Genomic DNA, 56,980 nt, shown 5'->3' with positions numbered 1-56,980 from the left:
TTGTTGAATAGCATAGGTCAATGATATACTTCCGTAATATTTACGGTCCCAGTCGTAAACTGGGGTTGAAGAGCCAGGGAAATTATAAGGATTATCGTAAACAGTCGTACCAGTGTTTGTATAAACACCTTTTTCAATAGCGGGAGCGTAGTCAGTGATAGGTTTCATTGTAGAACCCCAGTCACGGTCAGTTTGGACTGCTTGGTTGGTACCAAGGGCAACGTTCTCATCCTGATGGCGTGATCCTAGCTGAGCAACAACACGACCATTAGTAACATCAATAATAGTAGAGGCAACCTGGAAGCTATCATTTGGATAGTAGATATAGTCATCAGTATTATAGACATTCCAAATGTATTTTTGAATATCAGGATTAAGGTTAGTGTAGACGTCGAGACCTGCTGAGTAAATATCAGCATTGGCATCAGTAGATACCTGTTCGATAACTTGTTTGATGTAGTTATCTAGATATGGTTCGTAGCTAGCTTTCTTTGTGAGTGGAAGAAGACCATCTGATATGTCAGTTTCTTTAGCTTGTTCGTACTCTTCTTTAGAAATGTTTTTGTCTTCATACATTTCACTAAGAACAGTGTTACGACGCTTTTTAGCAGCATCCGGATTAGCATAAGGGTCATATTGTGTTGGTGCTTGTGGAATACCGGCAAGAAGAGCTGCTTGGGCAACAGAGAGGTCGCTCAAGTCTTTACCGAAGTAAGATTTAGCTGCAGTCTTCATACCATAGTAACCATTACCCATATAAACCTTGTTAACGTAGAAGGTCAAAATCTCTTGTTTAGTGAATTGACGCTCCATTTGGAGAGACAACCAGATTTCTTGTGACTTACGTTTAAGGGTTTGGTCCGAAGTGTTTGTTGAGAAGTAGGCCAATTTAATCAACTGTTGGTCGAGTGTAGACCCCCCCTGGGTACTACTACGACGAAGGTTATTAACAGCCGCTCCCATGATACGGTAGACGTCAATTCCACGGTGTGTGAAGAAACGTTTATCCTCAATAGAGGTGATGGCATTAACTAGAGTTGTTGGAATTTCATCTGTGGATGCACTCTCACGTTTCTCAGCTCCCAAGTCAGCAATAAGGCTACCATTGGCGTCGTAAATCTTACTTGAGCTTGTTGATTGTAGTTTGTTCTCGGTAAGTTTAGGAACACTGCTAATATAGTAGGCAAAGAGGCTACCACCAGAGATGACACACACTACAAAGAAAGTCAGTAATCCAATAAATCCGTATTTTGCAATACGCCAGCCCAAGCTTTGGTCTGAAGTAGCTGAGCGTTTTCCCTTGCTATAGCGAGAAGAATCTGAACGTTTGGCTTTGATGTTTTTAGCACGTTTAGTTAAACCGCTCAGCGATTCTTTAAAGTTGTTGAAATTAAATTTAGCCATTATGTGTTACCACCTAATAATTTTTCAATGATTTCTAAATAAGGAACTTGAGGATAAGCTGCTTCTGCAATTGCATAGCCTCTTTTTTTGATATAATCAAGAGGCATTGATTTCGTCCCCTTATCAATTTGATAAAAAGCGATTAAGTCTTTGGCAGGCAGAAGGTAGGTTTCCTTAAGCGTCGAGAAGTGAAGTAGCACGAAGCAGATCCCATCTTGACTGATGACCTGAGACATGTGCTCAATTTGATGCGCATGAAAGTTTTTCATAGGCATGGATGTCTTTTGTCGTGTCTCTTTGGCTTCAAAATCAATGTAGTATCCTTTGTAAACACCAGAGTAGTCGGTAGTAGAGGCTTGTCTAAAGTAAGCTTCCACAATCTTTGCTCGTGAGCGTTTGGGATAATCGACTTTGACAATTTGAACAGGAGTGGGTTTTTTATGAATAACGGCTAAACCACGCGACAAATAGTAATCATTAGTCGCGTTAATAGCAGATTCAAAGCTCATCCCCCGATTGGCAAAGTTAACTCTATTTGATTTTTTAGGACGTACTTGTGCTATCTTACGAGATATCTGATGGGGATAGTTTACCATTTCTTTCCCTTCTTCTTTATAAGATATGCATAAAGACTATTTTATTATACCATAAAATGAACGAGGAAAACAATAAATGACATCACTACTGGTAACTGGTTATAAGAGCTTTGAACTCGGTATTTTTAAAGACAAGGACCCTAAAGTAACCATTATCAAGAAAGCAATTAAACGTGATTTTAAGCGTTTCTTGGATGATGGTGTGGATTGGATGATTTTTACCGGCAACCTCGGTTTTGAATTTTGGGCACTAGAGGTGGCCAAAGAACTTCAGCAAGACTATCCTTTGAAGTTAGCGACACTCTTCCCTTTTGAAACTCATGGTCAGAATTGGAATGAAGCGAATCAAACGAAACTAGCAGCCTTTAAGCAGGTTGATTTTGTCAAGTATAGCTTTCCCGCTTACCAATCTCCAGCACAGTTTAAACAATTTAATCAGTTTCTCATTGACAATACAGATCAGGCTTATTTATTTTATGAACCTGAAAATGAAACAAATCTGAAATATTTTTACGGTATGATGATAGAAGCAAGGGATTATCCCGTATCTCGACTGACTTTTGATGACCTCAATGAGGTCATGTCGGAATAGGATATAATTGAGTTTTAAACTTGCATTTTTATTTTTTTTTCTGTATCATAAAAACATTAGACAGTAAAGTATTAGTAAGTTAGATAAGACAAGTATTGGAGAATAAAAATGGCTAAGATTAATTTAACGCCCAAGAAAATCTACGAACAAGAATTTAAAACAAGCATGCGTGGATACGATAAGAAAGAAGTTGATGAGTTTTTAGATGATGTAATCAAAGATTACGGTGTCTATATTGCTCTAGTTAAGGAATTGCAAGAAGAAAATGCAAAACTTAAGGCTAAAGCTTCATCAGCTCCTGCAAGTCGCCCAGCATACGCGAGTGCGACAAGTGAGCCATCACGTGCGAATGCCAATGTTACTTCGGCTTCAAACTATGATATCTTAAAACGTATCAGTCGTTTGGAAAAAGAGGTCTTTGGAAAACAAATCGTCGAATAAAACTGGTTTGTGCAATTTTTGGATAATCGCATGGTTGCTAGTCTTCCATGAGGAAAGTCCATGCTAGCACTGGCTGTGATGCCAGTAGTGTTTGTGCTAGGTGAATTAATAAGCCTAGGGACTTGTTTTCAAGTTACGGCGAGTGAACTGGCTAAGTCTTCGGATAGGTTTTAGTAGCTCTGAAAGTGCCACAGTGACGGAGTTTTTAGGGAAACCTAAAAAGTGGAACGCGGTAAACCCCTCAAGCTAGCAACCCAAACTTTGGTAGGGGCATGGGATGGCTGGAAACGAACGGACCATCCTGACTGCTTTGCAGTAGACAGATGATTATCGAAGGAAGTGGTACCTAGTCACTTCTGGAACAAAACATGGCTTATAGAAAATTGCATATAGGTGAGGCTGGGACACATGTCTCAGCCTTCTTTTAGCAAGAATTCTCTCTTTTACAATTATATCTAAAGAAAAGAGTGGGAAAATAAACCGTCAGTTAAGAAAGTTTGTACTCGTAACAATGAGATAAAGGATGACAATGAAAGAAACATTTACATTAGTAGCAACTGCTGCAGCAGGTCTTGAAGCTGTGGTTGGACGTGAATTGCGTGAGTTAGGTTATGACACTCAGGTTGAAAATGGGAAGGTGCGTTTTCAAGGCGGTGTTCGTGCAATAGCTGAAACTAACCTTTGGTTGAGAGCAGCAGACCGTATCAAGATTGTAGTGGGTGAATTTCCAGCACGTACCTTTGAGGAACTCTTTCAGGGAGTTTTTGCCTTAGACTGGGAAAATTATCTTCCGCTAGGTGCAAAGTTCCCAATTTCTAAAGCTAAATGTGTTAAATCAAAGCTTCATAATGAGCCATCTGTTCAGGCGATTTCCAAAAAAGCTGTTGTTAAGAAATTGCAGAAGTATTTCCACCGTCCAGAAGGAGTGCCTCTTCAAGAAACAGGAGCAGAATTTAAGGTTGAAGTTTCTATTTTAAAGGATAAGGCTACGGTTTTGATTGATACCACAGGTGCTAGTCTCTTTAAGCGTGGCTATCGTACTGATAAAGGTGGGGCACCTATTAAGGAAAATATGGCGGCTGCTATCCTTGAACTTAGTAACTGGTATCCGGATAAACCGTTGATTGACCCGACTTGTGGTTCAGGGACCTTCTGTATTGAGGCTGCAATGATTGGTATGAACATTGCGCCAGGATTTAATCGTGATTTTGCCTTTGAAGCATGGAATTGGGTGGATAAAGATTTAGTACAGTCGGTACGTGATGAAGCAGATAGCAAGGCAAACTATGATGTTGAATTAGACATTATGGGTTGTGATATTGATGGCCGTATGGTTGAGATTGCAAAAGCTAATGCTCGTGAGGCAGGTCTTGAAGATGTTATTAAATTGAAACAAATGCGTTTACAGGACCTGAAAACAGATAAAATCAATGGTGTCATTATTTCAAACCCTCCTTATGGTGAACGTTTGTTGGATGACAAGGCTGTGGATATCTTGTATAATGAAATGGGTCAAACTTTTGCGCCACTTAAAACTTGGAGCAAGTTTATCTTGACCAGCGATGAACAATTTGAAAGCAAGTACGGTATGAAAGCCGATAAAAAACGTAAGCTTTATAACGGTACACTCCGTGTTGATTTGTATCAATATTTTGGTGAACGTGTTCGCCGTTCTGAGGCTAGAAAGGTAAATTAAACGTGTCAGAAGATAAAACACAAAATGGCTATGAAGGTAGCCAAGAGCTAGATTTCCAAGATGCCAAGGAAATGACAGTCGGTGAGGCTGTCCGCAAAGAAGCTGAGATTAATGCTGGTGTAACAGAAACAGATAGCATTTTGGATAAGTATATCAAGCAACACCGTGAAGAAGTTGCCTCACAAAAATTTTCAAAGAAAATTGAAGCTGACGGCGATACATCACCTTTGGATGCTTTTATTCAAAAGCAACGTCAGGAGTTTGCGGATTCAGGTTTGATTAGCCAATCAATGGCTAATGAGTCAATCAACTCAACAACAGCTACTGAAGAAGTAACACCGGTCACATTTGGTTTTGGTGCTACAGATAACAAAGCTGATGAAACTCAATCTCATATTGACAAGCAGTTGCCGAATGCTCCTGTTGAACCTGAGGTTATTGCAGAACCAGAAAGTCAAAGTTCTGAAGTTATCATTACGTCAACGAATGCTGATCGTTTCATCACGTCAGAAACAGAAAAATTTGACCTTGGTGATGCACTTGCTGATTCCTCTACTTTAACTAATCATCCAGCCTATAACGATGCATTGGTCGATAATATTGATGATAACAATCCTTTGATTGCTAACATTGATGATCCAGAACCACAAAATCCTGTTGTCGCCAATATTGATGATACTGAGCCACAAGCTTCAAACCCTTTGTTGGATGATGTTACTATCTCAGACACTATCGATTTGGCGGCTATTGCATCAACAGTGGCAGGGGTAACTGGAGTAAAAGCTGATGAAGAAAAGACAACACCAAAAGTGTCTATGGCAGTTAATCACCCATCTGCAGAAGACAGAATCTCTTCAGAATCTATTTCGCCATCGCATAAGAGTGCCTTTGATGGTGACATTCCAGTTTACCGCCGTAAAGGTGTTGTTATCGGTGCTCTAGCAGTTCTTGCTTTAGCTATTATTGGTGGTAGCTATGCTCTTTATAAGGGAACACATAGCCAATCGGCAAAAACAACAAGCACAGCTTCTTCAGCAGTGACGTCATCATCAAGCAAGGACACGGCAGCTGCTGATAATAAGGCCTTCGAAGAAATGTATAAGAATTTCTTCACAGATGACGAGCAAACAAAACTCGCTAATGATCAATTTGGTAAGCTATCAGATTTGGAAAAACTGCTCAAGAAATTGGAGAAAACCAAGTATTATGATGCAGCTAAGAAAAAATATGATAACTTGAAGAAACAAATTGAAGCTGTACAAAAGATTAACAGTCAGTTTGAGTCAGATGCTCTTGTAGATGGTAGCTATAATGCCTCTATCGCTGTTAAATCAGATGCTAACTTTAATAATCTTCCAGAAAGCGTAACAACAACTGGGAATGCGAGTCTTGATAGCACTATCCAAGAAGCTATTAAGGGTGGTAAGACTCAGCTTGAAGAAAAAGCTAAGGCTGCGAGCGCAACATCTGCAGCGACAGCTGCTGATAGTGCCAATACTGCTAGTCCTGCTGCACCTTCAGGTGATAACACGTCTGGAGCAGCTTCTACTGGTGGTGGTGCGGCTGCATCAAATACTTCTGGAGCGCAAAATGGATCAGCTAATTCAGGTGCAGCTGGTTCAACTGGTGCGACTGGAGGAACTACTGGTGGCTCAGCTGCAGCTTCAACAGTTGTAACACGCGGAATCACAAATTATAACCCATCAATCCTTCAACGTGACCGCTCACGTGTGCCTTATAATGCAAACGTAGTAGCAGATACAAGTAACCCAGCTTGGACTTGGGCTGACGGTGTTCTTGATAAGATCATCAATGAATCACACTCACGTGGTTACTTCTCAGGAGATAACTTCATCCTTGAGCCAGTTAACATTATCAATGGTAATGGTTACTACAACTTGTACCTTCCAGATGGAACTTACCTCTTCAGTATCAACTGTAAGACAGGTTACTATGTTGGTAATGGTTCAGGTCACTCAGATAAACTTGATTATTAATAATAATCTGCGACACTCCCTAGGGAGTGTTTTTTGTTTTATCTTGGTGAAGGCCTAGTTTATAAGGATTTTGTGCTATAATAGAGGGATAAGATAGGGGTGAATACTATGGCAAAATTGATGCCGGGTAGAGTCCGTAATGAGGGTATTGAACTTTTTGAAAAGGATCTCATTACCATTCATCAGGTCTCAGAAACTCAGTTGGATACAACAGTTGACCAACATCATTTAATTTATGCACTCAATGATTCTGAAATCACGTGTGACTGTGATTATTTCGCTCAAAAAGGCTATTGTCCCCATTTGGCAGCGGTTGAGTATTATCTAAAAAATGATAAAGAAGGCCAGCGTCTCTTGGCAGAACTGGAAGAGGAACAAGAGTCCTCTCAAGGCCAAGAGCGAGGTCACTCTTTTGGTGGTTTATTTTTAGAAGGCCTTTCCCTGAATGAAGATGATACCGTTAGATATAGCTTGACGGTAGAGGGAGAGGAATCTACTTTTGGTTCAGAGATTTGGTGGAGTATACGTTTACGTCGCTTACCAGATGAACGTTCTTATGTTATTCGAGATATTCCTGCCTTTCTCAAACTTGTAGAGGCTGAGGGTTATTATCAGATAGGTAAGAACTACTATGAACCCCTATCACTTATTCAATTTGACCAGGCTTCACAAGAATTTTTAGACTTCCTAGGACGGATGATTCCAGATGAAGCCAAGACTAATTTAGATTTTATTTTACCGAATAATGCACGTCACCTTTGTCTCCCTTACGGTTTTTTTGAGGAAGGTTTGAGACGGATGCAAGATTTGGATGGCTTTAGGTTTGAATGGGAAGGAACCGAATATCGCCAACTTTTGGTCGAGGATTTGACTGCTGATGCTCATCTCTTCTCGTTTGATATTTGTGTCGAGCCCAAGATGATTGAATTGACTGTCGCTGAGAAGAATAGTCAGGCCTTTTTTAATAATCGTATTCTCTTTTATCAAGGTGTTTTTTATCGTCTGAATCGAAAACAACAAAAACTTTTGGTTGGCTTACGCTCTCTTCCAATCGGAAGTGATTTGAATAAGCACGTCAGCTTTAATCTCGATGAACAAGCCATCTTGGCTGCTAGTCTTTTTGATTTTAGGACTATGGGGCCGGTTAAGGCACCAAAAGCTTTTAATATCAAGGATTTCACACCGAGATTTCGCTTTGATCTGAAAAGTGATAGTGAGATTATTCTTACATTAGCATTTGATTTTGATGGTTTCTTGGTACATGATCGCCAAGAGTTAAGTCATTTAGGATTTACTAGTAACTATCGTCATGAGCAGGCTGTTTTTCGTTTGATGTCTAAGCATGGATTCACCCCTGATTTTCAGTCATCTAAACGATTAAGTAGCAGTCAAGAGCTCTATGATTTCTTTACAAATACTCTATCAGATTTTGAAAATGCAGGAACGGTTCTGATTGGACAGGCGTTACGTGACTTACGGGTTGAACAGAGTCCACAGGTTCAGGTAGAGCGTCAGGGAAATTTATTAGATATTTCCTTTGATTTTTCAAGTCTTGACGACGAAGATGTGGATCATGCTTTAGCAGCCTTGATGGAAAGCTCGCCCTATTTTATCAATCGTAGTGGTCAGTTGATTGTTTTTGACGAAGCGACGCATCGTATTAGTGAGAGTCTCAAAACTTTGAGAGCTCGTTATTCAGGAAAAGGTCACCTAGAACTCAATCAATTAACTGCCTATCAATTGATGGATGCTCTTTCAGAAAGTGATTCTGTTCGTTTTTCAAAAGATTTCCAACTCTTAACGCAACATTTGAGTAAGCCAGAGACCTTTGATTTGCCAACCTATAAGGTAGAAGCTGGCCTTCGTCCCTACCAGGAAAAAGGTGTTCAGTGGCTATCGATGTTGCATCACTATGGTTTTGGCGGTATCTTGGCCGACGATATGGGGTTGGGGAAAACCTTGCAAACTATTGCCTACCTCTCTGCACATTTAGAAGAAGGACAACGAGTTTTGGTTTTGTCACCATCAAGCCTGATTTACAATTGGCAGGATGAGTTTAAAAAGTTTGCCCCTCAGTTAGATGTAGCGGTTTCTTATGGACTCAAGCCAAAACGTGATGACATCATTGCCGAAGACCACCAGATTATCATTACAAGCTATGCCTCCTTCCGTCAGGATTTTGATGCTTACAAGGCTGGTAAATATGACTATCTCATTCTCGATGAGGCTCAGGTCATGAAGAATACACAGACAAAGATTGCCCAATATCTACGTGATTTTTCTGTTCCACATTGCTTAGCACTATCTGGAACGCCTATTGAAAATCATTTGTTGGAGATTTGGTCTATTTTTCAGATTATTCTACCAGGGCTTTTACCAGCTAAGAAAACATTCCTTAAGTTAACACCTAAGGAAGTGGCTAGGTATATTTCTCCCTTTATTCTAAGACGTAAAAAAGAAGAGGTCCTTCCTGATTTACCAGATTTGATTGAAATCACTCACCAAAGTGAATTGTCAGATGCTCAAAAGGCTATCTATTTAGCACAATTACAACAGATGCAACAAGGCTTAATTTCAGCAAGTGATCAGGAAATCAACCGTCGTAAGGTGGAAATCTTGTCAGGAATTACCCGCTTACGACAAATCTGTGATACCCCAGCTCTCTTTATGGACTATGCGGGAGATAGCGGAAAATTAGACAGCCTTAGAGAGTTGCTTAGCCAAATTAAGGAATCAGACCATCGTGTCCTTATCTTTTCACAATTTCGTGGGATGTTAGATATTACAGAGGGTCTCTTACAAGAATTAGGAATTTCCTCATACAAGCTAACAGGGTCAACGCCATCTGATAGTCGTCAGGAGATGACCAGAGCCTTCAATCAAGGAAGTCGAGATGCCTTTTTGATTTCTCTGAAAGCAGGAGGAGTGGGATTGAATCTAACTGGTGCTGATACGGTTATTCTGATTGACCTTTGGTGGAATCCAGCGGTAGAAATGCAGGCTATTAGTCGTGCTCACCGTATAGGTCAGGAACAAAATGTCGAAGTTTACCGTTTGATTACAAGAGGGACTATTGAAGAGAAAATTCTTGAGCTTCAAGAAGGCAAGAAAAACCTGGTAACAACCGTCTTGGATGGCAATGAAAGCCGTGCCAGCATGACCGTTGAGGATATTAAAGAAATTCTTGGTATTGCAATATCTTAATTTGTTATATTTGATATTAGAATACTAAGAGGTGAAAATGCCACTAGGCAAATCTTTTGAATTAGGCTATAATAGAATATTGCAAGACGTATCTTCCCATTCCCGATTGTTTATATTAAGATACGCATCATCTCGAAAATGAAAGGAAGTCTTTTATGCATCGCCAAAGACGACAATTTCCGCTGATTCCAGACGGGGAATCTTGCTTGCAAGAACCGGTCTCTATGCGCCTATACGAAAATGAAGATTTAATCACAAATATCCGTGGCCCTTACCAAGATAAGGACTACAATGATTTGTTGCCGAACTATGATTTCTTGTCAGCTAAGCCTAGCAATCGTAAGCAGGCTCCAAAACGAGTGGAGACACAAGAAGCTGGCATGACTTATGCTGAGGAAGCCCGTGAAAAGGCTAAGCGTGATGTACGTGAGAAACGCCAAAAATTCCTCCGCCAAGAAGTTCAACAAACCAAACATACTAATAGCCGTCAACTGACTGCTAAGCCTAAGGTAGAAGCTAAACCAAGCTTTGAGGCTACTGTTGAGCCAGCTGCTGTAACAACGGATAAAGGACCAGTGACAGCCTCTATCTTGGGAGCTCCTGTAAGTGCTATCAAGCGAACTTTAGCACCTAATGGGAAGCACTCAAAGATCCATCACTTGGCAAATCGTCTGCAACAAGATTCTTACATCTTGGCAGAAGTGGCTCCAACCTATCAACAGCCTAGTAACCCATCTCGTAAGAACGTCAAGAAAAATAGCTATGACTTCTTGAAACGTAGCCAGGTTTATAATTACCCAGAACGTCAAACTTACCGTGAACACCGAGTTGCTCAAGAATTAAATTTGACGCATTTAGAAGACGCAAACTAATCGCAGTGCGATTGTAAGGAGAAACTATGTCAAAAACTTATCATTTTATTGGAATTAAAGGATCTGGTATGTCAGCTTTGGCTTTGATGCTCCACCAAATGGGACACAAGGTTCAAGGTTCAGATGTGGAAAAATATTACTTCACTCAACGTGGTCTTGAGCAAGCAGGTATTCCTATCCTTCCTTTCGATGAAAAAAACATCACAGAAGATGTTGAATTGATTGCTGGAAATGCCTTTCGTGAAGATAACAACGTTGAAGTTGCTTATGCAATTAAAAATGGCTACAGCTTTAAGCGTTATCACGAGTTCTTGGGTCACTTCATGGATCAATTCACTAGCTTTGGTGTGGCAGGTGCACATGGTAAGACTTCTACAACAGGTCTCTTGTCACATGTTATGAAAAATATCACCGACACGTCATACCTTATCGGTGACGGAACTGGACGAGGTTCTGCTAATGCACAATACTTTGTCTTTGAGTCTGATGAATATGAACGTCATTTCATGCCATACCACCCAGCATACTCAATCATCACTAACATTGACTTTGACCATCCTGATTACTTTACAAGTATCGATGATGTGTTCTCTGCCTTTGATGATTATGCTAAGCAAGTGCAAAAAGGACTCTTTGTTTACGGTGAGGATCCACACCTTCGTAAGATTACAGCCAATGCGCCAATCTATTACTACGGTTTTGAAGAAAATGATGACTTTATGGCAACAGACATTGTGCGTACAACGACAGGGTCTAATTTCAAGGTGAAACACGATGGACAAATCCTTGGAGAATTCCATGTGCCAGCCTATGGTCGTCACAATATCTTGAATGCAACTGCGGTTATTGGGAACCTCTATGTAGCCGGTTTTGACATGGACTTGGTTGCGGAACACCTTAAAACCTTCTCAGGTGTTAAACGCCGTTTCACAGAGAAAATTATCAGTGGTACTGTTGTCATCGATGACTTTGCCCACCATCCAACTGAAATTATTGCAACGCTTGATGCAGCACGTCAAAAGTACCCATCTAAAGAGATTGTTGCTATTTTCCAACCACATACCTTCACACGTACCATCGCCCTTCTTGATGAATTTGCTGAAGCTTTGAACGAAGCAGATGCTGTTTATTTGGCACAAATTTACGGTTCAGCGCGTGAGGTTGACCATGGTGATGTTAAGGTTGAAGATCTTGCTGCTAAGATCAATAAACCTGCCAAAGTGGTTACAGTTGAAAATGTCTCACCTCTCCTTGACCATGACAATGCTGTCTATGTCTTTATGGGAGCTGGAGATATCCAACTTTACGAACGCTCGTTTGAAGAGCTCCTAGCAAGCTTGCAAACACACATGTAATATATTAAGGGCTGTAGCGATTTCGCTCAGCTCTTTCTCTTAATAGAAAGGAATTTGATATGCTTATTCGACATGCCCGAAAGGATGATTGGGCTGATGTTGTTCGTATCGAACAAGAAAATTTTTCGCCTGAAGAGGCTGCAACTCCAGAGGCTATTGCAGAGCGTTTAGAGACGATTTGTGATACCTTTCTAATTGCTGAAATTGATGGCGTTGTAGTTGGTTACATCGAAGGACCTGTGATTGCGGAACGTTATCTCACAGATGACCTGTTCCATAAGGTGGCTCCTAATGCTAGTCAAGGAGGTTTTATTGCAGTTACTAGTTTGTCTATCTCCAAAGATTTTAAAGGGCAAGGTATTGGAACAGCCTTGATTGCAGCGCTTAAAGATCTGGCTATTGCTCAAAAACGCCAAGGTATTAGCTTGACTTGTCATGATTACTTGATTGCCTACTATGAGATGAATGGTTTTACTGATGAGGGAGAATCAGAATCAAAGCATGGTGGAAGCTCTTGGTATAATATGGTCTGGGAGAACCCAGAAACCCATTGATTTCAGTGTTACGTTACTGTGACAAAGGACCAATTGATTTGCATTAACTGACTTTTTAAGATATAATGGCGTTTGTTACTATAGAGGAGGTATGCCTTGACGGACAAGTTTAATGAACACTCGGAAGCTTCTGAAGATAGCCTAAGCTTCAAAGATCAGATTCTCCGAGACTTACAAGAAGCGACACGGCTCCGTTCTCTTCGTGAGGAGGAGCATAATAAAAGTGCAACTATGCCCGAGACACCACTTTCAACGTCAGCTGAGAGCGCTACAACTCGTAGTGATTCAGCGTCTAATAAAGTAAGTAACCAAGATTTTAGTTCACATTCTGTTTCACACAGTGCCTTTGCTAAATCTATGACTTCTGAGACAGCCCAAGATTCTCAACAAGATAGTCTTGGCTTGTTTTCAGATTCTCAAGAGGAGTCTTTAGTATCTGATGCTCATTCAAACCTAGCGTCTATTCCTAAAGAGCCAATTGAGGAGGAGACAAAGGTAAATATTCCTCAGGAGACTGAAACGTCGAAACGTCGTTTTAAACGTCCAGTTTGGGAAACTAGCCTTAACGAAGCATCTGAAGAGGAGTATATTCCTGCAGATGTTGCCAAGGAGCTCATTGAAGCTAAGTCTAACGAAGCTATTTATACAGACCCTAAAGAATTGGAGGCCAAATTGACCTCAGAACGTCAAAAAGAAGCATTCTTGCAGGAACATCATGCAACAAGTGACCAAGCGTCGCAAGAAAAGGTTCAATCAGAGCTAGTAGCTGATGGTAATGAGGATGATGAGAGTATTTCTCTAGAACCCTCTGGAAAACCTAAGAAAAAGAAAGGCAAGAAAGTGAAGAAGAAAAAGTCTTCGCCAAAAGATGGTAAACAGGCTGACATTGTCGACGAAGAGCCGATTTCACGTTCTAACCGAAATCACAAACGCAATAAAAATAACCGTCGTGCTGGTAAAATTGCAAGAAACATTATCATCTTCTTGCTACTTATCTTGTCAGTAGCTACATTCTTTGGTTATCGCTATGTTAGTGATGCTGTTGGCGCAAAAGATGTTAATTCAACTAAGTTTGTTAGTGTTGAAATTCCTGAAAATTCAGGTAGCAGTTATATCGGCCAACTCTTGGAATCAGCTGGTGTTATTAAGTCTGGTAAGGTCTTTAATTACTATACCAAGTTTAAAAACATCTCAAATCTGAAAAGTGGTTACTACAACCTTCAGGCTAGCATGACCATGGATGAAATTATTGAGGCACTTCAGAAAAAAGGAAGTGATAAACCTCAGGAGCCATCTCTTGGTACGGTCTTAGTCAAAGAAGGATATACCATTGATCAAATTGCCAAGGCAGTTGAAGTTAATTCTTCAGCTAAAAAAGGCAAAAAATCATCAACTGGACTTAAGGCGAAAGATTTCTTGAAATTGATGAAGGATGATGCTTTCATTACAAAGATGAAAGCGAAGTACCCAACCTTGTTGGCAAACCTTCCAAATTCTACGGATGCTAAGTATGTCCTAGAGGGTTATCTGTTCCCAGCGACTTATAACATTCATGATGATACGACGGTGGAGTCTTTGGCAGAGGAAATGTTGTCAACGATGGATGCCTACCTATCACCTTACTATGCGACGATTTCATCTAGTGGACATAATATTAATGAGATTTTGACCCTAGCTTCTCTTGTTGAAAAAGAAGGAGCTACAGATGACGACCGTAAAAACATTGCTAGCGTCTTCTATAATCGTCTAAACTCAGACATGGCTCTACAAAGTAATATCGCAGTTCTTTATGCTCTTGGAAAACTTGGTCAGGAAACGACCTTGAAAGAAGATGCAACTATTGACACAAACATTGACTCCCCTTATAATGATTATGTTCATAAGGGGTTGATGCCAGGTCCTGTGGACAGTCCTAGTCTGTCTGCGATTGAAGCGGTTATCAATCCATCATCTACCAAGTACATGTACTTTGTGGCAGATGTAACCACTGGTAATGTCTATTTTGCTGAAAGCTATGAAGAGCATCAGCATAACGTTGAAACTTACATTAACAGCAAACTAAAAGATAAATAGTCTAATTGGCTCATTAAAATCAAGCAAACGAATAGTGATTCTAACGATACAGCCAACGGCTCAAAAAATAGAAAAGAGAAAAAAATGGCAGAAAAAACATATGTAATGACACAAGCAGAGAAAGAACAACTTGAAGCGGAATTGGAGGAGTACAAACTCGTCCGTCGTCCAGAAGTTGTAGAACGTATTAAGATTGCACGTTCTTATGGTGACCTTTCAGAAAACTCTGAGTATGAAGCAGCCAAAGACGAGCAAGCCTTTGTTGAAGGACAAATTCAGATTCTTGAAACAAAAATTCGTTATGCAGAAATCGTTGATAGTGATGCTGTTGCTAATGACGAGGTTGCAATTGGTAAAACAGTTGTTGTTCAAGAAGTTGGTACAAACGACAAAGATACTTATCATATCGTTGGTGCAGCCGGTGCTGATATCTTCTCAGGTAAAATTTCAAATGAAAGCCCAATTGCTCAAGCCTTGATTGGTAAGAAAGTTGGCGACAAAGTCGCTATCGAATCACCAGCAGGTAGCTACTCTGTAGAAATCCTTAGTGTAGAAAAAACAGCCTAAGTGACTGTTGGCATTAAGGTGTCCAATATTTGAAACTAGTGGGAGTGAGACAAAACAGTTGTTCTGTCTCACTCCCTTTTTGCTTACCGGCGCTATTAGGAGTTAGGCTGGTCTGAATTAATCTATAAGAAAAGCACTCTTGGCATTTGCCAAGAGTGCTTTGTAGCTTATTTACGATTTTGCTTACCGGCATTACGGTTTTTCTTTGGTTTACTTGCAATTGCTTGAGTATTTTTTGGTGTTACATCTTTACGCTTGATTGGTGTAGTACGAGGTGCTTTTGGAGGGTTCTTTTTGAACTCTTCAGCAACTTTTTCTTTCAAGCGAGGTTTGATGATGTAGTTGGTAATCAACTGTTGGATAATAGAGAAGATACCACCAACGAACCAGTAGAGGATTACGGCTGCAGGTGAGCTAATACCAAAGAAAATCATCATGATTGGCATACTGTACATCGTCGCTGCCATTTGTTTACGTTGCTCTTCAGGAACTTGTTGAATAGACAACCAAGATTGGAAGTAGTAAAGAGCTGCGATGATGATAATCAATGGGAAGTCACGGTGACCAAGGTTAAACCAGAGGAAGTTATCTTGGAGTACACCAGGAGTGTAACGTGCTGCGTAGTAGAGTGCTGAGAAGAATGGGAACTGAATCAATAGAGGAAGACAGCCGACACCACCCATCAAGCTTAGACCGTTTTCACGCTGAGCTTGCATGAGTTCAGACTGGGCAGCCATTTTTTCCTCTTGAGTTTCGGCGTTACGCAAACGTTCGTTGATTGGTTCCAAGATAGGCGCAAGGTACTCACGTTTTGCTGATTGGTAGGCTGCGCTACGAGATTGGTGAAGACCAAGTGGCAAGATAATCAAACGAACAATGATGGTAACAAAGATAATACCAAGACCAAAGCCGAGACCAAGATTATCAGCGAAGTAGGTGATGACGTGGCTCATAGGGCGACCAAGGAGGTTCCAGACCCAACCAGTAGGATTACCAGACTTATCAAGGCTCACACATCCTGATAGGAAGAAAAGCATGCTGGCAGCAAGCCCCATCAGGGCTAGACGTTTTTGATTTTTATTCACAATATCATTCCTTTTGTTTTTTAGTTATACTTGTCTATTTTACCTTTTTTTAAGAAAGAGAACAAGCTAAAAACGGTGGCTTCCTCTTAATTAGCCATCCGAAAATCGCTGTAATTTGAGAAGTTTGCCATGGTCACATCGACATAGGTTACTTTAGACCATTTTGAAGGTCCTTTTCGAACTTCTTGAATAAATTTAGCTAACTTAGCAGGATTGTCTGACTGAGCTAGGATTTCAACAGTTCCGTCGTCATTATTCCAAACCCGACCGTATATATCTCCAATATCTAGTGCTAGAGCATAGGTTGAATAACGAAAACCAACACCTTGGACTCTTCCTGAGACTAATAATCGTACTTTTTGCATGATCCACGACCTCCTTTTGAAAGCTCTTTCTTTTAGTATAATCCTTGCTATAAAGTCGGTCAAGTCCAAGATTTATCAAGGAATTTCTGCTATAATGAGTGTATGGAAATCATTCAATCAAAGCAAAATGCTAGCATTAAGTCTGCTAGAAAATTATTGCAGCGCAAGCACCGTAAAACTAGTTATCTTTTAGAAGGATGGCATCTTTTTGAGGAAGCAAAGGCAAGTGGTGCTGAGATTCTTCAAGTTTTCGTGCTTGAGGAAATGGCTGATCGTGTGGCTAATATGGCTAAGGTGAAGTTGGTTAGTCCAGGGGTGCTCAAGGAGCTCTGTGAAACTCAGACCCCCCAAGGGATTGTGGCAGAAGTTGCTAAACAATCTCAAGCCTTGCCAGAGTCTCTCTCAGGTAAGTACCTTCTCTTGGAGGATGTTCAGGATCCTGGCAATGTAGGAACAATGATTCGCACAGCGGATGCCGCAGGTTACGATGGAGTTTTTTTGTCAGACAGATCAGCTGATATTTATAATCAGAAGACCTTGCGTTCTATGCAGGGAAGTCATTTCCATCTTCCAATCTATCGTGGACCTATTCTTGACATGGTTGAGGCTTGCAGAAAGCAAGGGGTACCCGTCTTGGCAACGACTCTCTCAGATGTCTCGGTTGACTATAAAGCAGTTAAGACAGATGGTAATTTTGCCTTAGTGATGGGAAATGAAGGTCAAGGAATTAGTCAGGAAATGGCTGAGTCTGCTGATCAACTTGTACATATTAGCATGCCAGGTCAGGCGGAGAGTCTGAATGTTGCTGTGGCAGCAGGAATTCTCATGTTTAGTCTCTAGGTCTCAAGGATGATTTTAGGAGAAAACAACTGACTTTTAAAGTAATTTTAAGCACTAGTGGTATAATGAAGAAGCATTAGAAACATTAATGAGGTATTATTATGAAACGACCAGAAGATGATAAAGAATTCATGGAAGTTGTGGGACATTTGATTTCACACCCACGTTTTCAAAAATTGGATGGGATTGTACAACACCATCATTCGACACGTTTAGAACACTCGGTTAATGTTAGTTACACCAGCTATAAGATTGCTAAAAAATTTGGCTGGGATGCCAAGAGTACTGCTCGAGGCGGTCTCTTACATGACTTTTTCTATTATGATTGGCGAGTGACTAAATTTAATAAGAGTCATGCTTGGGTACACCCACGTATTGCTGTTCGTAATGCTAGAAAGCTTGTTAATCTAAATAAAAAAGAAGAGGATATTATCCTCAAGCATATGTGGGGAGCAACGATTGCACCGCCGAAGTATAAGGAATCTTATATTGTTACTATGGTGGATAAGTATTGGGCGGTTAAAGAAGCGGCGACACCCTTACGAAACCGAATTAAAAATCGTAAGTTTTTCCGTCGTAAGACCCTACAAAGCCACCACCAATAATTCGTTATTTTTAGGAGATAACTATGGAATCAAATGCAATTTATACGACTAGTGATGCGGGCTTAAGCCGCTTTTTCGGAAAGATTTATGGCCTTGTTGGTATGGGAGTGGGACTTTCAGCAGTCATTTCTTATCTGATGCTCTTCCCTCTCTCGCATGTTTTTGTCAATATTCTCATGAATTATTCTTGGGTTTACATGGCAGCCCTCTTTTTAGAGTTTGGTTTGGTCTTTTTGGCTAGCGGTGCTGCACGAAGAAATACACCTGCAGCCCTACCTTTATTTTTGGTTTATTCCGCTTTGAATGGATTTACACTTAGTTTTATCATCGTTCAATACACGCAAGCTATAGTTTTTCAAGCTTTCCTTAGCACTGCCATTGTTTTCTTTATCATGGCCCTTATCGGAGTTAGTATTAAGCGAGATCTATCAGGCATGGCTAAGTTCCTTATGGCAGCCTTGATTGGGATTATTGTGGCTAGCTTGATTAATATTTTCTTTGCAAGTAGCATGATGAGTTTTGTGATTAGTATTGTATCAATTCTTATTTTCTCTGGTTTAATTGCCTATGATAACCAGATGATTAAAAAGGTTTACTACGGTACCAATGGTCAGGTCACAGATGGATGGGCAGTTTCTATGGCACTTAGTCTTTACTTGGATTTCATTAACTTATTCTTGAATATCTTGCGACTCTTTGCTAGACGTAATTAGTAAAAAGAATCAGCCACCTGGCTGATTTTTTAATGTCTAATAGTTTTTTGTAAGTGTCCCTTGCTGGCCTGTGTAAGCGTAGAAGAGTGGGTAGTATTCCCATTTTCCGACATAGCTATCTTTATCTGGGAAGGCCCACTTGTCGTCTTTTTTAGTAAGTTCGACTGAGTAATTATCAAAGATATTTGTTCCTTCTGTCTTTGGTGCTGATGGGCTTACTTCTTTGATTGAATTCGGTAGGTAAGTTTCCATGTAGTATTGTCTTGTTAGTTGATCGACATTTCCAGCGTTGGCACCATTGCTTTGTAGGTAGTTTTTAAGGTCATCTGTGAGATTTGGGTGATTAGCACCATAGGCATCGTCTGCAGCTTTCATACTGATAGTTGACATGCTGACATTGAATTCTGCCTTATCTTTAGCGACAATAATGTTATCAACAGTATAGCTACCGCGTTCACGGTTAGCAGTTTGGACCCAACCAAAAACTTTTGGAATTTCATCACCGGTTGGTTTGATATGATCAGTATCATCATAGCTGTATTGAAGGCTATCTGAGAAATATTGGTTAAGTTCGCCCTTGGCTTTGTCCAAGTCGTTAGAAACAAATTTACTGTAGTCTTTGCTTTCACCACCTAGAAGAACTGCATTGAAATAAGCATCAACAGCCTTTTTAACATTGGTAGTTGTTTTACCATCGAAATCTTTTAGGCTAGTAGAAACTGTTTGTCCCTCTGTTTTCTCATCTTTTGATTCAAAATAGAGTTTATAGCTTTCGTCGTTGTTAACTTCGAAAAAGAGTGAGACAGTCTTGTAGTCGTCAGCTTCAAGCTTTCCAAAGTCATCTGTAGCGTCCTCTACGTTCTTATTTTTATTGAAGAGAGTAGGTAGGTCGCCCTTGTCGAGCTTGCTTGCTGTGACTTTTTTACCATCTTTATCTTTGAGGTAGAATTGTTTAGCAGATGTTTTAAGCTCATTTTCCATATCTTCCGAAGTATTCTCGAGTTTGAATGAAACTTCGACTAGGGTTTGGTCATCCTTGAGCTTGAGGTCGCTTCCTGACATATAGACAATATCGTTAACAGAAAGCTTGGCATCAAGTTTTGGCTTGGCACATGCTGAGAGCGTTAAGATGGCTGCTAGAGCAAGAGCCCCAGAGTAAAGATATTTTTTCATAAATAATCCCCCATTATTTTATTAGGTTGTAGGTCTATTGTATCATGAAATATGCCTTGAGATTATTAGAAAATTGGGTTTCAAGCCTTTTCTTATGCTATAATAGGATTACTATTGTAAAAAAATGGAGAATCAAATGACAAAAACACCTTTTATTACGGCTGATAAACTTGAACAAATCACTGCAGAATTTCCAACACCTTTCCATCTTTACGATGAAAAAGGTATTCGTGAAACAGCGCGTGCAGTTAATGCAGCCTTTTCGTGGAATCCAGGTTTTAAAGAATTCTTTGCTGTAAAAGCTACACCTAATCCAGCAATCCTCAAAATCTTGAAGGAAGAAGGGTGTGGTGTCGATTGTGCGACCGATACAGAGCTTGTCATGAGTAAGAAAATTGGTTTTGATAGTAGCGCCATTAGCTTTACATCTAATGATACACGTGCAGAAGAGTTTGTTTACGCGCGTGATATTAATGCGACAATTAACCTTGATGCTTACGAAGATATCTTTTTCTTGGAAGAGGCTGCAGGGCTTCCTGAAACCCTTTCTTTGCGCTTTAACCCAGGGGGCGTCTTCTCTCTTGGTACTGATATCATGGATCATCCTGAAGAATCAAAATTTGGGATGACTAAGGAACAGCTCTTCAAAGGTTATGCCTACCTTAAAGAAAAAGGAGTGAAATCATTCGGTTTGCATGCTTTCTTAGCGTCAAATACAGTAACGAATGAGTATTACCCAACCTTGGCTGCTCAACTGTTTGAATTGGCGGTAGAAATCAAGAATGAACTTGGTGTTAGTCTTGACTTTATCAACTTATCAGGTGGTGTTGGAGTGGACTACACACCAGCCAATAAACAAAATGATATTGCCGTTATCGGTGAAGGCGTTCATGCTAAATTTGATGAAATCCTTGTTCCGAATGGTCTTGGACACATCAGTATTTACACTGAGCTTGGGCGTTTCATGACAGCACCTCATGGCCTTGTCGTTTCTAAGGTTCTTCATATTAAGGACACTTATCGTCGCTATGTTGGTGTAGATGCTTCTGCGGTTAACTTGCTCCGTCCAGCTATGTACGATGCCTACCACCACATCACGAATATGACTAATCCAGATGGTGACATTCAAGTAGTTGATGTGACAGGTTCGCTTTGTGAAAATAATGATAAGTTTGCTAAGAACCGTGAATTGCCAGAAGCTCGTATTGGAGATACATTGGTTATCCACGACACAGGTGCTCATGGTTTCTCAATGGGTTACAACTATAATGGACGCCTTCGTTCTGCAGAAATTCTCTACCAAGAAGATGGCACAGCTCGTATGATTCGCCGTGCAGAGACGATGAATGATTACTTTGCCACTCTTGATGGTTTTGATTTTGACATTTAACAAAAAATAAGCTAGGCCTTAAAGGCTCTAGCTTATTTTACTTTAATGATGACAGCTTCAAGAATGATATCGGCTAATTCCTCAGGGGATTCGATACAGCCTTCTTTGAGCCAGATTGTCAAAATGGTAACAATAGTGCTAACATAAACTTCCAATGAATATTTGGCAGGGATATGATAGCTTTGTTCCATGAGCTCTGTAACATTTTCAATATCAGAGTTAAGGATAGTCTCGATAATGAATTCACGAATCATCTCATTGATGTTTGGAATGTGTGTCATCAAGGTGAGACAGAGTTTTTGATTTTCCTTAAGATATCGTAGCATTTCAGTGACAACACCTTCTTGGTAGGTCATGTCTTCCTGAAGAATACTTGAGATTTTATCTAAAATCTTTGAGAAGGTTGTTTCAACCAAATCTTCCTTATTTGAATAGTAGTAGTAGAAGGTCGGTCTGCTGAGATTTGCCTTCTTGATGATATCTGTGATGCTGATTTGTTCGAGTGAACTCTCCTCTAAGAGTTCAATAAATGCGTTGACAATTTTTCGTTCGGAAATAGTTGCTTCCTTGAGCATAAATAAACCCCTTTATATAAACATAATAATAATTCCACAACCTATATAATAACCTATTTTTGTTCTAGAAATCTTACAAGTCCTTTACAGTTGTAAGTGAAAAATACTGAAAGTCTCATTTTATCGGTATTTTAAACGAAAAAACTATTTTTCTAGACGTTTTTAAGAATCAACGTCTTATTTGTCAGTAGGGGCCATTTTTGCTATAATATAAGGTAAATCAACGTTATAGGAGAATTGAATTTATGAACACCGTCCTTTGGATTATTCTTGTTTTTGTAGCCCTTTTGGGTGGTTTTTATGGAGGCGCATATTTTGCCCGCAAACAAATGGAGAAAGAATTGGCTGAAAATCCTCGTTTGAATGTGGACGCTGTTCGTACCATGATGTCAGCTGCGGGTCAAAAACCAAATGAAGCAAAAGTGCGTCAAACATATAACCAAATTATCAAACAACAAAAACAAGCACTTGCAGATAGCAAGAAAAAGAAAAAATAATGGTGGGGAGCTGGGACGTGAATCTCAGCTTTTTACATGTAACCTAGGGGATAAGGAGGCAAGATGGATAATCGACCTATAGGATTTTTAGATTCTGGTGTCGGAGGACTGACGGTAGTACGTGAACTTAAACGTCAGTTGCCTCACGAGTCTATTGTTTATATTGGTGACTCTGCTAGGGCACCGTATGGTCCTAGACCGGCAGAACAAATCAGACAGTATACCTGGCAGTTGGTTAAATTCCTTCTGACCAAAGATGTAAAGATGATTGTTATTGCCTGTAATACGGCAACAGCAGTAGTTTGGGAGGAAATCAAAGGAGCCTTGGATATCCCAGTGCTAGGTGTGGTTTTGCCTGGTTCTAGTGCGGCTATTAAGTCTAGCCAATCGGGTCATATTGGTGTCATTGGGACTCCAATGACGATTGCCTCTAACATCTATGAACAAAAAATTAAGCATTTGGCACCACAAATGAATGTCTTGAGTTTATCTTGTCCTCGCTTTGCCCCTATTGTTGAATCCAATGAAATTAACTCAAGTGTGGCTAAAAAAATTGTTTATGAAAGCATGGCACCTTTAGTCGGTAAGGTAGATACCTTGGTTTTGGGTTGCACCCATTACCCACTTTTACGTTCCATCATCCAAAATGTTATGGGGCCAAGTGTCAAGCTAATTGATAGCGGAGCGGAAACAGTTCGTGATGTTTCTGTTTTGCTCAATTATTTTGAGATTAATCGTAGCCGTGAAGTCGAAGACAAGACGGAAGAATATTACACCACGGCTAGTGTGCTTGGTTTTAAAGAAATCGCAGAACAATGGCTAGGTGAAGAAGTTGCTGTCCAACATGTCGATTTGGACAAGGAGTTAGAAAATGACTAAATCAATTTTTGAATATAAAGACGAACAAGACTGGTATTTGGCTAGTTTTGGAAACTACAATCACTTGACTTGTTTTGGTGGTGATGAGGCCTATGAGCAATTTGTTGACTTTTTCCAAGCTTTGACTAACGTTTTGGCTGTTAGTGGCTTTCAGTTACATATTGCGAAACATTCTTCAGACCTTCGCTTGGTATCCTTTATTTTGGATTGCTTGAAAGAGGAAACTGGTCGTGACCTAGCTGTTACGCAACATCAAGGGGCTTTGGTAGTTAGTGAAGGAGATAAGCTTGTCTATGTACATGTGCCTAGAGAAGGTGTCGCCTTGAGCGATTTCTTTGGTTCTGATAACAAATCAGACTTTGGTGATGTCCTATTGATTGCGACACGCAATGAAGGAAAAACCAAGGAATTTCGTAAACTATTTGGAAAACTAGATATTAAGGTAGAGAATCTTAATGATTATCCAGACCTTCCTGAAGTTGCTGAAACGGGTATGACCTTTGAAGAAAATGCACGCTTGAAGGCGGAAACCATTTCTGAATTAACTGGTAAAATGGTCCTTTCAGATGACTCTGGTTTGCAGGTAGATGTTCTTGGAGGTTTACCAGGAGTTTGGTCTGCTCGCTTTGCTGGTCCTGATGCTACGGATGATGAAAATAATGCTAAATTATTACACGAGCTGGCTATGGTGCTTGATGATAGCAAACGTACTGCGAACTTCCATACAACCCTAGTTGTTGCAGCCCCTGGACGTGATAGTTTGGTTGTTGATGCCGACTGGAAGGGTTATATTGGCCGAGAACCGAAAGGTGACAATGGTTTTGGTTATGATCCACTCTTTTTAGTTGGTAATACGGGTAAAACGGCAGCAGAGCTTTCTGCAGAAGAGAAAAATGAACAATCTCACCGTGGACAAGCTGTTAAGAAACTTATGGAGGTCTTCCCAGCATGGCAGAACAAACAATAATCGTAATGAGCGACTCCCATGGAGAACGTGACATTGTAGTAGATATAAAAAATCGTTATCAGGGGAAGGTAGATGCTATTTTCCATAACGGAGATTCTGAGTTAGAATCAAGTGATCCTGTCTGGGAAGGTATCCATGTGGTTCGTGGCAACTGTGATTATGATTCAGGTTATCCAAAACGTTTGGTCGTAAAACTTGGTGATGTGATTATTGCACAAACACATGGTCATCTTTATGGCATTAATTTTACCTGGGACAAGTTAGATCTTTGGGCGCAACAAGAGGATGCAGATATTTGCCTCTATGGCCACTTGCATGCGGCAGCAGCTTGGCGAAATGGTAAGACAGTGTTTATCAACCCAGGATCTGTTTCACAGCCACGTGGACCTATCCATGAGAAACTTTATGCTAAGGTGATTATAAACAGTGCAAAAATTCGTGTAGAATATTACACACGTGACCATGAACTTTATTCAGAACTTACACAGGAATTTGAACGATGATTGCTAAAGAATTTGAAGATTTTTTGTTGGCTCATTTAGATAATTATTTAATTCCATCAGATCAGGTTGCTATTTTTATTGATAGTCACAACGCTGATCATGTGGTCTTGCTTTTGACAAGCAATGGTTATTCGCGCGTTCCCGTTTTGACTAAGGATAAGCACTATCTTGGGACCATATCTTTGACAGATATTAAGCGTTATCAAGATGAACATAACTTGCAAGAGTGGGAGATGGTTAACCGTGATATCGGACCGATGACATCAGATGTCGTGGAAACAGTGGAAGATAATGCCAATCTAAATGAGGTAATGCATAAGCTAGTTAATAATCCTTTCCTTCCTGTGGTTGACAGCCAAGGTATTTTCAAAGGAATTATCACACGAAAATCGATTCTAAAGGCGGTTAATAGCCTCTTACATGACTTTACACATGACTATATCATCATTCCAAAAACAACTGACAACTCAGATCACTGATTTTCTGGCTACTAAGGTCATTTCGGAGAGTTCAAAGCAAGCTTATGCTTATGATCTTAAGCAGTTTGCAACGTCGATTTCAGGACAAATTGATCAAACCAGTCTCAAGCTCTATGAAAACCAACTGAAGGAATGGAAGCCATCCGTACAAAAGCGTAAGCGCTCTGCGGTCAATCAATTTTTGCTATACCTCTATCAAAAGGGGGAATTAGAGAAATTTTTCAAACTATCAGAGACGGTTACGATACCTTCTCAGGAGGATAAGTTGCGAATACTGGATCTTTCATCGCTTTATGAGGGGCGTGAAGGGGTTGGTAAGCTGTCTTGTCTGCTGATTCTAGAGTTGGGGCTATTACCTTCAGAGATTTTGGAGTTGGACTGGTCCGATATTGACTTGGATTTTGGTGTTGTAACTGTGGCCAAGGGAAGCACTAAGCGTGTTCTCAGACTTGAAGCAGATGTGAAGCAGTATTTGTTGGCTATTAAAGATGTCAACAGCCAGGGCTTGCTTTTGGGTAAGGTCTATACTCGACAATGGCTGTATAAGCAAATCCAGACTTATGTTAGTGACTGTGGCTTATCGAATGTAACTGCTCAAGTCTTGCGTCAGCAATTTATTCTTAGACAGATTGAAAAGGGAACGGGCGCCTTTGAACTTGCTCGTTTACTGGGACTAAAAAGTCCAGTGACCTTGGAGAAATACTATAAAACCTAATGGATATTAAGTTAAAAGATTTTGAGGGGCCACTGGATTTGTTGCTCCATCTGGTTTCTAAGTATGAGGTAGACATTTACGATGTTCCCATTGTTGAAGTTATCGAGCAATATTTGGCTTATTTGGCAACCTTGCAAGCCATGAAGCTTGAAGTTGCTGGGGAATATATGCTTATGGCTAGTCAGCTCATGCTGATTAAGAGTCGTAAGCTTCTGCCCACAGTGGTGGAAGCTGAGCCTGAAGCAGATGATCCTGAACAAGAGCTCTTGAGTCAATTGGAAGAATATGCACGCTTCAAAGCAGCTAGTCAAGAGTTGGCTAAGCAGCATGAGGTACGAGCTCAGTATTTTTCAAAACCAAAAGTAGAATTGGTTTATGAAGATGTGACTCTGAATCAGGATAAGACCATTCAAGATATTTTCTTGGCTTTTTCAAAAATCATGGCTGAAAAGCAAGAAGAAATTCGCCGAAATCACACGACTATTGCGCGTGACGATTATAAAATTGAAGACATGATGCTGATTATTGAGGAAGCATTTGGCTCAAAAAATGAACTACATTTAGATGAACTTTTCACCGATGCTAAAGATATGAATCAAGTAATCACCCTCTTTTTGGCAACTCTTGAATTGATTAAGGTACATCGCATATCAGTACAACAGGAAACAATTTTTGGAACAATCACACTAAGAAAGGAATGGACGAATGAGTAGTCACTTAGCACGATTAGAAGCTTTACTTTTTGTGGCAGGTGAAGATGGTCTTAGTCTACGTACTATGGCACAGCTTTTGGAAATGCCAGTGACAGGTCTGACTCAGTCCTTGGAAAAATTGCAAGCCAAGTATGAGGCAGATGAGGATTCAGCTCTTTATTTATTGGAATCGTCAAATACCTATAAGCTGGTGACTAAGCCAGATTTTGCAAGTCTCCTTCGTGACTATTCTAAAACGCCAATCAACCAAAGTCTATCCAGAGCGAGTCTTGAGGTTCTCTCTATAGTTGCTTATAAACAGCCTATTACACGTGCTGAAGTCGATGACATTAGAGGTGTTAATTCTAGTGGTGCTATTGCTAAACTTCAGGCCTTCAATCTCATTCAAGAGGCTGGTAAAAAAGATGCTGTCGGTCGTCCTAACCTATATGCGACTACTGATTATTTCCTAGACTATATGGGGATCAACAGTTTAGATGAACTTGTGGCGATTGATCAACTAGAACTTGAAGAGCAGGAAACGAGTCTCTTTAGGGAAGATGCTCCAGAAGAACTTGAGGACTTGGACAATTAAGAGTAAATTTTGTTGAAACTAATCATTAAAAATAAAGAAACATAGCAGAGATGCTAGGTAGAAAGGATACAGCTTAAGCTGTAGAAAAAGAATGCGAATTAATAAATATATTGCCCACGCTGGTGTGGCCAGCCGTCGTAAGGCTGAGGAACTGATTAAAGAAGGTCGTGTGACCCTAAATGGGAAGACCGTTACGGAATTGGCAACCATTGTCAAAAATGGTGACATTGTTGAGGTAAATGGTAGCCCAATTTATAATGAAGAGAAGGTCTATTATCTTCTTAATAAACCACGAGGGGTTATTTCTTCGGTATCTGATGAGAAAAATCGTAAGACGGTTATTGACCTCATGCCCCACGTTAAGGAACGTATCTATCCTGTTGGCCGTCTTGACTGGGATACGACTGGTCTTCTTATTTTGACTAATGATGGTGACTTTACTGATAAAATGATTCACCCACGTAATGAGATTGACAAGGTTTATTTGGCGCGTGTCAAAGGTATTGCGACCAAGGAGAACCTCCGTCCATTAACTCGTGGTGTGGTCATTGATGGCAAGAAAACCAAGCCAGCACGTTACAATATTATCAAAGTTGACCATGAAAAGAATCGTTCAGTTGTCGAATTGACAATTCATGAAGGGCGTAACCACCAGGTTAAGAAAATGTTTGAATCAGTGGGCTTGCTCGTTGATAAGTTGTCTCGTACACGTTTTGGGACCCTTGATTTGACAGGGCTTCGTCCAGGTGAATCACGCCGTCTAAATAAGAAAGAAATCAGCCAGCTTCATAACGCTGCTGTCAATAAGGTTAAATAATGAAAAGATTTCTGATTGCCTTGGTCAGGGCTTATCAGAGATGGATTTCTCCCCTATTTCCACCGTCTTGTCGTTTTCGTCCAACTTGTTCGGTTTATATGATTCAAGCAATAGAAAAGCACGGTTTAAAGGGAGTTCTTATGGGAATTGCCCGTATCTTAAGATGTCACCCTTTATCAGAGACTGGAGATGATCCGGTGCCAGATTATTTTAGTCTAAAACGTAATAAAACTCCTTTGGATAAATGAATCCAAAGGAGTTTTTCTATGCTTAAGTTTTTGACCAAGTTTTTGGTAGGAAGAGGAGTAATAAAGGATAGATTTCCAAACGTCCTGCAATCATAGCAAATCCCATGATAAGTTTAGATAAAGGACTGAAAATAGCAAAGCTATCACTCGTTCCAAGTAAAGGTCCAATGTTGTTAAAGGTTGAAGCAGCAGCACTTGTCACAATCAAGAGATCTTGATTATCCAGTGACAAAACAGTGACTAAACTTAGTATAATGAGTACATATACAGCTAGATATTTAAGAACACTGTGCTGAGTTTCTTTATCGAGAACACTTCCATTAATATGAAGTGACAGGATACGATTAGGATAGAGGCTAGCTAGGGTCTGATTTCGTGCAATCTTAGCAATAATCATAGCACGGATAACCTTGAAACCACCAGCTGTAGACCCTGCTGACCCCCCGATAAACATCAGGAGGAGTAGGATATACTGAGAAAAGAGTGGCCATTTGGTAATATCTGTCAGACCAAAACCAGTTGTTGTGATAATGGTTGACACTTCGAAAAATGAGTATTTGAAAGAGTCAGCCAAATTGTGGTAGATTCCAAAAATATTGAGGATAATCAAACCAGTTGAAATAGCCACAATCGCAAAGTAGGTACGTAGTTCTTCATCTTGGAAGAAAAACTTGATTTTGCGAAGGAGGATATAGAAATAAAGGTTGAAGTTAACCCCAAAGAGTAGGGTACCAACAGTAACCACATAGGTAATCAGATCGCTGTGGTAGTGGGCGATAGAGTCATTATAGACAGCAAATCCCCCAGTACCTGCGCCCCCCATAGCAGTGATGATACTATCAAAGATTGGCATACCGCAAAGCCAGAGAATAACAGCAAAAATAACGAACATGGTTAAATAGATGATGTAAAGAATTTGAGCTGTATTTTTGAGCTTGGCCACGACCTTACCAAAAACTGGACCAGGCACCTCTGCACGCATAACCTCATGGTGACCATTTTTACTGTTGTTCATGATGGCTAGGGCAAAGACCAATACCCCCATCCCTCCAATCAAGTGGGCGAAGCTTCGCCAGAAGAGGAGGGAGTGGGTAAGTACACCAGTATCTGTGAGAATAGTAGCCCCCGTGGTTGTGAAACCAGAGCTCATCTCGAAGAAGGCATCAATGACACTCGGAATCTGACCGGCAAAGACGAAGGGCAATCCTCCAAAGAAGGACCAGAGCACCCAACAGAGGGCTACAATAAGCATCCCTTCTTTGGTGTAAATATGGTAGTTCTTCGGTTTAAAGAGAGTACCAAGCACTCCGAGAAAGAGGAGAATCCCCATCGTACCCAAGATGCTGGCAAATACTTTGGCATCTTCATGATAAATGAGGGCAACGATAAGTGGTACAACCAAGAGAGCAGCCTCAATAAGCAGGAGCTTGGCAATAAGAAAACGGACAATAGATCGATTCATGGCAGCTTACCTCTTCAACAAGTCGTAAATATGAGTTACATTTTGTAAGAGTGTAACGACCACGATTTTATCCCCAATAGCGAGTCTGTCTTCTCCCTTTGGGAAAATAGATTTTCCATTGCGGATAATAGCAGCGATAAGGACACCATTAGCAAATTCAAGCTCAGAAAGTTTCTTCCCGGCGATTTTGTTGTTTTCCTTAATTTGGAATTGCAAGGTTTCGATACGACCATTAGCCACATGGTGAAGGGCATCGAGACTAGAGTCTTTAGCATTATAACGCCCACGGACAAAGTGCATTACAGTGTCAACGGCAATACTCTTAGGTGTGACAATTGTTGTTGTCTCACGTGTATCGATAATCTCTAAAAGACTAGTACGGTTGACTTTAGTAATATTCTTGTGAATACCAAGGCTTTCGAGGAACATAGAGGTGATGATATTTTCTTCATCTACTCCAGTTAGGGTAGCTACGGCATCATAACTGGCTGCACTTTCCTCGAGAAGAAGGTCTTTAGCAGTACCATCACCTAAGATAACAGAAACTTCAGGGAAGACTTGACTAAAGGTTTGCGCACGGTCCATTTTTTGCTCAATCAATTTGACCTTAATACGATTGTTTTTCAAGATATTGAGCAAGTAGTAGGAGATACGTCCAGCACCAATCAACAAAAGTTTTTTGATACTTTTTGGCTTGATGTAACTGTGGAAAAGCGCCATATCAACACGTTTACCAGTGACATAAATCTTATCCCCAATTTGCATGGTAGCATTCCCATCTGGAATGATGAGCTCACCTTGACGGTCAATCGTACAAACTAGAATATTGCCGAATTTCTTACGGAATTGTTCCATTGTCATACCAGACAATTGGCTATTTTCAGTGACTTTAAATGCCATAAGAATAACGCGTCCATTAGCAAAAGTCTCAACTGATAGGGCGTTTGGAAATTCAACTGTATTGGCAATATAGCGAGCTGTTAAAAGTTCAGGATTAACTACTAATGAGAATCCAAGAAAGTTTTTGTCTTTGAAATAAGCATTAGAGTATTCTGGGTTACGCACACGAACAATAGTTTCTTTGGCACCCATTTGTTTAGCCAGAACGGCTGAAATCATGTTAACTTCATCTTTGTCAGTCATCGCGATAAAGACATCGCAGTTGCTAACCTCGGCTTGCTCCAGAATTTTAAAATTAGCCCCATTTCCAGCAAAGCCCATAACATCATAACGTTTGCTGAGGCGTTTGAGGACCTCTTCCTTTTCTTCAATTAAAATAACATCGTGCTTCTCTTCAACAAGAGAACGGCAGAGTGCGGTACCGACTTTACCGGCACCTACGACAATAATACGCATGAGTTACCTCCAAATAATCATTACTATGATACTCTATTTTAGCGGAAAAATCATCCTTTTCAGCTAGCTTTATCAACTATTCCTATTTAAGTGAATAAAGGTAAAATTTTTCTTTAAATAGTCTTGACTTTTAGACTAGAAGTGCTAAAATATATTCAAAGATTCGTTATTTTAAATCTAACCTGTCATGATTTAAGCTAATGAACGTCCATAACCATGTCGTCTGCTGAGCTTGACTCCGGGCGACATGGTATTTTTTATGTCTAGGAGAATTGAGATGTCACGTAATCATATTGTCTTGTTTGAACCTCGTATTCCACAAAATACCGGAAATATTGCACGTACCTGTGCAGCGACTAATAGCCCTCTTCATATCATCCGTCCTATGGGCTTTCCAATTGATGACAAGAAAATGAAGCGTGCAGGTCTAGACTACTGGGATAAGCTTGACATCACTTATTATGACAATTTGGCAGATTTCATGTCTAAAAATCAGGATGGTCGTTTGCATCTAGTTACCAAGTTTGCGGATAAGACTTATTCAGAAGAAGCCTATGCTGATGGTGAGGACCACTATTTTATGTTTGGTCGTGAGGATACAGGCCTACCTGAAGATTTTATGCGTGAGCATCCTGAAAAAGCTATTCGTATTCCGATGAATGATGAACATGTGCGTAGTCTAAATGTGTCCAACACTGTTTGTATGATTGTTTACGAAGCACTTCGTCAGCAACAGTTTGAGGGCTTGGAGCTGAGTCATCGTTATCAGCATGACAAATTAAAATAGAGGTCTATTTTCTCTTATAAGAGTATCTATAGTCATTGACTATCAACAGATTAGAAATCCATAATTTGAGAACCTTGTCACCAAGGTTTTTTTATGTTATTCTTAAAAGGTCTTCAGGGCAGGGTGAAACTCCCGACCGGCGGTGATTCTATAGATAAGTCCGCGAGCGCAAGCTGATGAGGTGTGATTCCTCAACCGACAGTACAGTCTGGATGGAAGAAGACCAGTCTTTTTGCGTAGGCTTTTTTGGCATAGGCAAATCCATTGGGAACTTCTTTCAAATTGTTAAAATTTGGAGGAATTTTTTTATGACAAACACACGTAAATTGGCTTACATTGCCATTTTATCCGCAGTTTCATTCTTGTTGCTTTATTTTTCATTTCCATTGATTCCAGCAGCAGACTTTTTGAAGGTTGATTTTTCAATCCTTCCTGTTCTGATTGCCTTGGTTATCTTTGATTTTAAGAGTGCCATTGGTGTTCTCTTGCTTCGTTCATTGTTGAAGCTTTTGCTAAACAATGGTGGTCCAGGATCAATGATTGGACTTCCTATGAATTTCGTTGCTCTAGGAGTCTTTGTTTGGGGCCTAAGCTATTTTTGGAAGAAAAATCAAACAAGCAAGAATTATATTTTTGGTTCTGTTGTAGGAACTGTCTTGCTTACAGTTGCTATGGTTATTCTTAACTATATTTATGCAGTACCACTCTATGCTAAATTTGCCAACTTTGATATTGCGCAATTCATAGGTCTCTATAAATATCTTTTCGCTATGGTAGTACCTTTCAATTTACTTCAAGGATTGATTTTTGCGGTAGCCTTTGCTCTGATTTATGCTCCACTTAAGTCTATTCTAGTAAAATTATAAATATGAAACACAAACACACACATTATATTTATGCTTCTTTTGCCTTATTGTTATTTGTTGCTCTCGGTTACATGGTTAAGTTCTACCCTGAAGCCTTGACAGGATTTGATAGCAACATTCAAACTTGGGTTCGAGGAGACTTACCGGCAGGACTGACACGCTTTTTTAAAACGATTACCATACTTGGAAATACGCCCGTACAGGCTATTATTGCAATCGTAGCAGTAATCTGGCTTTATCTACGTCAGTATAAAGCAGAAGCTATCTTTGTAGGTGCCAGTGGGCTTCTCGCTAGTATCTTGATTGTAAGTTTAAAGTATATTTATCAGCGTCAACGCCCATCAATTACGCATTTAGTGCATGCTAGTGGTTATTCTTTCCCTAGTGGTCATTCTTTGGGAACTTTTATGATTCTTGGAGCAATTGCCATTGTTCTTGCTCAGCGTTTGGCGAAAAAAGAATCTAAAATAGCAGTTTATGCTATTACTGGGCTTCTGATTTTCCTTGTTGGACTTTCGCGTATTTATGTGGGTGTTCATTATCCAACAGATGTTTTAGCTGGCTTTACCTTAGCCTTTGGGTTGCTTAATGCTATCTATCCAACTTATGACCGCATTCGCTTTGAATGGCGATTCCAAAGTAAACAGAATTAAAACAAACATGTAGTTTTGAACTGCATGTTTTTTTGATGCAAAGGAAGGGCCTTCTTATATAAAATGTATAAAAATATCTTTTCTTGACTATTATTCTGTTAAAAACACATTAACTGTATATTAATTGTATTATAATTATGATATAATGTTTTTAAACTTTTGAATAAAGGAGAGTCTCTTGAACATAAAAGACAGCATTGGACTAAGAATTAAAACTGAGCGTGAACGTCAGCAGATGTCACGTGAGGTGCTATGTTTAGATGGTGCGGAGTTGACTGTTCGCCAGTTAATTCGCATTGAAAAAGGGGAATCTCTCCCGTCTTTAGATAGACTATCTTACATCGCAAAACGTCTAGGAAAAAATATGGCCGATCTATTGGATCATGACAATATTACTATCCCTGATGAATATTATGAGATGAAGAATCGTTTGATTAAGTTTCCAACGTACAGAAACCCAGAAAGAATAAAGGATAAACTTGCCTTAATTGAGGAAGTCTATGAGAAATTCTTTGAACTTCTTCCAGAAGAAGAACTATTAACTCTAGATATTTTGGAAAATATATTAAGTTTCACTAGTTGGGAGGAGAGTCCAAAGGTTGAGGAAATATATGAAGATTTATTTGAACAGGTCAAAAGGAAGAAGAAATTCTCAACTAACGATTTATTAGTTATTGACTATTATTTCTTCCATCTTTATGGAAGAAAACAGTATGACAAAAAACTTTTTGAAAAAATCGTAAAGAGAGTATTAAATCAGGAAATTTGGACAGATGATGTCCATAATATTGTTTTATTTAATGATTTGATGGCTATTGCTGCTTTGAAGATTTTTCACAATTCCTTTTCAGACTTCTTAACAGTTGTGGATAAAGCATTAGCCGTTATAGAAAAATCACAATTCTATAGCTATAAACCTAGTGTTTTTGTTCTCAAAGCTAAATATGAACTTCTGCATAAGGAAAATAAGAAAAAGGCTGCAGAGAATTACGATAAGGCCATAATGTTTGCTTCCGTTTTAGAAGACTCGGTTTTAGAAGAAAGTATAAAAGCAGGGAAAGCGGCAGATGGTTTATAGAAATGGTGGTGACATAAATGTCACTACTTTTTTAATGGTTAAATGTTTACTATAGAAACATAAATAACAGTTAAAAGGAGTTTTATTTTGAAAAAACTAAATTTATTTACACTATTCTCACTACTTATCACTATCTTGCCTTATTTCACAGGTTGTCTTTAATAAGGAGTCACCATGTCAAAATATCCATATATTTCACAGATTGATCAGCGTGATTGTGGTGTCGCTGCCTTAGCCATGATTCTTAAACACTATGGTTCATCTTATAGTTTAGCTTATTTGCGGGAGTTGGCTCAGACTTCTCGTGAAGGCACTTCTGCGCTTGGTTTGGTTGAAGCGGCCAAGCAGTTGGGTCTTGAAACTCAGGCTATTCGTGCGGATTTAGACTTGTTTAAACAAGAAAACCTATCTTATCCTTTTATTGCACATGTGGTTAAAGAAGGTGGATTGCAACATTATTATACGGTGTTTGGTCAAATCAAGGGGAAGCTTGTTATTGGTGATCCAGATCCTAGCAAGAAGGTCATTAAAATGCCCTTAGAGGAGTTTGCCAAAGAGTGGACAGGAGTTGCTCTCTTTTTTGTTCCAGGAGAAACCTACACTAAATACAAAGAAGATGTGCCTGAGCTTCTTTCATTTTTACCGATTTTGTTCCGTCGTAAGGGTTTGATTGCAGTTATTGTCTTGTTAAGTTTTCTAGTGACCCTAGTTAATATCATTGGTTCTTATTATTTGCAATCTATTATTGACCGCTTGATTCCTCAGGAGGCCTACACTCTTCTAACCATGATTTCACTGGGTCTATGTATCTCTTATCTAGCTCAACAAGTATTTACTTTTTTCAAAGATTATCTTCTACATCGATTGGGAAATTACTTATCCATTGCTGTCATTCTTCCTTATATTAAGCATGTCCTTTCCTTGCCTATTAGTTTCTTTAGTTCACGTCGCACTGGTGAAATCACGTCACGTTTTGGAGATGCCAACACTATTATCGATGCTCTAGCTTCAACGATTTTATCGATTTTCCTAGATGTGACCATTGTGATGACTTTAGCTGTGGCCCTTATTTTACAAAATCAGTCACTTTTTGTGATGACTCTCACGGTAGTTCCTCTTTATGTGTTAATCATTTTGGCCTTCTATAAGCTTTTTGAAAAGGAAAATTATCAATTGATGGAGGCAAATAGTCAGGTCAATACCGCTGTTATTGATGATTTGCGAGGCATTGAAACCTTAAAATCCTTGAGAGTTGAAGAAAGACGCTATCAGGAAATTGAGGTGAAATTCCATGACTATTTGAAGAAGTCTTTGTCTAAGGCCAAGTGGCAATTAACGCAGGATGGTTTAAAGACAGGGGTTCAGTTAGTTTCCAATGTCTTTATCCTCTGGTATGGGGCACAATTGGTCATGGAAGGGCAACTATCTGCAGGTCAGTTGATTACTTATAATATGTTGCTGAATTATTTTACAACTCCTTTAATTAATATTATCAATCTCCAATCCAAAATTCAGCAAGCCAAAGTAGCCAATAATCGTCTTCAAGAAGTTTATGTTGTGGATAAGGAAGAAGAAGGAAAACTTAAAGAGTTATCTTTTAAACAACTTGCTCTTAAAGGAGTCAGTCACCGTTTTAGTTATCAGCAAGAGACGCTTAGTAAGATTGATTTAACGATTCATAAGGGTGAGAAAATCGCCCTCATGGGTAAAAGTGGATCTGGGAAAACAACCTTAGCGAAAATGTTGTCAGGTTATTACACAAAATCTAGTGGTCATGTAACCCTAGATAAAGATGCTATTAGCCATGCGGAGCTGCGTCAAATGGTGACTTACGTTCCCCAGCAGACCTATGTGTTTACAGGAACCATTTTAGAAAATCTGCTATTAGGATATGAAGGAGAAGTTGATGAGAAAAAGCTTCTTAAAGTTTGCCAACAAGCTGATATCTTAGAGGATATTCAAAAAATGCCACTAGGTTTTCAGACCCAAGTATCTGAAGACGGTGGTCTATCTGGTGGTCAAAAACAACGCTTGGCGATAGCGAGGGCCCTCTTGTCCAAGCAGCCTATCTTGGTTTTTGACGAAGCTACCAGTGGTCTTGATAGTGATACTGAAAGCAGGGTCATGGCTAATCTTGCTAAGATTAAACGAACAATGATTTTTATTGCTCACCGCAATAGTGTCCGTCAACATGTCAGTCGTGTGGTGACCATGGTGAGTGGCCAGATTGAGTCAGACAGTCCTAATTTCAATCCATTCCAGTTTATTTAAAAAATCTTCCTATTATATATGTATAAAACTTAAGAAGTCTAAATTTTCACATCTTGCACCTATCTTCTTTATATAGTATACTGGTAGCATATTATTAAGAGGTGTAAACATGTTAGAGGCATATAAAAATTTTTGGTTAGGCTATCTCGATTTTTATGGTCGTACAAAACGATCAGACTATTGGTGGGTTGTCTTGATTAATGGAGTTATTGGTACTTTGATTTTCCTACTGATGAACCTGCTTGGGCAAACAAAAGCTGCTGGCTTTACATTGACAGCTTTTATTCTATTTATAACAGCAACGGCGCTTCCCACAATTTCAATTCAGATTCGTCGTCTACGTGATGCCAATTTCAATGTTGCTTGGATTGTATTAAAAGCGACACCACTACTAGTAGTACTTTGGGTGATGTATGCCTTTCCTACAAGAGATTCAAAATAACTCCAATATAAAAAGGGTGAAACTAGTTAGTCTAGTTCCACTCTTTTTTTCTTACAAAATAAAGCTACCTAAGAGGCTAACGAGGGTGAAGCTGATAGTTGCATAAAATACAGCGAGACGAGTTGCCTGAATAGGTTTATAGAGTCGAATTAGTGTTAGGACACACCAAATAAAGAGTACTGTGACAAACCAACCTGACAGTAAGCGACGTGGCGTCACACCATAGAGTGCCATATAAACGCCAAAGAGTGTCCAGGCTCCGATTAAGAAATATTTCAGTGGGAAGATGTAGCTGGTGTATATGAGGTCTAGCCAAACCGTAATTCCCAAACGCTCTTGACTACTTTGTCCAGTGCGTGCCATAAAGTAAAGGAGGATACTCGCATGAAGGCAAAGAATCTGAGCGCTCCCCCAGTTGTCGTGCAGGCCCCAGAGACTAATTTGCATGCCTTGGAGTAGACTAGTGACCATAAATATTCCCGATTCAAGTCGTATTCCCTTTGCTTTTCCACCTAATAGGCGACAGCCCAGCTCAATCGTACTGATCAAGACAAGGGTTGCTGGAAAGGCAAAGGAAAAATAGGCGAGAAAAAATATTATGCTCACATTGAATGATAGATTGTACTGGCTATATTGTCAGAAACAGTCAAATGATAAAGATAGTTTTTTAGAGATTAACTGTTTATTTATCTGGGATTAAACAGAGGACTCCTATTGAGAATTACCAAATGTAATGTCATTTTTTGACACTAGATGTTAGATTGACTAACATGTAAATATTGCAAAATTTCTGAAAATTCGTTGACATGTGTTGTCAAAGTAGTATGATATTAACATAAAATAACTTAGGAGGTTCTTATGTTAGGTGTCATCCTACTCTATGTTGGTATGGTTTTGATGAGTAATGGACTCCATCGTTTAGAGGGTATTCCTGATAAATCAAATGTTGTCATGAATATCTTTACGGGTGGTTTGGGTTTGATTCTCAACATTATTGTCATTGCTTATGGAGCTTGTACAGGGCAAGGCGCTGAATGGTTTTATGGTAGCGCCACTGGTCTTTTATTTGCCTTCACCTACCTTTACTCAGCTATCAATACGATTTTCGATTTTGATCAACGTTTGTATGGGTGGTTTAGTTTATTTGTGGCAATTAATACGCTACCAGCAGGGATTCTTTGCTTAACATCTGGATACGGTGGTAATGCTTGGTATGGTATTATTTGGTTCTTATGGGGTATTCTATGGCTAACTGCCTTTATTGAAATTAACCTTAAGAAGAACCTAGGAAAATTTGTCCCTTACCTAGCTATTTTTGAAGGAATTGTAACAGCTTGGATTCCAGGGCTTTTGATGCTTTGGGGCAAGTGGTAAGCATTGATTTAAGGAGGAAAAACGATGCAATTGACAATGCGTGAGCAGGAAAAAATGATGATTAGCCTTGCGGCTATGATTGCTCAACGACGTAAAGATAAAGGAATCAAATTGAATCATCCAGAAGCGGTTGCTTTGATTACAGACTATGTGCTTGAAGGTGCAAGAGAAGGTAAAACTGTTGCCCAATTGATGGATGAAGCTCGCAATCTTTTAACACGTGAAGATGTTATGGAAGGTATTGCGGAAATGATTCCAATGATTCAAGTTGAAGCTACTTTTACGGACAGTACAAAACTGGTTACTGTTCATGATCCTATTCAGTAAGGAGAAATGTAATGATTCCAGGTGAATACCATGTGGCGAGTGAGCCAATTGATTATAACGGTGGTTACGAAGCCATTAGTCTTGAAGTGAAAAATGTGGGTGACCGTGCTGCTCAAGTGGGCTCTCACTACCATTTTTATGAAGCAAACGAAGCTGGTCTTCAATTTGATCGTGAAAAGGCGCGAGGCAAACGTCTAGATATTCCAGCAGGTACAGCCATTCGTTTTGAGCCAGGTGAAACGAAAACAGTACAACTTATTGACTTTGGAGGGAAACGTCGTATTTTTGGTTTCAATAACAAGGTCAATGGTTTCTTAGACTAGAAAGAGGACAAATCGATGAGTTTTAAAATGGATCGTGAAGAGTATGCTCAACACTACGGACCAACTGTAGGTGATAGCGTACGTCTTGGAGATACCAATCTTTTTGCAGCCATTGAAAAAGACTTTACTGTTTATGGACAGGAATCTAAGTTCGGTGGCGGTAAAGTTTTGCGTGATGGTATGGGTGTTAGTGCTACGGAAACACGTGACAATCCATCAGTTGTTGATACCATTATTACAGGTGCAACCATCATTGACTATACAGGTATTATTAAAGCAGATATCGGTATTCGTGATGGTAAGATTGTTGCTATCGGTCGCGGTGGTAACCCAGATACAATGGACAATGTGGACTTTGTTGTGGGTGCTAGTACAGAAGCCATTGCTGCTGAAGGTTTGATTGTGACTGCTGGTGGTATTGACCTTCACGTACACTATATTTCTGCCGACCTTCCTGAATTTGGTTTGGATAACGGGATTACTACCCTCTTTGGTGGTGGTACTGGTCCCGCTGACGGAAGTAATGCAACAACATGTACACCAGGTAAATTCCATATTACTCGTATGTTGCAAGCTGTTGATGATATGCCTGCTAACTTTGGTTTTCTTGCCAAAGGTGTTGGTTCTGAGACTGAAGTGGTTGAAGAGCAAATTAAGGCTGGTGCAGCAGGAATTAAAACACACGAGGACTGGGGTGCGACTTACGCAGGAATTGATAATTCCCTTAAAGTTGCGGATAAATACGATGTTTCCTTTGCGGTCCACACTGACTCTTTGAATGAGGGTGGATTTATGGAAAATACTTTGGAATCCTTCCAAGGTCGTACCGTTCATACCTTCCACACCGAAGGTTCAGGTGGTGGACACGCTCCAGATATCATGGTCTTTGCTGGTAAGGAAAATATTTTGCCATCATCAACTAACCCAACTAACCCATACACTACAAATGCTATTGGTGAGTTGTTAGATATGGTTATGGTTTGCCACCACTTGGATCCAAAAATTCCAGAAGACGTCTCTTTTGCTGAATCACGTGTACGTAAACAAACTGTGGCTGCAGAAGACGTTCTTCATGATATGGGTGCCCTTAGTATCATGACTTCAGATGCCATGGCAATGGGACGTGTCGGTGAAGTAGCCATGCGTTGTTGGCAACTAGCTGATAAGATGAAGGCTCAGCGTGGTCCACTTGAAGGGGATTCAGAATTTAACGATAATAATCGTATCAAACGTTACGTGGCTAAATATACAATTAACCCTGCCATCACTAACGGTATTGCAGACTATATCGGTTCTGTAGAAGTTGGTAAATTTGCAGATTTGGTTATCTGGGAACCAGCACAATTTGGTGCAAAACCTAAGTTGGTGCTTAAGGGTGGTATGTTAACTTATGGTGTTATGGGTGACGCTGGTTCAAGTCTTCCAACACCTCAACCACGTATCATGCGTAAATTATATGGTGCTTACGGTCAAGCGGTTCATGAAACAAATCTTACATTTGTCTCTCAATATGCTTATGATCACGGTATCAAAGAAGAAATTGGTTTGAATAAGATTGTTCTTCCTGTTAAGAATACGCGTAACTTGACTAAGCGTGATATGAAGCTTAATGACTACGCTCCAAAAACAATCCGTATCGATCCACAGACCTTTGATGTCTTTATTGATGATGAGTTGGTTACTTGTGAGCCAATCCATACGACATCATTGTCTCAACGTTATTTCTTGTTCTAAGGAAGACGCTATATAAATGAGGCTGGAATTTTTCCTCCAACCTCTTTTGTATTTTATAGCCATAACATTTTTAGCGCTTTATTAAGTTGCTATATGAGTTTGATGCTAGATTTTTAAAATGTAATAGAAAAGGAAAAAGTATGATTTTTACAAAAGTAGACGCTCTTGTTAAAGATATCGATGTGGACAAATACCATATTGAAACAGTCATTCTTTCGAGTGATGATCTTAATAAAAAAATTATTCGTGTGAAAAGCGACCACGGCAATGAATTTGGTATTCGTCTTGATAAGGGACAAAAATTGCAAAATGGCTCTGCCTTTTTTATCGATAATCACCATGTCCTAGCTATTGGGGTTGAGTCACAGGATTTGATTGTCATTTCACCTAAAGATATGGATGAAATGGGAATCACAGCTCATATTCTTGGGAATACTCATAAACCGATTGAGGTGAAAGATGCCAAGATTTATTTAGAGGTTGACCCAGTTGTAGAGCAAGTCTTGACTCAAAAAGAGATTGCCTACACGATTGAAGAAGTGGTCCTTGATAAGCCCCTACGCCATGTGAATTTAACTGCCCATGAACATTAATCCCTTTGCTAATGTGTCTTTGCAAGATTATCTTGAAATTGTGCAAATTGTCGATTCAACCTTTCCAATTGGATCATTTAACCACTCTTTTGGGATGGAAAATTATCTGCGCGAGGATACTGTAACAGATGATAAAGGTTACGAAGAGTGGCAAGAAGCCTATTTAGCTAGTCAGTTTAAATATGGTGAAGGTCTTGTAATCAAATTGGTTTATGATGCTATGGCTACAGACAACTTAGAGCAGGTTTGGCATTATGATAAGGTCTTGACAGTTTCGACGCAAGCGCGTGAAACAAGACAGGGGACTAAAATGATTGCTAAACAAATGCTTCGACTCATTCAAAGGCTCCATGCTATTCCGGTATTGGATGACTATCAGTCCAAAATACGTAAGGGTGAGGTCTTCGGCAATCCAGCTATTGTCTTTGCGCTCTATGTGTTTAACAAGGGCTTGGGATGTAGTGAAGCTATTGCACTTTATGGCTATAGCGTGATTTCGACGATGGTTCAAAATGCTGTTCGTGCCATTCCACTTGGACAGTTTGCTGGACAAGAGATTGTTTTACGTAGCTTTTCGCAATTAGAAAAAATGACACAGGAAATTCAAGAATTGGACGCGTCCTACCTTGGGGCCAATACGCCTGGTCTTGAATTAGCTCAGATGAAACATGAAACACAGGTATTCCGCCTATTCATGTCCTAAAATATCAACAAGGTTGAGAGGAAAAAACAATGACAAAACGTACTGTAATTATTGGAGTTGGTGGACCTGTTGGTTCAGGTAAAACCCTTTTGCTTGAGCGTCTTACACGACGTATGTCCGACTTAAATTTAGCAGTTATTACTAACGATATCTATACAAAAGAAGATGCTCTTTTCTTGGCTAAAAATTCAAGCTTAGATGAAGACCGTATCATTGGTGTAGAAACTGGTGGATGTCCTCATACTGCTATTCGTGAAGATGCTTCTATGAACTTTGAAGCGATTGAAACTCTTCAAGAGCGCTTTAACCATGATTTGGATGTTATTTTCCTTGAAAGTGGTGGGGATAACTTGGCTGCGACCTTCAGTCCTGATTTGGTTGATTTCACCATTTATATTATTGACGTTGCTCAGGGTGAAAAAATTCCACGTAAGGCTGGTCAAGGGATGATTAAGAGTGATTTGTTCTTGATCAATAAGACTGACCTTGCACCTTATGTTGGAGCTAACCTAGATCGTATGCGTGAAGATACCCTTCATTTCCGTAACGAAGATTCTTTCATTTTCACAAATTTGAATAATGATGACAATGTTAAGGAAGTGGAAGAATGGATTCGTAAGAATTTCCTACTAGAGGACTTGTAAGATGACACAAGCATACGATGGCTTTGTCCATCTTGGATTTTCAAACCGAAATGGTCGTACAATTTCCCACAAGAAATACCAAGAAGGTAACTCTCGAGTATCAGCGGATAATTCAGATGCCAATGGTGTTCCTTACTATTTCCTAATTAATATGGGTGGGGGCTTTGTCGAGGGTGAGCAGTATCAAGTGACCATTGATGTTAATAAAGATGCTCATGCCTTGGTAACAACCCAAACACCTACCTATGTTTACAAGTGTGAAAGAGGACAGTTGACGCAACAACATACGTCCATCACACTTGAAGAAAATAGCTATTTGGAGTACATGGCTGATGAAGTCATTCCCTATTTGAGATCACGCTATTTCCAAACAAGTCGTATTGATATGGATAAGTCTGCCCACTTGATTTATTCAGATGGTGTGACGGCAGGTTGGTCTCACGAGGATTTGCCGTTTCAATACCATTATTTTCGTAATTTGACACAAATCTACCAAGATAATGAGCTTGTTTATAGCGATCAGACCCTCTTAGAGCCTCAGAAACAAGATATGTTTAAGCTTGGTTATTTTGAAGGCTGGCGTAATTATAATAGTTTGGTAATGGTGTCACCAAATATTGACGAGGCTTTTGTTAAGGCTTTGCAGAAGCACTTAGAAGATCTGAATTTAGAGTCTGATTTTGCTATTTCATCCTTAGATATCCCAGGTCTGGTGTTACGTATCTTAGGAAAAACTGCTGAGGATAATCGTCGCGTCATTTATGCCTGTGCAGACTATTTTAGACAAGAAATACATGGATTAACCCCTTTGAATTTGAGAAAAAATGATATGAGGAGATAAAAAATGCATATTCCTGAAAACTACCTAAGCCCTACGACTTGTGCGGCAATGGGGGCAGTTATGTTGCCTATTTGGTATAAGGCCGTCAAGGAGGTAAAGGTTAAAGTTGATACTGATAAAAAAACGATTCCTATGTTGGGAATCGGGACTTCCTTGTCCTTTCTTATCATGATGTTTAATCTTCCAGCTCCGGGTGGAACTAGTGCCCATGCTGTTGGGGCAGTACTAATTGCTATATTGTTAGGACCTTGGGCTTCCTGTTTAGCAGTTAGTGTAGCCCTGGCTATGCAGGCCTTGCTCTTTGGTGACGGTGGAATCTTGGCCTTTGGTGCTAACGCCTTTTGTATGGCAGTTGTTATGCCATTTGTAGGTTATGCTGTTTATAAACTCTTGAATAAGTGGACAAAGAACAGGATAATTGCCAGCTTTTTTGGAGGTTATATTGGGATTGTAGCTGCAGCTCTGACTGTTGCAGTTTTACTAGGAATTCAGCCTATTCTCTTTAAAGATAGTAGTGGTAATCCGCTTTACAACCCATACCCTTTGAGAGTGACACTTCCAGTAATGGGCTTGACTCACCTCCTCATCGGTCTGGTAGAAGGATTCTTCACAGCTGGTGTTCAAGAATTCATTGAACGTTTGAATATTGATAATACTCAGGAACTAACGACTAAAAAACTACGTCCTTTATTGCTCTTTATCCTAGCCTTGATTATCCTAACACCACTTGGTTTATTGGCGACGGGAACAGCTTTTGCGGAATGGGATGTCAAAGAGTTGGTAGAAAAATTGGCTCATTATCATGTGGAAGCCCAAGCGCCAAAAGGAATGTTGAATGGTTTCTCATTCAATGCCCTCTTCCCAGATTATAGTATCGCAGGTGTTCCAGAAGTCTTGGGTTATATTCTGAGCGCTGCTTCTGCTGTTTTGATTTTCTTCATCCTCTATCGCTTGATTTTCGGTAGAAAGGTTGAAAAATGATTCTGCCAGAATGGATGTCGGAAGAGCGCCCGGTAGTCACTAAAGTCGGTAGAAATAACTTTCTTATCCGGAATCGTCACCATCTGGAAGCTCTGCTTCAAAAGTTTGAAACGCATCCTTTAAAAGTAGCATCAGTCTTTCATCCAACAGCTAAGGTTTTACTTCTCTTTTTCTTACTTATTTCAGTGGGAATTAGCCGAAATCTCACAGTTTTGTGGATTCTAGCCTTGTTTTTAGGAGCTGGAGTGGCTTTTCTGCCACATTCTGTTTTAGTAAGAACCTTGAAAAAGACTGTAGTGTTGTTGATTTTTCCTTTAGTTCTTTATCTACCGCATCTCTTACTTAGCGGAGGTCAATCGCTCTTTCTTTTTAGACTTCCTTTGATTGCTGTAGCCATTGCTTATTATTCAGAGACAAGTACAATAAGTGAGATGTTAGCGGCATTAAAAGGGTTGCATTTTCCTGATCTTGTTCTGCTCCAGTTAGATATCACCATAAAATATATCGATGTCTTTGGAAAACAATTAATGGATTTGCTCAAAGGGATTGAAGCGCGAAGCTTTGGTGGCAATCATCGTTTCCGGATTGGAAGTAATATCTGGGGAATTTTATACCTTAAAGCCATACGCTATGGTGAGGAACTGACTCAAGCCATGGAAGCACGTTGCTTTGTCGGTGAATATGTCAAGTCATCACAGTCATTCACATGGAAGGACTGGCTGGCCTTGATAAGTCTAGTAGCAGTGATTTTAGGACAGATTCTGTTAGGAGGATGAGATGTTTCAATTGAATCAAGTGGCCTGTGCCTATGAACAAAAAAAGGTCTTTACTGGTCTTGATTTGGAGATTAGACAAGGACAATATGTGATGTTGATGGGAGAAAACGGGACTGGGAAATCAAGTCTTATCAGTTTATTAACCGGCTTTAAGCAGGAAGAATCTGGACGCATTCTTTTCTTAGGGAAGGACCTCAAAGAATGGCTGAAGGACAAACGTCAAAAACGAGATTTTTATAGCCGCCTCGGAATCCTCTTTCAGGATGTGGATAGTCAATTATTTAATAGTACTGTCTATGATGAGATTGCTTTTGGACCTCGTCAGCTAGGTCTGACTGAAGAAGAGGTCTCACAGCGGGTCCAAGACACACTATCCCTGCTGAAAATTGAAGATTTACGGGATCGCGTTCCCTATCAACTGTCTGGTGGAGAAAAGAAGAAAGTGGCCTTTGCCAGTATCATGGTAACGAATCCAGATGTCTATATTCTTGATGAACCCTTCAATAATCTTTCTAAAGAATATGAAAAATTTTTTAGGGAACTTCTACATGAGCTTCATTCAGCTGGGAAAACCATTATTATGTCTGCTCATCACTTCAAGCACCTTCATCATGAAAAGGCTGATGTTCTTCTTTTTGAAGATGGCAAAGCTGATTTCTTTCCTGCCCAGGAAGTGCTCAATAACCAGCAAGTGATTGAGCGTTTGTCACATTATTAATAACTATAAGTAGAAAATCGTTATTGGTTTTCTACTTTTTCTTTGTCAAACAATTAATACTTTTAGGTGATAGTATTTTCTTATCACCTTGATTATGTTTAAGTATTAGTTAAGCCTAGTGAATTCTGTTACAATAAAAACAATCAATCTCAAAGGAGAGTATTATGAAACTTAAAAAAATTCTTGGAATTACAGGTGTAGCTATTGCTTCAGTAGCTTTGCTTGCTGCATGTTCATCTAAATCATCAAAAGAAGCATCTAAATCTTCAGGTGCTAAAGAAACAATTAACTTTGCCACTGTTGGGACAACAGCACCATTCTCATATGAAGAAAATGGTGAATTGACTGGTTACGATGTGGAAGTGGCCAAAGCAGTCTTCAAAGACTCTGACAAATATGAAGTGAAATTCCAAAAAACAGAATGGTCTTCAGTCTTCACAGGTCTTGACTCAGCTAAATACCAAATGGCTGGGAACAATATCTCTTATTCAGAAGAACGTGACCAAAAATATCTCTTCTCATATCCAATTGGTACCACACCAGCTGTTTTGACTGTTCCAAAAGATAGTAATATTAAGAAATATGATGATATTGCTGGACACTCAACGCAGGTTGTTCAAGGAACATCGACAGCTACTCAATTGACAGAGTTTAACGATAAACATTCAGACAAGCCAGTTGAACTTAACTACACAAATGAAAATATTACACAAATGTTGACAAGTTTGAATGAAGGCAAGTACGACTTCAAGATTTTTGATGCACCAACTGTTAATGCAATCATCAAAAATAATAAATTGAGCAACTTGAAGACTATTGAGCTTAAATCTGATCAACAACCATACATCTACTTCTTGTTCGCAGATAACCAAAAAGACCTTCAAAAATTTGTAAACAAACGTTTGGAAGAACTCCAAAAAGATGGTACTTTGGCGAAGTTGGCTGAAAAATTCCTTGGAAATAAAGATTATATTCCAACTAAAGATGCTTTGAAAGTTCCAAGCAAAAAATAAGAAAGGAGCTGGGAATGATTCTCAGCTTTTTTATATAATTAAAATCTAGGACACGTTATAGTTAAAAACTATAGATATATACAATTATAAACAATTTGATACAATTCTCATCCTATGGGATAATAATTTTACACTTAAAACAATTAAAGGGAGTTCGTTATGAAACTTAAAAAAATTCTCGGAATTACAGGATTGGCAGTCGCTTCAACAGTAGCTTTGGCTGCTTGTGGTGCTGGTGGTAACAAATCAGCTAAAGATGATAAAACTTTGACAGTTGGTATCATGACTTTGGATGATACAACCGAGCCATTGTGGGATAAAGTCAAAGAATTGGCCAAAGACAAGGGTGTTACTATCGAGTTGAAAGAGTTCACAGACTACAACCAACCAAATGAAGCCCTTAAAAACGGTGAAATTGATGTTAATGCCTTCCAACACATTTATTTCTTGAACAACTGGAACAAAGAAAATAAAGGTGATGTTGTTGCGGCAGCTGACACTCTTCTTAGCCCAATCCACCTTTTCTCAGGTACTGAAAACGGAAAAGCTAAGTATAAAGATGTTAAAGAGCTTCCAGAAGGAGCTACAATCTCAGTACCTAACGATGGTACAAACGAAAGCCGTGCTTTGACACTTCTTCAAACAGCTGGTTTGATTAAGTTGGATGTTAAAGATGGTGAATTGGCAACTATCAAGAACATTTCTGAGAATCCAAAGAAATTGGATATCAAAGAAATCTCAGCTGAACAAGCTGCCCAAACTCTCTCATCAGTAGATGCAGCGGTTGTTAATAACTCATACGCACAACAACAAAACGTTAACTATGATACAACTCTCTTCCAAGAAGAACCAAGTCAAGATTTGAAAGATTGGGTTAACATCATTGCAGCTAATAAAGATTGGGAAAAATCAAATAAAGCTGATGCTATCAAGACTTTGATTAAAGCCTACCAAAACGATGAAGTAGCACAAATCATCTATGATGCATCTAACAAGGTTGACCTTCCAGCATGGAAAGGTGCCCCAACACAAGATCAATTGAAAGCTAATTCAAAGAAATAAGCTAAAGACAGAGGGCGTGTGGGAGCACGCCATTTTGTTGTGTATGAAGGAGACGATTTGATGGCATTTTCAAGTGAAGAAGAGCAGTTACTAAAATTCCGTAACGATGAAATTGCTCAGCACTATTTTGAAGTTTTGCGGACTTTGATTTCTAAAAAATCTATTTTTGCTCAAAATATTGGTCTCTATGATGTGGCTGCTTACCTTGGTGAGATTTTCTCTGGTGTTGGCGCAGAAGTGACAATTGATGAGACCTATACGGCACCTTTTGTCTTGGCAAAATTCAAGAGTCCAAATCCAGATGCGAAAACAATTATTTTCTATCAACACTATGATACGGTTCCTGCGGATAATGATCAGCCATGGACAGATGAACCTTTCCGTTTGACTGTTCGTAAAGGCTACATGTATGGTCGTGGTGTTGATGATGATAAGGGACATATTACAGCTCGTTTGACAGCCCTTCGGAAATATATTCGAGAGGTTGGCGACCTTCCTGTAAATATTACATTTATGATGGAGGGTGCTGAAGAATCTGCATCAACCGACCTTGAAAAGTATTTGGAAAAATACCGAGATGACCTGCTTCCAGCAGACCTATTGGTTTGGGAGCAAGGAAATCGAAATAGCAAAGATCAATTGGAAATCACAGGGGGCAACAAGGGGATTATTACCTTTGATTTGTCTGTCAAGAGTGCTGATGTTGATATCCACTCTAAATTTGGTGCAGTGATTGAATCGGCTTCATGGTACTTGCTCAATGCTATTTCAAGCATGAGAGATGATCAGGGACGTATCCTTATCGACGGTATCTATGAAAAGATTGTCCAACCAAACGAACGAGAGATGGATCTTATTGAAACTTATGCCATTGAAAATGCAGACAGTCTTCGTAAGATTTACGGCTTAAAACTACCCGTTTTAGAAAGTGACCGCCGAGCTTTCTTAAAAACTTACTATTTTGAACCTGCCCTTTCCATTGAAGGTATTTCAACAGGTTATCAGGGGCAAGGGGTTAAGACTATCTTACCAGCTCAAGCCAGAGCTAAGATGGAGATGCGTTTGGTCCCTGGCTTGACGCCTGAGTACGTTTTGGAGTGTATCAAGGCTCACCTCAAAAAAGAAGGATTTGACCGTATCAAGGTGACCTTCACTCTTGGTGAGGAAAGTTATCGTAGTGATATGTCTGATCCGGCTATTGTCAATGTTATTGAGTTAGCAAAAGGCTTTTATGAAGAAGGTGTTGCTGTGCTTCCAACGGCAGCAGGTACAGGGCCTATGCATATGATTCATAAGGCTTTGGGTGTTCCTATGGCAGCCTTTGGTATAGGAAATGCCAACAGTCGTGACCACGGTGGGGATGAGAATGTCAGCTTAGCAGATTACTACACCCACATTGAACTAATTAAGGAGTTAATTGCAAGTTATGAGTAATGTCATTATTGATTTGAAAAATATTGATATCACCTTTACGCAGAAACGCCGCACTATTCAAGCGGTTAAGGATGTGTCTATCCAGATTGAAAAAGGTGATATTTACGGAATTGTTGGTTATTCAGGGGCTGGTAAATCTACCCTTGTTCGTGCAATCAATCTTTTGCAAGTGCCTACCGCTGGTAAAATCACTATCGGTAAAGATGTGACTTTTGCAGATGGTAAGGTCCAATTGTCGACAAAAGAATTGCGTCAGAAACGTCAAACGATTGGGATGATTTTCCAACACTTTAACCTTATGGCTCAAAAGACGGCTTATGAAAATGTAGCCTTTGCCCTTCGTCATTCTAAACTAAGCAATGAAGAGAAAGACAAAAAAATTCGTGGTCTTTTGGAATTGGTTGATTTGGCTGATCGTGCGGAAAACTATCCTGCACAATTGTCAGGTGGTCAAAAACAACGTGTAGCGATTGCGCGTGCCTTGGCTAATGATCCTGAAATCTTGATTTCAGATGAGTCTACATCAGCCCTTGACCCTAAAACAACTAAGCAAATTCTTTCGCTTTTGCAGGATTTGAATAAAAAACTTGGTTTGACAGTGGTTATGATCACCCACGAAATGCAAATTGTTAAAGATATTTGTAACCGTGTTGCCGTTATGCAAAATGGTCAACTTTTGGAAGAGGGCAGTGTTCTTGATATCTTCTCAAATCCTCAAGAAGATTTGACGCAAGAATTTATTGAAACTGCTGCAGGGATTGAAGATGCCTTGGCTAAGATTAATGCACAACCTTTGGTGAAAAACTTACCAAGCTCAGCCCTTCTCGTTCAACTTAAATATGCTGGTTCTTCAACAGATGAGCCACTCTTGACCGAACTTTTCAAAGAGTACGGCGTTTCAAGTAACATCCTTTATGGTAACGTTGAGATTCTAGGTGATACTCCTGTTGGTGAATTGGTCGTTGTCTTGGATGGTGAAGCGGATCAGGTTCTTGCTGCTCAAAAAGCGATTGAAAATGCAGGTGTCAGCTTGCAAGTACTTAAGAAAGGAGCCCAATAATGGCAGATTGGATTCAACAAAACTTTCCAGATATTTATCGTATCGGTATGCAGGGGGTTAACTCTTGGCCAGACGCCATCTATGCGACTCTCTACATGACGGTTATTTCCTTCATCATTGGGGGACTTCTTGGTCTTGTTATGGGGCTCTTCTTGGTATTGACAGGTCCTCGTGGAGTTATTGAAAATAAATTTGTTTTCCAAATCTTGGATAAAATCACTTCAATCTTCCGTGCCATTCCTTTCATTATCCTCTTGGCGATTTTGAAAGGATTCACTTACTTTATCGTGGGGACTAACCTCGGTATGACAGCGGCCTTGGTTCCATTGTCAGCTGCAACCTTCCCATTCTTTGCACGTCAAGTACAGGTGGTACTTGCAGACCTTGACCGTGGTGTTATTGAAGCAGCACAAGCTAGTGGTGCAACACTTTGGGATACGATTAAGGTCTACCTTAGTGAAGGTCTACCTGAGTTGGTTCGTGTATCAACCGTAACTCTGATTTCCCTAGTCGGTGAGACTGCAATGGCCGGTGCTATCGGTGCAGGTGGTCTAGGTTACATCGCCATCTACTATGGATATAACCGTTCAAGTACATCAGTTACCATTTTGGCAACTTTCTTGATTTTGATTTTGATTTTCCTTATTCAATTCTTGGGTGATTTCTTGACACGTAAATTGAGTCATAAATAGGATTTGAGAGCCTGTTTGCCACAGGCTTTTCTCATGTCTTGACGATTTCAGATATTTATCATAGTATGGAAGCTATCGAATGCTTTATGGTTGAGTTAACCATAAAAAGGAGTTAATGAGTTATGAAACGTTTTATTTCAACTTGGAATAGGACCAGTCTAATTAAGCGTATTGCCATTGGTGTGGTAGTGGGTGCTGTGCTTGGTTTGCTTGTTCCTAAGTTTACGGTTATTGGTCTCTTAGGAGACATGTTTGTTGGTGGTTTGAAGGCAATTGCTCCACTTTTGGTCTTTGCCTTGGTTGCCAACGCCCTTTCCCAAACGCGAGAAGGTCAACAAAGCAATATGAAAACAGTTATTGTTCTTTATCTCTTTGGGACCTTTGCGGCAGCTTTGACGGCTGTTATTTCTCACTATATTTTTCCAATTTCTCTGAAGTTGGGAGCAGCGGCGGCGACTAAAGCGACGGCACCTCAAGGTGTGGGAGAAGTCTTTAAAGATTTATTGCTTAAGATGGTAGATAACCCTGTCAATGCCTTGGCTCAAGCCAATTATATTGGTGTTTTGGTATGGGCAGTTGTCTTTGGTTTCGCCATGCGAACAGCTAGCAACCATACGAAGGATTTGCTTAATACCTTGGCAGAAGTGACGTCACAAATCGTTCGTTGGATTATCAACTTGGCCCCATTTGGTATCCTTGGTCTTGTCTTTAATACTATTTCTGAGAATGGTGTTGGTGTTTTGGCAGATTATGGTATCCTAATCCTTGTTTTAGTGGGAACAATGGCCTTTGTTGCCTTGGTTGTTAATCCAATCATTGCTTTTGTGATGATGGGCAAAAATCCTTTCCCACTGGTTTTCCGTTGTTTGAAAGACTCTGGGATTACAGCCTTCTTTACTCGCTCGTCAGCAGCCAATATTCCAGTTAACCTTCAACTTTGTAAGGATCTTGGTTTGAATCCTGATACCTATTCGGTTTCTATCCCTTTGGGGTCAACTATTAATATGGCTGGAGCAGCCGTGACAATCAATGTCCTAACGCTTGCTGCAGTAACGACTTTGGGAATTCAGGTCGATTTTGCGACAGCACTCATTCTTAGTGTGGTTTCAGCTATTTCTGCTTGTGGTGCCTCAGGTATTGCTGGAGGATCCCTCCTATTAGTGCCGGTAGCATGTAGCCTCTTTGGTATCTCAAATGATTTGGCCATGCAAGTTGTCGGTGTCGGCTTTATCGTAGGTGTCATCCAAGACTCTTGTGAAACAGCCCTTAATTCTTCAACAGACGTTCTCTTTACAGCAGTAGCAGAAAAGAGCCGTTGGAAGAAAGCATAGCTAATTGTATAAGGTCGGCCTATTTGGCTGGCTTTTTGATTTTAGAGAAAACATAGTCAAAGACTATAGCTAGCTCAAGAATCTATCATCTTTAAAAAGCCCTTAAAATATGGTAAAATAAACCGTTCAAAGAGAAATGGTAAAACATTTATGACTAATAATTTATTGGTGCTTCAATCAGACTTTGGTTTGGTTGACGGTGCTGTTTCGGCTATGATTGGTGTGGCCCTTCAAGAAGAACCTAGTTTGGGAGTTCATCATCTGACACATGATATTACCCCCTACAACACTTTTGAGGCTTCTTATCGTCTGTTTCAGACCGTTGAATACTGGCCTGAGGGGACAACCTTTGTTTCGGTAGTTGATCCGGGTGTAGGTTCCTCACGTAAAAGTGTGGTTGCCTTAACAAAGACGGGGCAATATATCGTCACACCAGATAACGGGACACTTTCTTATATCAAAAAGGTTGTTGGTATCGAGGCTGTTCGTGAGATTTCCGAGGTTGAGAATCGTCGTAGTAATACAGAGCTTTCCTATACCTTCCATGGTCGTGATGTTTATGCCTATACAGGTGCCAAATTAGCTTCTGGTCATATCAGTTTTGAAGAAGTTGGTCCTGAGTTACCTGTGGATAAAATTCTAGAACTTCCAGTGGTTGAAACCGTCATAGAGGATAATTTGGTTCGTGGGGCGATTGACATTTTGGATGTCCGCTTCGGCTCTCTGTGGACCTCTATCACACGTGATGACTTTTACGCGTTGGAACCAAACTTTGGTGATCGATTCGAAGTGACTATCTTTAACAATGATATGTTGGTCTACCAAAACCAAGTTACCTATGGGAAATCTTTTGCGGATGTTCGTATCGGTCAGCCAATTATTTATATCAATTCCCTCTATCGTGTTGGCTTAGCCATTAACCAAGGGTCTTTTGCCAAGGCCTATAATGTTGGTGTAGGGTCTAACTGGCACATTGAAATTAAACGTTTAGGAGATTAAAGTAAGATTATGAAAAATAATTCAATTCGTACAGTAGTTGCGACAGGTATTGGTGCAGCACTCTTTATTATCATTGGTATGTTTGTTAATATCCCTATTTTTGGGAATACTAGCATCCAACTTCAGTATGCTGTTCAAGCCCTATTCTCAGTGATTTTTGGGCCTATTACAGGTTTCTTTATGGGCTTTATTGGCCATGCACTTAAAGATGGCATCCAATACGGAAATATCTCATGGGCTTGGGTACTTGCAAGTGCTATTACAGGACTTGTAATTGGTCTATTCAACAAAAAATATGATGTGACAACTGGCAAGTTTTCTTTGATGAGTATGATTTGGTTTAACCTAGTACAAGCATTGGCCCTCCTTATTGCCTATGGTATCGTTACTCCTATTGGTGATAGACTCCAATTTGCACAAGCCTGGTCATACCTTTATGCACAAAGTTTTGTAGCTGGCGTAGCTAACTTTATTACAATTGCAATTGGAGGAACCCTCCTTCTTGCAATCTATGCTAGCTCACGTACACAATCTGGTAGTCTTACCAAAGACTAGCATGAATCATAGGAGAGTGGGACTGTCAGTTTGTTTTGATACCTCCTCTCTTTTTTAGTAGAAACATGGATAAATACATTAGTTTTAATCAGTTTACATTTCAATATGATGCGCAAGCAGAAGCGACGCTTAAAGATATCAGCTTTGATATTGCCAAGGGCGAGAAAGTCCTAATCTTAGGTCCTTCTGGTAGTGGAAAGTCGACTCTAGCTCAGTGTCTCAATGGTATCATACCTAATATTCATAAAGGTCAGGCACAAGGCCAGGTAAGGATAGATGGTCAGGATATTTTTAAGCAATCTATCTATGATAAGTCACAGTTGGTATCGACGGTATTGCAGGATCCGGATGGTCAGTTTATTGGCCTAACTGTAGCCGAGGATTTGGCTTTTGCTTTGGAGAATGATTGTGCTGATCAAAGTGAGATGAAAGATAAGGTAGCCCTCTGGGCTGAGCGTCTAGACTTGACCTCTCTTTTGAATCACCGCCCTCAAGATTTATCAGGTGGCCAAAAGCAACGAGTCAGTTTGGCTGGTGTCTTGATTGATGAGAGTCCTATTCTTTTATTTGATGAGCCTCTGGCAAATTTAGATCCTAAATCAGGACAGGAAACCATTGATCTCATTGATAAGATCCACAAGGAGGTGGGAGCTACGACGATTATTATTGAACATCGCCTAGAAGATGTTCTTTATCGTCCCGTTGACCGCATTTTACTGGTCAATGAAGGAGAGCTCATCTTTAATGGTAGCCCAGATGAGCTTTTATCGAGTACGCTCTTGCTAGAAAATGGGATTCGCGAACCTCTATATGTGACGGTTTTACGTCAGTTGGGATTTGACACAAGGAGTGCACAAAATCTTAGTCAATTAGATGCTTTAGACTTATCTGACCTTGCTCTGCCAGACAGAGTTTTGAAAGATAAAAGAGACAGTTCGAGTGACTCTATTTTGAAGGTTGAGGGGCTTAGTGTTTCCTATGGAGATAATCCAACAATTATAGAGGATCTGTCCTTTAGCTTGAAAAAAGGTGAGCGACTAGCGATTGTCGGTAAAAATGGGGCTGGGAAGTCGACGCTTGCCAAGGCTCTATGCGGTTTTGTCCCTAGTCAAGGGAAATTAACTTACGAGGGTCAGGATATTAGTCAGGATAGCATTGCCGAGCGTTCAGAACGTATAGGCTTTGTTTTGCAAAACCCAAATCAGATGATTAGCCAAACTATGATTTTTGATGAGGTCGCTCTTGGTTTGCGTTTGCGAGGTATTGAAGAGGCTGAGGTTGAAGAGCGTGTTCATGAGGTCTTGAAGACTTGTGGTCTCTATAGTTTTCGTAAATGGCCCATTTCTGCGCTTTCCTTTGGTCAGAAAAAGCGCGTGACCATTGCATCTATCTTGGTTTTGAAACCTGAAATCATTATCTTGGATGAGCCAACAGCTGGTCAAGATTACAAGACTTATACAGATATCATGAATTTCTTGGACAGTCTTCAGAAGCAAGGTCATACGATTGTGATGATTACTCATGACATGCAGCTCATGTTGGAATATAGCGATCGTTGTCTCGTTGTGGTTGAGGGTAAAGTCATTGCAGACGACAACCCTGTTACAATTCTTAATCAGAAGGATTTACTAGAGTCAGCTAATCTCAAGCAGACCTCTCTTTATACTTTGGGTCAGAAATTGTCAAGTGATCCAGTAGAAGTAACCCAGTATTATATCGAAAAAGGAGGCCCTAATGTCTAATCGTTTAATTGGTTATCAGTCAGGTCAAGGTTTCCTCTATGATTTGTCTGGGGCAAGTAAGATGCTTTTCTTTATCTTGGTTTCAGTTGCCTGTATGGCAACCTATGACCCCCGCTTTATCCTAGCAGTAGGCTTACTTTCCATTTCTCTCTTTTATTTGGCTAAGATTCGTTGGCGAGATATTTCTTTTGTTGTTAAGATTATTGGATCCATTGCCCTCTTTAATTTACTTATGGTCTACCTTTTCGCACCTGGCTATGGTGAAGAAATTTACGGGGCTAAGACAGTTATTATTGAAGGTTGGGGGCGTTTCTATCTAACCAGTCAGGAGCTTTTTTACCTTGCAAATCTATTGCTCAAGTATTTTTCAACGGTCCCTCTTGCCATCCTATTTCTCATGACTACCCATCCAAGTCAGTTTGCGGCTAGTCTGAATCAAATTGGGGTTCCTTATAAGTTTGCCTATTCCGTGAGTTTAACCTTGCGTTATATTCCAGATGTCCAAGAAGAATTCTTTACGATTCGTAAGGCTCAGGAGGCTCGTGGTTTGGATTTGTCGCAAAAGGCGGGACTGGTCAAACGCATTCGCGGGAATCTCCAAATTGTTCTTCCTCTAATTTTTTCATCTCTCGAACGAATTGATACCATATCGACAGCTATGGAGCTACGTCGAT

Annotated in this window: 60 protein-coding genes, 1 other RNA gene and 1 riboswitch (2 of these 62 only partly in view); of the genes, 52 read left to right on the top strand and 9 right to left on the bottom strand. The window is 39.9% G+C overall.

All coding sequences use genetic code 11. The annotated features are described in order from the left end of the window. On the bottom strand, window positions 1–1,404 hold the 5' portion of the coding sequence (gene pbp1a, locus HMPREF2571_RS02325) for a penicillin-binding protein PBP1A (RefSeq protein WP_014633626.1). Its footprint begins 888 nt before the window's first position; only the first 1,404 of its 2,292 coding nucleotides appear in the window; the start codon lies at window positions 1,402–1,404; its stop codon lies beyond the left edge, outside the window. After that, complete coding sequence (gene recU, locus HMPREF2571_RS02320; RefSeq protein ID WP_070847111.1) at window positions 1,404–2,000, bottom strand: Holliday junction resolvase RecU; 597 nt, start codon at window positions 1,998–2,000, stop codon at window positions 1,404–1,406. The genes pbp1a and recU overlap by 1 nt, the downstream gene beginning before the upstream one ends. 76 nt (window positions 2,001–2,076) lie before the next feature. Here recU and HMPREF2571_RS02315 point away from each other — a divergent pair, with 76 nt between their 5' ends. From HMPREF2571_RS02315 to greA, 11 genes are all read left to right on the top strand, one after another. Further along, entirely contained in the window at window positions 2,077–2,592 is a 516-nt protein-coding gene (locus HMPREF2571_RS02315; protein WP_002886507.1) for an SLOG family protein, read from the top strand. A 108-nt stretch (window positions 2,593–2,700) separates the two neighbouring features. Next, window positions 2,701–3,033 carry a cell division regulator GpsB gene (gpsB, locus tag HMPREF2571_RS02310; RefSeq protein WP_002886509.1) on the top strand — a complete coding sequence of 111 codons (333 nt, stop codon included), beginning with the start codon at window positions 2,701–2,703 and terminating at the stop codon, window positions 3,031–3,033. A gap of 14 nt (window positions 3,034–3,047) precedes the next feature. After that, window positions 3,048–3,414: RNase P RNA component class B (gene rnpB / locus HMPREF2571_RS02305), an RNA gene on the top strand. A gap of 148 nt (window positions 3,415–3,562) precedes the next feature. Then, window positions 3,563–4,729 (top strand): THUMP domain-containing class I SAM-dependent RNA methyltransferase, encoded by a 1,167-nt coding sequence (locus HMPREF2571_RS02300; protein WP_041817330.1) that lies wholly within the window; start codon window positions 3,563–3,565, stop codon window positions 4,727–4,729. Window positions 4,730–4,731: 2 nt separating this feature from the next. Next, complete coding sequence (locus HMPREF2571_RS02295) at window positions 4,732–6,726, top strand: cell division site-positioning protein MapZ family protein (RefSeq protein ID WP_013990018.1); 1,995 nt, start codon at window positions 4,732–4,734, stop codon at window positions 6,724–6,726. A gap of 108 nt (window positions 6,727–6,834) precedes the next feature. Continuing rightward, window positions 6,835–9,930, top strand: a complete 3,096-nt coding sequence (locus HMPREF2571_RS02290; protein WP_013990019.1) for a pilus expression-regulating Snf2 family helicase — start codon at window positions 6,835–6,837, stop codon at window positions 9,928–9,930. A gap of 155 nt (window positions 9,931–10,085) precedes the next feature. Continuing rightward, a complete protein-coding gene (locus tag HMPREF2571_RS02285) occupies window positions 10,086–10,802 on the top strand; it encodes a divisome accessory protein ZapJ (RefSeq protein ID WP_013990020.1) in 717 nt (238 codons plus the stop codon). A 26-nt stretch (window positions 10,803–10,828) separates the two neighbouring features. Beyond that, window positions 10,829–12,157, top strand: a complete 1,329-nt coding sequence (murC, locus tag HMPREF2571_RS02280; RefSeq protein WP_002883664.1) for a UDP-N-acetylmuramate--L-alanine ligase — start codon at window positions 10,829–10,831, stop codon at window positions 12,155–12,157. 59 nt (window positions 12,158–12,216) lie between these two features. Beyond that, window positions 12,217–12,711, top strand: a complete 495-nt coding sequence (locus tag HMPREF2571_RS02275) for a GNAT family N-acetyltransferase (protein WP_013990021.1) — start codon at window positions 12,217–12,219, stop codon at window positions 12,709–12,711. Between the two features lie 96 nt (window positions 12,712–12,807). Next, window positions 12,808–14,784, top strand: coding sequence for an endolytic transglycosylase MltG (gene mltG / locus HMPREF2571_RS02270; protein WP_070847109.1), 1,977 nt, complete (start codon window positions 12,808–12,810; stop codon window positions 14,782–14,784). Between the two features lie 84 nt (window positions 14,785–14,868). Beyond that, complete coding sequence (greA, locus tag HMPREF2571_RS02265; protein WP_002883697.1) at window positions 14,869–15,351, top strand: transcription elongation factor GreA; 483 nt, start codon at window positions 14,869–14,871, stop codon at window positions 15,349–15,351. Window positions 15,352–15,518: 167 nt separating this feature from the next. Here the strand turns inward: greA and yidC are convergent, their stop codons facing one another. Further along, window positions 15,519–16,436, bottom strand: a complete 918-nt coding sequence (gene yidC / locus HMPREF2571_RS02260; RefSeq protein WP_002883649.1) for a membrane protein insertase YidC — start codon at window positions 16,434–16,436, stop codon at window positions 15,519–15,521. A gap of 86 nt (window positions 16,437–16,522) precedes the next feature. Continuing rightward, entirely contained in the window at window positions 16,523–16,801 is a 279-nt protein-coding gene (locus HMPREF2571_RS02255; RefSeq protein WP_013990023.1) for an acylphosphatase, read from the bottom strand. Window positions 16,802–16,903: 102 nt separating this feature from the next. On the opposite strand from HMPREF2571_RS02255, the gene HMPREF2571_RS02250 reads away from it, so the two are divergent. From HMPREF2571_RS02250 to HMPREF2571_RS02240, 3 genes are all read left to right on the top strand, one after another. After that, entirely contained in the window at window positions 16,904–17,641 is a 738-nt protein-coding gene (locus HMPREF2571_RS02250) for a TrmH family RNA methyltransferase (RefSeq protein WP_013990024.1), read from the top strand. Window positions 17,642–17,742: 101 nt separating this feature from the next. Further along, complete coding sequence (locus HMPREF2571_RS02245; RefSeq protein WP_002883682.1) at window positions 17,743–18,246, top strand: HD domain-containing protein; 504 nt, start codon at window positions 17,743–17,745, stop codon at window positions 18,244–18,246. Between the two features lie 23 nt (window positions 18,247–18,269). Further along, window positions 18,270–18,959: a Bax inhibitor-1/YccA family protein gene (locus HMPREF2571_RS02240; RefSeq protein WP_002886525.1), complete on the top strand. Its 690-nt coding sequence runs from the start codon at window positions 18,270–18,272 to the stop codon at window positions 18,957–18,959. Between the two features lie 36 nt (window positions 18,960–18,995). Here the strand turns inward: HMPREF2571_RS02240 and HMPREF2571_RS02235 are convergent, their stop codons facing one another. Next, a complete protein-coding gene (locus HMPREF2571_RS02235) occupies window positions 18,996–20,132 on the bottom strand; it encodes a DUF5105 domain-containing protein (RefSeq protein ID WP_013990025.1) in 1,137 nt (378 codons plus the stop codon). Between the two features lie 136 nt (window positions 20,133–20,268). Here HMPREF2571_RS02235 and HMPREF2571_RS02230 point away from each other — a divergent pair, with 136 nt between their 5' ends. After that, the gene (locus tag HMPREF2571_RS02230) at window positions 20,269–21,522 is read left to right on the top strand and encodes a diaminopimelate decarboxylase (protein WP_013990026.1); all 1,254 of its coding nucleotides are present in this window, start codon (window positions 20,269–20,271) and stop codon (window positions 21,520–21,522) included. 32 nt (window positions 21,523–21,554) lie between these two features. On the opposite strand, the gene HMPREF2571_RS02225 is transcribed toward HMPREF2571_RS02230, so the two are convergent. Continuing rightward, a complete protein-coding gene (locus HMPREF2571_RS02225; protein WP_002886528.1) occupies window positions 21,555–22,097 on the bottom strand; it encodes a TetR/AcrR family transcriptional regulator in 543 nt (180 codons plus the stop codon). A 245-nt stretch (window positions 22,098–22,342) separates the two neighbouring features. Between HMPREF2571_RS02225 and HMPREF2571_RS02220 the strand changes: the two genes are divergently transcribed. The 10 genes from HMPREF2571_RS02220 (at window position 22,343) to yidD (ending at window position 28,489) form a co-directional block, all read left to right on the top strand. Then, window positions 22,343–22,594, top strand: coding sequence for a YneF family protein (locus HMPREF2571_RS02220; protein ID WP_002883695.1), 252 nt, complete (start codon window positions 22,343–22,345; stop codon window positions 22,592–22,594). Between the two features lie 63 nt (window positions 22,595–22,657). Then, complete coding sequence (gene racE, locus HMPREF2571_RS02215; protein WP_013990027.1) at window positions 22,658–23,473, top strand: glutamate racemase; 816 nt, start codon at window positions 22,658–22,660, stop codon at window positions 23,471–23,473. Beyond that, window positions 23,466–24,440, top strand: a complete 975-nt coding sequence (locus HMPREF2571_RS02210) for a nucleoside-triphosphate diphosphatase (protein ID WP_013990028.1) — start codon at window positions 23,466–23,468, stop codon at window positions 24,438–24,440. The genes racE and HMPREF2571_RS02210 overlap by 8 nt, the downstream gene beginning before the upstream one ends. Next, the gene (locus HMPREF2571_RS02205; RefSeq protein WP_041817184.1) at window positions 24,422–24,943 is read left to right on the top strand and encodes a metallophosphoesterase; all 522 of its coding nucleotides are present in this window, start codon (window positions 24,422–24,424) and stop codon (window positions 24,941–24,943) included. The genes HMPREF2571_RS02210 and HMPREF2571_RS02205 overlap by 19 nt, the downstream gene beginning before the upstream one ends. After that, window positions 24,940–25,422: a cyclic-di-AMP-binding protein CbpB gene (gene cbpB / locus HMPREF2571_RS02200; RefSeq protein WP_002883680.1), complete on the top strand. Its 483-nt coding sequence runs from the start codon at window positions 24,940–24,942 to the stop codon at window positions 25,420–25,422. The genes HMPREF2571_RS02205 and cbpB overlap by 4 nt, the downstream gene beginning before the upstream one ends. Next, window positions 25,376–26,137 (top strand): site-specific tyrosine recombinase XerD, encoded by a 762-nt coding sequence (xerD, locus tag HMPREF2571_RS02195; protein WP_013990030.1) that lies wholly within the window; start codon window positions 25,376–25,378, stop codon window positions 26,135–26,137. The genes cbpB and xerD overlap by 47 nt, the downstream gene beginning before the upstream one ends. After that, window positions 26,137–26,850, top strand: a complete 714-nt coding sequence (locus HMPREF2571_RS02190) for a segregation/condensation protein A (protein WP_013990031.1) — start codon at window positions 26,137–26,139, stop codon at window positions 26,848–26,850. Before xerD ends, HMPREF2571_RS02190 begins: the two co-directional genes overlap by 1 nt. After that, window positions 26,843–27,424 carry an SMC-Scp complex subunit ScpB gene (gene scpB, locus HMPREF2571_RS02185; protein WP_013990032.1) on the top strand — a complete coding sequence of 194 codons (582 nt, stop codon included), beginning with the start codon at window positions 26,843–26,845 and terminating at the stop codon, window positions 27,422–27,424. The genes HMPREF2571_RS02190 and scpB overlap by 8 nt, the downstream gene beginning before the upstream one ends. A gap of 91 nt (window positions 27,425–27,515) precedes the next feature. Then, window positions 27,516–28,241, top strand: a complete 726-nt coding sequence (locus tag HMPREF2571_RS02180) for a pseudouridine synthase (RefSeq protein ID WP_002883686.1) — start codon at window positions 27,516–27,518, stop codon at window positions 28,239–28,241. Continuing rightward, window positions 28,241–28,489, top strand: a complete 249-nt coding sequence (yidD, locus tag HMPREF2571_RS02175) for a membrane protein insertion efficiency factor YidD (RefSeq protein ID WP_013990033.1) — start codon at window positions 28,241–28,243, stop codon at window positions 28,487–28,489. The genes HMPREF2571_RS02180 and yidD overlap by 1 nt, the downstream gene beginning before the upstream one ends. Window positions 28,490–28,511: 22 nt before the next feature. Here the strand turns inward: yidD and HMPREF2571_RS02170 are convergent, their stop codons facing one another. Together HMPREF2571_RS02170 and trkA are read right to left on the bottom strand one after the other, a co-directional pair. After that, on the bottom strand, window positions 28,512–29,951 hold the full coding sequence (locus HMPREF2571_RS02170; RefSeq protein WP_013990034.1) for a TrkH family potassium uptake protein: 1,440 nt from the start codon (window positions 29,949–29,951) through the stop codon (window positions 28,512–28,514). Between the two features lie 6 nt (window positions 29,952–29,957). Next, window positions 29,958–31,307 (bottom strand): Trk system potassium transporter TrkA, encoded by a 1,350-nt coding sequence (gene trkA / locus HMPREF2571_RS02165; protein ID WP_013990035.1) that lies wholly within the window; start codon window positions 31,305–31,307, stop codon window positions 29,958–29,960. Between the two features lie 277 nt (window positions 31,308–31,584). Between trkA and HMPREF2571_RS02160 the strand changes: the two genes are divergently transcribed. The 6 genes from HMPREF2571_RS02160 (at window position 31,585) to HMPREF2571_RS02135 (ending at window position 37,404) form a co-directional block, all read left to right on the top strand. Further along, window positions 31,585–32,094: a tRNA (cytidine(34)-2'-O)-methyltransferase gene (locus tag HMPREF2571_RS02160; protein WP_013990036.1), complete on the top strand. Its 510-nt coding sequence runs from the start codon at window positions 31,585–31,587 to the stop codon at window positions 32,092–32,094. A 105-nt stretch (window positions 32,095–32,199) separates the two neighbouring features. Then, window positions 32,200–32,322: riboswitch (FMN riboswitch) on the top strand. An 80-nt stretch (window positions 32,323–32,402) separates the two neighbouring features. Continuing rightward, window positions 32,403–32,960: an ECF transporter S component gene (locus HMPREF2571_RS02155; RefSeq protein WP_013990037.1), complete on the top strand. Its 558-nt coding sequence runs from the start codon at window positions 32,403–32,405 to the stop codon at window positions 32,958–32,960. A gap of 2 nt (window positions 32,961–32,962) precedes the next feature. Continuing rightward, the gene (locus tag HMPREF2571_RS02150; RefSeq protein WP_013990038.1) at window positions 32,963–33,613 is read left to right on the top strand and encodes a phosphatase PAP2 family protein; all 651 of its coding nucleotides are present in this window, start codon (window positions 32,963–32,965) and stop codon (window positions 33,611–33,613) included. Between the two features lie 178 nt (window positions 33,614–33,791). Continuing rightward, window positions 33,792–34,691, top strand: a complete 900-nt coding sequence (locus HMPREF2571_RS02145; RefSeq protein WP_045768781.1) for a helix-turn-helix transcriptional regulator — start codon at window positions 33,792–33,794, stop codon at window positions 34,689–34,691. A gap of 174 nt (window positions 34,692–34,865) precedes the next feature. Further along, window positions 34,866–36,962: a peptide cleavage/export ABC transporter gene (locus HMPREF2571_RS02140; RefSeq protein WP_013990040.1), complete on the top strand. Its 2,097-nt coding sequence runs from the start codon at window positions 34,866–34,868 to the stop codon at window positions 36,960–36,962. A 109-nt stretch (window positions 36,963–37,071) separates the two neighbouring features. Beyond that, window positions 37,072–37,404, top strand: coding sequence for a DUF805 domain-containing protein (locus HMPREF2571_RS02135; RefSeq protein WP_013990041.1), 333 nt, complete (start codon window positions 37,072–37,074; stop codon window positions 37,402–37,404). 51 nt (window positions 37,405–37,455) lie between these two features. Here HMPREF2571_RS02135 and HMPREF2571_RS10745 read toward each other — a convergent pair whose 3' ends face one another. After that, window positions 37,456–37,875, bottom strand: a complete 420-nt coding sequence (locus HMPREF2571_RS10745; protein WP_231844793.1) for a hypothetical protein — start codon at window positions 37,873–37,875, stop codon at window positions 37,456–37,458. 387 nt (window positions 37,876–38,262) lie between these two features. Here HMPREF2571_RS10745 and HMPREF2571_RS02125 point away from each other — a divergent pair, with 387 nt between their 5' ends. The 21 genes from HMPREF2571_RS02125 to HMPREF2571_RS02025 all read left to right on the top strand — a co-directional run. Then, complete coding sequence (locus tag HMPREF2571_RS02125; protein WP_002886548.1) at window positions 38,263–38,778, top strand: AmiS/UreI family transporter; 516 nt, start codon at window positions 38,263–38,265, stop codon at window positions 38,776–38,778. Between the two features lie 24 nt (window positions 38,779–38,802). Then, on the top strand, window positions 38,803–39,105 hold the full coding sequence (locus tag HMPREF2571_RS02120) for an urease subunit gamma (RefSeq protein WP_002886558.1): 303 nt from the start codon (window positions 38,803–38,805) through the stop codon (window positions 39,103–39,105). A gap of 11 nt (window positions 39,106–39,116) precedes the next feature. Next, window positions 39,117–39,428: an urease subunit beta gene (locus HMPREF2571_RS02115; RefSeq protein WP_002886559.1), complete on the top strand. Its 312-nt coding sequence runs from the start codon at window positions 39,117–39,119 to the stop codon at window positions 39,426–39,428. A 15-nt stretch (window positions 39,429–39,443) separates the two neighbouring features. Next, entirely contained in the window at window positions 39,444–41,162 is a 1,719-nt protein-coding gene (gene ureC / locus HMPREF2571_RS02110; protein WP_002886560.1) for an urease subunit alpha, read from the top strand. 140 nt (window positions 41,163–41,302) lie between these two features. Further along, window positions 41,303–41,755, top strand: a complete 453-nt coding sequence (gene ureE, locus HMPREF2571_RS02105) for an urease accessory protein UreE (protein WP_002886561.1) — start codon at window positions 41,303–41,305, stop codon at window positions 41,753–41,755. After that, window positions 41,745–42,458 (top strand): urease accessory protein UreF, encoded by a 714-nt coding sequence (locus HMPREF2571_RS02100; RefSeq protein ID WP_002886562.1) that lies wholly within the window; start codon window positions 41,745–41,747, stop codon window positions 42,456–42,458. The genes ureE and HMPREF2571_RS02100 overlap by 11 nt, the downstream gene beginning before the upstream one ends. A 29-nt stretch (window positions 42,459–42,487) precedes the next feature. Further along, a complete protein-coding gene (gene ureG / locus HMPREF2571_RS02095) occupies window positions 42,488–43,102 on the top strand; it encodes an urease accessory protein UreG (protein WP_002889928.1) in 615 nt (204 codons plus the stop codon). A gap of 1 nt (window position 43,103) precedes the next feature. Further along, window positions 43,104–43,943, top strand: a complete 840-nt coding sequence (locus HMPREF2571_RS02090) for an urease accessory protein UreD (RefSeq protein ID WP_070847107.1) — start codon at window positions 43,104–43,106, stop codon at window positions 43,941–43,943. 3 nt (window positions 43,944–43,946) lie between these two features. Next, complete coding sequence (cbiM, locus tag HMPREF2571_RS02085) at window positions 43,947–44,924, top strand: cobalt transporter CbiM (RefSeq protein WP_045768777.1); 978 nt, start codon at window positions 43,947–43,949, stop codon at window positions 44,922–44,924. Continuing rightward, window positions 44,921–45,700, top strand: coding sequence for an energy-coupling factor transporter transmembrane component T (locus tag HMPREF2571_RS02080; protein ID WP_014633884.1), 780 nt, complete (start codon window positions 44,921–44,923; stop codon window positions 45,698–45,700). Before cbiM ends, HMPREF2571_RS02080 begins: the two co-directional genes overlap by 4 nt. A 1-nt stretch (window position 45,701) precedes the next feature. Then, the gene (locus HMPREF2571_RS02075; RefSeq protein ID WP_070847105.1) at window positions 45,702–46,418 is read left to right on the top strand and encodes an ABC transporter ATP-binding protein; all 717 of its coding nucleotides are present in this window, start codon (window positions 45,702–45,704) and stop codon (window positions 46,416–46,418) included. Window positions 46,419–46,582: 164 nt separating this feature from the next. Then, on the top strand, window positions 46,583–47,431 hold the full coding sequence (locus HMPREF2571_RS02070; RefSeq protein ID WP_014633606.1) for an amino acid ABC transporter substrate-binding protein: 849 nt from the start codon (window positions 46,583–46,585) through the stop codon (window positions 47,429–47,431). Between the two features lie 159 nt (window positions 47,432–47,590). Further along, window positions 47,591–48,493, top strand: a complete 903-nt coding sequence (locus HMPREF2571_RS02065) for a MetQ/NlpA family ABC transporter substrate-binding protein (protein WP_014633605.1) — start codon at window positions 47,591–47,593, stop codon at window positions 48,491–48,493. Between the two features lie 60 nt (window positions 48,494–48,553). Next, window positions 48,554–49,927 carry a M20/M25/M40 family metallo-hydrolase gene (locus HMPREF2571_RS02060; protein WP_070847103.1) on the top strand — a complete coding sequence of 458 codons (1,374 nt, stop codon included), beginning with the start codon at window positions 48,554–48,556 and terminating at the stop codon, window positions 49,925–49,927. Next, complete coding sequence (locus HMPREF2571_RS02055) at window positions 49,920–50,987, top strand: methionine ABC transporter ATP-binding protein (RefSeq protein WP_013990051.1); 1,068 nt, start codon at window positions 49,920–49,922, stop codon at window positions 50,985–50,987. The genes HMPREF2571_RS02060 and HMPREF2571_RS02055 overlap by 8 nt, the downstream gene beginning before the upstream one ends. Then, entirely contained in the window at window positions 50,987–51,679 is a 693-nt protein-coding gene (locus HMPREF2571_RS02050) for a methionine ABC transporter permease (protein ID WP_013990052.1), read from the top strand. The genes HMPREF2571_RS02055 and HMPREF2571_RS02050 overlap by 1 nt, the downstream gene beginning before the upstream one ends. A 122-nt stretch (window positions 51,680–51,801) precedes the next feature. After that, complete coding sequence (gene sstT, locus HMPREF2571_RS02045; protein ID WP_013990053.1) at window positions 51,802–53,010, top strand: serine/threonine transporter SstT; 1,209 nt, start codon at window positions 51,802–51,804, stop codon at window positions 53,008–53,010. Window positions 53,011–53,160: 150 nt separating this feature from the next. Next, a complete protein-coding gene (locus HMPREF2571_RS02040) occupies window positions 53,161–54,009 on the top strand; it encodes an SAM hydrolase/SAM-dependent halogenase family protein (RefSeq protein ID WP_013990054.1) in 849 nt (282 codons plus the stop codon). A gap of 9 nt (window positions 54,010–54,018) precedes the next feature. Next, window positions 54,019–54,564 (top strand): ECF-type riboflavin transporter substrate-binding protein, encoded by a 546-nt coding sequence (locus HMPREF2571_RS02035; RefSeq protein WP_013990055.1) that lies wholly within the window; start codon window positions 54,019–54,021, stop codon window positions 54,562–54,564. Between the two features lie 65 nt (window positions 54,565–54,629). Next, window positions 54,630–56,306, top strand: coding sequence for an ABC transporter ATP-binding protein (locus HMPREF2571_RS02030; protein ID WP_013990056.1), 1,677 nt, complete (start codon window positions 54,630–54,632; stop codon window positions 56,304–56,306). Continuing rightward, on the top strand, window positions 56,299–56,980 hold the 5' portion of the coding sequence (locus HMPREF2571_RS02025) for an energy-coupling factor transporter transmembrane component T family protein (RefSeq protein WP_070847101.1). Its footprint extends 149 nt past the window's final position; the window shows 682 of its 831 coding nt (coding positions 1–682); it begins with the start codon at window positions 56,299–56,301; its stop codon lies off the right edge, out of view. Before HMPREF2571_RS02030 ends, HMPREF2571_RS02025 begins: the two co-directional genes overlap by 8 nt.

This window comes from Streptococcus sp. HMSC068F04 (genome assembly GCF_001837455.1).
Classification (GTDB): Bacteria; Bacillota; Bacilli; order Lactobacillales; family Streptococcaceae; genus Streptococcus; species Streptococcus salivarius_D.
The sequence above is the reverse complement of the archived record's forward strand: the minus strand, read 5'-3'. Positions and strand labels throughout refer to the sequence as shown.

Excerpts from the sequence above, each read along its gene's own strand:
- recU (WP_070847111.1), bottom strand. The coding sequence starts at position 2,000 with ATGGTAAACTATCCCCATCAGATATCTCGTAAGATAGCACAAGTACGT.
- HMPREF2571_RS02315 (WP_002886507.1), top strand. The coding sequence starts at position 2,077 with ATGACATCACTACTGGTAACTGGTTATAAGAGCTTTGAACTCGGTATT.
- gpsB (WP_002886509.1), top strand. The coding sequence starts at position 2,701 with ATGGCTAAGATTAATTTAACGCCCAAGAAAATCTACGAACAAGAATTT.
- HMPREF2571_RS02300 (WP_041817330.1), top strand. The coding sequence starts at position 3,563 with ATGAAAGAAACATTTACATTAGTAGCAACTGCTGCAGCAGGTCTTGAA.
- HMPREF2571_RS02290 (WP_013990019.1), top strand. The coding sequence starts at position 6,835 with ATGGCAAAATTGATGCCGGGTAGAGTCCGTAATGAGGGTATTGAACTT.
- HMPREF2571_RS02285 (WP_013990020.1), top strand. The coding sequence starts at position 10,086 with ATGCATCGCCAAAGACGACAATTTCCGCTGATTCCAGACGGGGAATCT.
- murC (WP_002883664.1), top strand. The coding sequence starts at position 10,829 with ATGTCAAAAACTTATCATTTTATTGGAATTAAAGGATCTGGTATGTCA.
- HMPREF2571_RS02275 (WP_013990021.1), top strand. The coding sequence starts at position 12,217 with ATGCTTATTCGACATGCCCGAAAGGATGATTGGGCTGATGTTGTTCGT.
- greA (WP_002883697.1), top strand. The coding sequence starts at position 14,869 with ATGGCAGAAAAAACATATGTAATGACACAAGCAGAGAAAGAACAACTT.
- HMPREF2571_RS02255 (WP_013990023.1), bottom strand. The coding sequence starts at position 16,801 with ATGCAAAAAGTACGATTATTAGTCTCAGGAAGAGTCCAAGGTGTTGGT.
- HMPREF2571_RS02250 (WP_013990024.1), top strand. The coding sequence starts at position 16,904 with ATGGAAATCATTCAATCAAAGCAAAATGCTAGCATTAAGTCTGCTAGA.
- HMPREF2571_RS02245 (WP_002883682.1), top strand. The coding sequence starts at position 17,743 with ATGAAACGACCAGAAGATGATAAAGAATTCATGGAAGTTGTGGGACAT.
- HMPREF2571_RS02240 (WP_002886525.1), top strand. The coding sequence starts at position 18,270 with ATGGAATCAAATGCAATTTATACGACTAGTGATGCGGGCTTAAGCCGC.
- HMPREF2571_RS02235 (WP_013990025.1), bottom strand. The coding sequence starts at position 20,132 with ATGAAAAAATATCTTTACTCTGGGGCTCTTGCTCTAGCAGCCATCTTA.
- HMPREF2571_RS02230 (WP_013990026.1), top strand. The coding sequence starts at position 20,269 with ATGACAAAAACACCTTTTATTACGGCTGATAAACTTGAACAAATCACT.
- HMPREF2571_RS02225 (WP_002886528.1), bottom strand. The coding sequence starts at position 22,097 with ATGCTCAAGGAAGCAACTATTTCCGAACGAAAAATTGTCAACGCATTT.
- HMPREF2571_RS02220 (WP_002883695.1), top strand. The coding sequence starts at position 22,343 with ATGAACACCGTCCTTTGGATTATTCTTGTTTTTGTAGCCCTTTTGGGT.
- racE (WP_013990027.1), top strand. The coding sequence starts at position 22,658 with ATGGATAATCGACCTATAGGATTTTTAGATTCTGGTGTCGGAGGACTG.
- HMPREF2571_RS02210 (WP_013990028.1), top strand. The coding sequence starts at position 23,466 with ATGACTAAATCAATTTTTGAATATAAAGACGAACAAGACTGGTATTTG.
- HMPREF2571_RS02205 (WP_041817184.1), top strand. The coding sequence starts at position 24,422 with ATGGCAGAACAAACAATAATCGTAATGAGCGACTCCCATGGAGAACGT.
- cbpB (WP_002883680.1), top strand. The coding sequence starts at position 24,940 with ATGATTGCTAAAGAATTTGAAGATTTTTTGTTGGCTCATTTAGATAAT.
- xerD (WP_013990030.1), top strand. The coding sequence starts at position 25,376 with ATGACTATATCATCATTCCAAAAACAACTGACAACTCAGATCACTGAT.
- HMPREF2571_RS02190 (WP_013990031.1), top strand. The coding sequence starts at position 26,137 with ATGGATATTAAGTTAAAAGATTTTGAGGGGCCACTGGATTTGTTGCTC.
- scpB (WP_013990032.1), top strand. The coding sequence starts at position 26,843 with ATGAGTAGTCACTTAGCACGATTAGAAGCTTTACTTTTTGTGGCAGGT.
- HMPREF2571_RS02180 (WP_002883686.1), top strand. The coding sequence starts at position 27,516 with ATGCGAATTAATAAATATATTGCCCACGCTGGTGTGGCCAGCCGTCGT.
- yidD (WP_013990033.1), top strand. The coding sequence starts at position 28,241 with ATGAAAAGATTTCTGATTGCCTTGGTCAGGGCTTATCAGAGATGGATT.
- HMPREF2571_RS02170 (WP_013990034.1), bottom strand. The coding sequence starts at position 29,951 with ATGAATCGATCTATTGTCCGTTTTCTTATTGCCAAGCTCCTGCTTATT.
- trkA (WP_013990035.1), bottom strand. The coding sequence starts at position 31,307 with ATGCGTATTATTGTCGTAGGTGCCGGTAAAGTCGGTACCGCACTCTGC.
- HMPREF2571_RS02160 (WP_013990036.1), top strand. The coding sequence starts at position 31,585 with ATGTCACGTAATCATATTGTCTTGTTTGAACCTCGTATTCCACAAAAT.
- HMPREF2571_RS02155 (WP_013990037.1), top strand. The coding sequence starts at position 32,403 with ATGACAAACACACGTAAATTGGCTTACATTGCCATTTTATCCGCAGTT.
- HMPREF2571_RS02150 (WP_013990038.1), top strand. The coding sequence starts at position 32,963 with ATGAAACACAAACACACACATTATATTTATGCTTCTTTTGCCTTATTG.
- HMPREF2571_RS02140 (WP_013990040.1), top strand. The coding sequence starts at position 34,866 with ATGTCAAAATATCCATATATTTCACAGATTGATCAGCGTGATTGTGGT.
- HMPREF2571_RS02135 (WP_013990041.1), top strand. The coding sequence starts at position 37,072 with ATGTTAGAGGCATATAAAAATTTTTGGTTAGGCTATCTCGATTTTTAT.
- HMPREF2571_RS10745 (WP_231844793.1), bottom strand. The coding sequence starts at position 37,875 with ATGGTCACTAGTCTACTCCAAGGCATGCAAATTAGTCTCTGGGGCCTG.
- HMPREF2571_RS02125 (WP_002886548.1), top strand. The coding sequence starts at position 38,263 with ATGTTAGGTGTCATCCTACTCTATGTTGGTATGGTTTTGATGAGTAAT.
- HMPREF2571_RS02120 (WP_002886558.1), top strand. The coding sequence starts at position 38,803 with ATGCAATTGACAATGCGTGAGCAGGAAAAAATGATGATTAGCCTTGCG.
- HMPREF2571_RS02115 (WP_002886559.1), top strand. The coding sequence starts at position 39,117 with ATGATTCCAGGTGAATACCATGTGGCGAGTGAGCCAATTGATTATAAC.
- ureC (WP_002886560.1), top strand. The coding sequence starts at position 39,444 with ATGAGTTTTAAAATGGATCGTGAAGAGTATGCTCAACACTACGGACCA.
- ureE (WP_002886561.1), top strand. The coding sequence starts at position 41,303 with ATGATTTTTACAAAAGTAGACGCTCTTGTTAAAGATATCGATGTGGAC.
- HMPREF2571_RS02100 (WP_002886562.1), top strand. The coding sequence starts at position 41,745 with ATGAACATTAATCCCTTTGCTAATGTGTCTTTGCAAGATTATCTTGAA.
- ureG (WP_002889928.1), top strand. The coding sequence starts at position 42,488 with ATGACAAAACGTACTGTAATTATTGGAGTTGGTGGACCTGTTGGTTCA.
- HMPREF2571_RS02090 (WP_070847107.1), top strand. The coding sequence starts at position 43,104 with ATGACACAAGCATACGATGGCTTTGTCCATCTTGGATTTTCAAACCGA.
- cbiM (WP_045768777.1), top strand. The coding sequence starts at position 43,947 with ATGCATATTCCTGAAAACTACCTAAGCCCTACGACTTGTGCGGCAATG.
- HMPREF2571_RS02080 (WP_014633884.1), top strand. The coding sequence starts at position 44,921 with ATGATTCTGCCAGAATGGATGTCGGAAGAGCGCCCGGTAGTCACTAAA.
- HMPREF2571_RS02075 (WP_070847105.1), top strand. The coding sequence starts at position 45,702 with ATGTTTCAATTGAATCAAGTGGCCTGTGCCTATGAACAAAAAAAGGTC.
- HMPREF2571_RS02070 (WP_014633606.1), top strand. The coding sequence starts at position 46,583 with ATGAAACTTAAAAAAATTCTTGGAATTACAGGTGTAGCTATTGCTTCA.
- HMPREF2571_RS02065 (WP_014633605.1), top strand. The coding sequence starts at position 47,591 with ATGAAACTTAAAAAAATTCTCGGAATTACAGGATTGGCAGTCGCTTCA.
- HMPREF2571_RS02060 (WP_070847103.1), top strand. The coding sequence starts at position 48,554 with ATGGCATTTTCAAGTGAAGAAGAGCAGTTACTAAAATTCCGTAACGAT.
- HMPREF2571_RS02055 (WP_013990051.1), top strand. The coding sequence starts at position 49,920 with ATGAGTAATGTCATTATTGATTTGAAAAATATTGATATCACCTTTACG.
- HMPREF2571_RS02050 (WP_013990052.1), top strand. The coding sequence starts at position 50,987 with ATGGCAGATTGGATTCAACAAAACTTTCCAGATATTTATCGTATCGGT.
- sstT (WP_013990053.1), top strand. The coding sequence starts at position 51,802 with ATGAAACGTTTTATTTCAACTTGGAATAGGACCAGTCTAATTAAGCGT.
- HMPREF2571_RS02040 (WP_013990054.1), top strand. The coding sequence starts at position 53,161 with ATGACTAATAATTTATTGGTGCTTCAATCAGACTTTGGTTTGGTTGAC.
- HMPREF2571_RS02035 (WP_013990055.1), top strand. The coding sequence starts at position 54,019 with ATGAAAAATAATTCAATTCGTACAGTAGTTGCGACAGGTATTGGTGCA.
- HMPREF2571_RS02030 (WP_013990056.1), top strand. The coding sequence starts at position 54,630 with ATGGATAAATACATTAGTTTTAATCAGTTTACATTTCAATATGATGCG.